47 protein-coding genes are annotated in these 50,300 nt (G+C 26.6%); 17 read left to right on the top strand and 30 right to left on the bottom strand.

Annotated features, from left to right (window positions below; all coding sequences use genetic code 11):
* The first annotated feature begins 415 nt into the window (after nucleotides 1-415).
* A complete protein-coding gene (locus tag Q0J69_RS10935) occupies nucleotides 416-1,117 on the top strand; it encodes a hemolysin III family protein (RefSeq protein ID WP_297207402.1) in 702 nt (233 codons plus the stop codon).
* 1,400 nt (nucleotides 1,118-2,517) lie between these two features.
* Here Q0J69_RS10935 and Q0J69_RS10930 read toward each other — a convergent pair.
* The 3 genes from Q0J69_RS10930 to Q0J69_RS10920 all read right to left on the bottom strand — a co-directional run bounded on the left by Q0J69_RS10930 (nucleotide 2,518) and on the right by Q0J69_RS10920 (nucleotide 5,998).
* Nucleotides 2,518-3,057: a hypothetical protein gene (locus tag Q0J69_RS10930; RefSeq protein ID WP_297207401.1), complete on the bottom strand. Its 540-nt coding sequence runs from the start codon at nucleotides 3,055-3,057 to the stop codon at nucleotides 2,518-2,520.
* A 665-nt stretch (nucleotides 3,058-3,722) separates the two neighbouring features.
* Nucleotides 3,723-5,063: an MATE family efflux transporter gene (locus tag Q0J69_RS10925; RefSeq protein WP_297207400.1), complete on the bottom strand. Its 1,341-nt coding sequence runs from the start codon at nucleotides 5,061-5,063 to the stop codon at nucleotides 3,723-3,725.
* Between the two features lie 47 nt (nucleotides 5,064-5,110).
* Entirely contained in the window at nucleotides 5,111-5,998 is an 888-nt protein-coding gene (locus tag Q0J69_RS10920; protein WP_297207399.1) for a DUF58 domain-containing protein, read from the bottom strand.
* 253 nt (nucleotides 5,999-6,251) lie between these two features.
* On the opposite strand from Q0J69_RS10920, the gene Q0J69_RS10915 reads away from it, so the two are divergent.
* From Q0J69_RS10915 to Q0J69_RS10900, 4 genes are all read left to right on the top strand, one after another.
* Nucleotides 6,252-7,340 (top strand): DUF3810 domain-containing protein, encoded by a 1,089-nt coding sequence (locus tag Q0J69_RS10915; protein WP_297207398.1) that lies wholly within the window; start codon nucleotides 6,252-6,254, stop codon nucleotides 7,338-7,340.
* Nucleotides 7,341-7,397: 57 nt separating this feature from the next.
* Nucleotides 7,398-7,574: a hypothetical protein gene (locus Q0J69_RS10910; protein ID WP_297207396.1), complete on the top strand. Its 177-nt coding sequence runs from the start codon at nucleotides 7,398-7,400 to the stop codon at nucleotides 7,572-7,574.
* 251 nt (nucleotides 7,575-7,825) lie between these two features.
* Nucleotides 7,826-8,296 (top strand): STM3941 family protein, encoded by a 471-nt coding sequence (locus Q0J69_RS10905; protein ID WP_297207393.1) that lies wholly within the window; start codon nucleotides 7,826-7,828, stop codon nucleotides 8,294-8,296.
* Between the two features lie 2 nt (nucleotides 8,297-8,298).
* The gene (locus Q0J69_RS10900) at nucleotides 8,299-8,874 is read left to right on the top strand and encodes a hypothetical protein (RefSeq protein ID WP_297207390.1); all 576 of its coding nucleotides are present in this window, start codon (nucleotides 8,299-8,301) and stop codon (nucleotides 8,872-8,874) included.
* Nucleotides 8,875-8,958: 84 nt separating this feature from the next.
* Here the strand turns inward: Q0J69_RS10900 and Q0J69_RS10895 are convergent, their stop codons facing one another.
* The 4 genes from Q0J69_RS10895 to mgtE form a co-directional block, all read right to left on the bottom strand.
* Nucleotides 8,959-9,426 carry a hypothetical protein gene (locus Q0J69_RS10895; protein WP_297207387.1) on the bottom strand — a complete coding sequence of 156 codons (468 nt, stop codon included), beginning with the start codon at nucleotides 9,424-9,426 and terminating at the stop codon, nucleotides 8,959-8,961.
* 114 nt (nucleotides 9,427-9,540) lie between these two features.
* The gene (locus Q0J69_RS10890) at nucleotides 9,541-10,008 is read right to left on the bottom strand and encodes a periplasmic heavy metal sensor (RefSeq protein ID WP_297207384.1); all 468 of its coding nucleotides are present in this window, start codon (nucleotides 10,006-10,008) and stop codon (nucleotides 9,541-9,543) included.
* Nucleotides 10,009-10,143: 135 nt separating this feature from the next.
* Nucleotides 10,144-10,956 carry a DUF4349 domain-containing protein gene (locus Q0J69_RS10885; protein WP_297207381.1) on the bottom strand — a complete coding sequence of 271 codons (813 nt, stop codon included), beginning with the start codon at nucleotides 10,954-10,956 and terminating at the stop codon, nucleotides 10,144-10,146.
* 15 nt (nucleotides 10,957-10,971) lie between these two features.
* A complete protein-coding gene (gene mgtE / locus Q0J69_RS10880; RefSeq protein ID WP_297207377.1) occupies nucleotides 10,972-12,336 on the bottom strand; it encodes a magnesium transporter in 1,365 nt (454 codons plus the stop codon).
* Nucleotides 12,337-12,465: 129 nt separating this feature from the next.
* Between mgtE and pfkA the strand changes: the two genes are divergently transcribed.
* Nucleotides 12,466-13,446: a 6-phosphofructokinase gene (gene pfkA, locus Q0J69_RS10875; RefSeq protein WP_297207375.1), complete on the top strand. Its 981-nt coding sequence runs from the start codon at nucleotides 12,466-12,468 to the stop codon at nucleotides 13,444-13,446.
* A gap of 28 nt (nucleotides 13,447-13,474) precedes the next feature.
* Complete coding sequence (locus tag Q0J69_RS10870) at nucleotides 13,475-14,212, top strand: WecB/TagA/CpsF family glycosyltransferase (protein WP_297207372.1); 738 nt, start codon at nucleotides 13,475-13,477, stop codon at nucleotides 14,210-14,212.
* A gap of 57 nt (nucleotides 14,213-14,269) precedes the next feature.
* On the opposite strand, the gene Q0J69_RS10865 is transcribed toward Q0J69_RS10870, so the two are convergent.
* The 4 genes from Q0J69_RS10865 to Q0J69_RS10850 all read right to left on the bottom strand — a co-directional run bounded on the left by Q0J69_RS10865 (nucleotide 14,270) and on the right by Q0J69_RS10850 (nucleotide 17,852).
* A complete protein-coding gene (locus tag Q0J69_RS10865; RefSeq protein ID WP_297207369.1) occupies nucleotides 14,270-15,310 on the bottom strand; it encodes a tetratricopeptide repeat protein in 1,041 nt (346 codons plus the stop codon).
* 18 nt (nucleotides 15,311-15,328) lie between these two features.
* Entirely contained in the window at nucleotides 15,329-16,405 is a 1,077-nt protein-coding gene (locus Q0J69_RS10860) for a hypothetical protein (RefSeq protein ID WP_297207367.1), read from the bottom strand.
* Between the two features lie 100 nt (nucleotides 16,406-16,505).
* Entirely contained in the window at nucleotides 16,506-17,363 is an 858-nt protein-coding gene (locus Q0J69_RS10855) for a DUF368 domain-containing protein (protein WP_297207364.1), read from the bottom strand.
* A 105-nt stretch (nucleotides 17,364-17,468) separates the two neighbouring features.
* The gene (locus Q0J69_RS10850) at nucleotides 17,469-17,852 is read right to left on the bottom strand and encodes a RidA family protein (protein WP_297207361.1); all 384 of its coding nucleotides are present in this window, start codon (nucleotides 17,850-17,852) and stop codon (nucleotides 17,469-17,471) included.
* Between the two features lie 179 nt (nucleotides 17,853-18,031).
* Between Q0J69_RS10850 and aroE the strand changes: the two genes are divergently transcribed.
* The 3 genes from aroE to Q0J69_RS10835 all read left to right on the top strand — a co-directional run bounded on the left by aroE (nucleotide 18,032) and on the right by Q0J69_RS10835 (nucleotide 20,687).
* Nucleotides 18,032-18,886, top strand: coding sequence for a shikimate dehydrogenase (aroE, locus tag Q0J69_RS10845; protein WP_297207357.1), 855 nt, complete (start codon nucleotides 18,032-18,034; stop codon nucleotides 18,884-18,886).
* A gap of 27 nt (nucleotides 18,887-18,913) precedes the next feature.
* On the top strand, nucleotides 18,914-19,642 hold the full coding sequence (gene aroD, locus Q0J69_RS10840) for a type I 3-dehydroquinate dehydratase (protein ID WP_297207352.1): 729 nt from the start codon (nucleotides 18,914-18,916) through the stop codon (nucleotides 19,640-19,642).
* Nucleotides 19,643-19,730: 88 nt separating this feature from the next.
* Nucleotides 19,731-20,687: a leucine-rich repeat domain-containing protein gene (locus tag Q0J69_RS10835; RefSeq protein ID WP_297207349.1), complete on the top strand. Its 957-nt coding sequence runs from the start codon at nucleotides 19,731-19,733 to the stop codon at nucleotides 20,685-20,687.
* 93 nt (nucleotides 20,688-20,780) lie between these two features.
* Here Q0J69_RS10835 and Q0J69_RS10830 read toward each other — a convergent pair whose 3' ends face one another.
* The 3 genes from Q0J69_RS10830 to Q0J69_RS10820 all read right to left on the bottom strand — a co-directional run bounded on the left by Q0J69_RS10830 (nucleotide 20,781) and on the right by Q0J69_RS10820 (nucleotide 23,239).
* On the bottom strand, nucleotides 20,781-21,605 hold the full coding sequence (locus tag Q0J69_RS10830) for an amino acid ABC transporter substrate-binding protein (RefSeq protein ID WP_297207404.1): 825 nt from the start codon (nucleotides 21,603-21,605) through the stop codon (nucleotides 20,781-20,783).
* A gap of 217 nt (nucleotides 21,606-21,822) precedes the next feature.
* Complete coding sequence (locus Q0J69_RS10825; RefSeq protein WP_297207345.1) at nucleotides 21,823-22,605, bottom strand: amino acid ABC transporter ATP-binding protein; 783 nt, start codon at nucleotides 22,603-22,605, stop codon at nucleotides 21,823-21,825.
* Nucleotides 22,589-23,239: an amino acid ABC transporter permease gene (locus Q0J69_RS10820; RefSeq protein WP_297207341.1), complete on the bottom strand. Its 651-nt coding sequence runs from the start codon at nucleotides 23,237-23,239 to the stop codon at nucleotides 22,589-22,591. Before Q0J69_RS10820 ends, Q0J69_RS10825 begins: the two co-directional genes overlap by 17 nt.
* A gap of 232 nt (nucleotides 23,240-23,471) precedes the next feature.
* Here Q0J69_RS10820 and lexA point away from each other — a divergent pair, with 232 nt between their 5' ends.
* Nucleotides 23,472-24,101 (top strand): transcriptional repressor LexA, encoded by a 630-nt coding sequence (gene lexA, locus Q0J69_RS10815; RefSeq protein ID WP_297207338.1) that lies wholly within the window; start codon nucleotides 23,472-23,474, stop codon nucleotides 24,099-24,101.
* A gap of 61 nt (nucleotides 24,102-24,162) precedes the next feature.
* On the opposite strand, the gene Q0J69_RS10810 is transcribed toward lexA, so the two are convergent.
* Both Q0J69_RS10810 and Q0J69_RS10805 read right to left on the bottom strand, forming a co-directional pair.
* Nucleotides 24,163-24,660, bottom strand: coding sequence for a YajQ family cyclic di-GMP-binding protein (locus Q0J69_RS10810; RefSeq protein WP_297207335.1), 498 nt, complete (start codon nucleotides 24,658-24,660; stop codon nucleotides 24,163-24,165).
* 48 nt (nucleotides 24,661-24,708) lie between these two features.
* A complete protein-coding gene (locus Q0J69_RS10805) occupies nucleotides 24,709-26,205 on the bottom strand; it encodes a glycogen/starch synthase (protein WP_297207332.1) in 1,497 nt (498 codons plus the stop codon).
* Between the two features lie 138 nt (nucleotides 26,206-26,343).
* On the opposite strand from Q0J69_RS10805, the gene Q0J69_RS10800 reads away from it, so the two are divergent.
* Both Q0J69_RS10800 and Q0J69_RS10795 read left to right on the top strand, forming a co-directional pair.
* Nucleotides 26,344-27,432 (top strand): tetratricopeptide repeat protein, encoded by a 1,089-nt coding sequence (locus Q0J69_RS10800; RefSeq protein WP_297207329.1) that lies wholly within the window; start codon nucleotides 26,344-26,346, stop codon nucleotides 27,430-27,432.
* A complete protein-coding gene (locus Q0J69_RS10795) occupies nucleotides 27,429-27,635 on the top strand; it encodes a hypothetical protein (protein WP_297207326.1) in 207 nt (68 codons plus the stop codon). Before Q0J69_RS10800 ends, Q0J69_RS10795 begins: the two co-directional genes overlap by 4 nt.
* 68 nt (nucleotides 27,636-27,703) lie before the next feature.
* Here Q0J69_RS10795 and purB read toward each other — a convergent pair whose 3' ends face one another.
* Nucleotides 27,704-28,996, bottom strand: coding sequence for an adenylosuccinate lyase (purB, locus tag Q0J69_RS10790; protein WP_297207323.1), 1,293 nt, complete (start codon nucleotides 28,994-28,996; stop codon nucleotides 27,704-27,706).
* A 138-nt stretch (nucleotides 28,997-29,134) separates the two neighbouring features.
* Between purB and Q0J69_RS10785 the strand changes: the two genes are divergently transcribed.
* On the top strand, nucleotides 29,135-30,157 hold the full coding sequence (locus Q0J69_RS10785) for a GntG family PLP-dependent aldolase (RefSeq protein ID WP_297207321.1): 1,023 nt from the start codon (nucleotides 29,135-29,137) through the stop codon (nucleotides 30,155-30,157).
* 51 nt (nucleotides 30,158-30,208) lie between these two features.
* Here Q0J69_RS10785 and Q0J69_RS10780 read toward each other — a convergent pair whose 3' ends face one another.
* The 4 genes from Q0J69_RS10780 to Q0J69_RS10765 form a co-directional block, all read right to left on the bottom strand.
* The gene (locus Q0J69_RS10780) at nucleotides 30,209-32,026 is read right to left on the bottom strand and encodes a methyl-accepting chemotaxis protein (RefSeq protein ID WP_297207318.1); all 1,818 of its coding nucleotides are present in this window, start codon (nucleotides 32,024-32,026) and stop codon (nucleotides 30,209-30,211) included.
* 108 nt (nucleotides 32,027-32,134) lie between these two features.
* The gene (locus Q0J69_RS10775) at nucleotides 32,135-33,034 is read right to left on the bottom strand and encodes a class I SAM-dependent methyltransferase (RefSeq protein ID WP_297207316.1); all 900 of its coding nucleotides are present in this window, start codon (nucleotides 33,032-33,034) and stop codon (nucleotides 32,135-32,137) included.
* Nucleotides 33,035-33,036: 2 nt separating this feature from the next.
* Nucleotides 33,037-34,530: a transcription termination factor NusA gene (nusA, locus tag Q0J69_RS10770; protein WP_297207311.1), complete on the bottom strand. Its 1,494-nt coding sequence runs from the start codon at nucleotides 34,528-34,530 to the stop codon at nucleotides 33,037-33,039.
* Nucleotides 34,531-34,577: 47 nt separating this feature from the next.
* Nucleotides 34,578-35,144, bottom strand: a complete 567-nt coding sequence (locus Q0J69_RS10765; RefSeq protein WP_297207308.1) for a ribosome assembly cofactor RimP — start codon at nucleotides 35,142-35,144, stop codon at nucleotides 34,578-34,580.
* A gap of 214 nt (nucleotides 35,145-35,358) precedes the next feature.
* Here Q0J69_RS10765 and Q0J69_RS10760 point away from each other — a divergent pair, with 214 nt between their 5' ends.
* Both Q0J69_RS10760 and Q0J69_RS10755 read left to right on the top strand, forming a co-directional pair.
* Nucleotides 35,359-36,876 carry a phospholipase D-like domain-containing protein gene (locus Q0J69_RS10760; protein ID WP_297207305.1) on the top strand — a complete coding sequence of 506 codons (1,518 nt, stop codon included), beginning with the start codon at nucleotides 35,359-35,361 and terminating at the stop codon, nucleotides 36,874-36,876.
* 34 nt (nucleotides 36,877-36,910) lie between these two features.
* Nucleotides 36,911-37,864 carry a hypothetical protein gene (locus Q0J69_RS10755; RefSeq protein WP_297207304.1) on the top strand — a complete coding sequence of 318 codons (954 nt, stop codon included), beginning with the start codon at nucleotides 36,911-36,913 and terminating at the stop codon, nucleotides 37,862-37,864.
* A gap of 49 nt (nucleotides 37,865-37,913) precedes the next feature.
* On the opposite strand, the gene Q0J69_RS10750 is transcribed toward Q0J69_RS10755, so the two are convergent.
* Nucleotides 37,914-39,767, bottom strand: a complete 1,854-nt coding sequence (locus tag Q0J69_RS10750; protein WP_297207302.1) for a methyl-accepting chemotaxis protein — start codon at nucleotides 39,765-39,767, stop codon at nucleotides 37,914-37,916.
* 258 nt (nucleotides 39,768-40,025) lie between these two features.
* Between Q0J69_RS10750 and Q0J69_RS10745 the strand changes: the two genes are divergently transcribed.
* Nucleotides 40,026-41,309, top strand: a complete 1,284-nt coding sequence (locus Q0J69_RS10745) for a galactokinase family protein (RefSeq protein WP_297207299.1) — start codon at nucleotides 40,026-40,028, stop codon at nucleotides 41,307-41,309.
* Nucleotides 41,310-41,614: 305 nt separating this feature from the next.
* Here the strand turns inward: Q0J69_RS10745 and Q0J69_RS10740 are convergent, their stop codons facing one another.
* The 8 genes from Q0J69_RS10740 to Q0J69_RS10705 all read right to left on the bottom strand — a co-directional run.
* Nucleotides 41,615-43,351 (bottom strand): FapA family protein, encoded by a 1,737-nt coding sequence (locus tag Q0J69_RS10740; protein WP_297207297.1) that lies wholly within the window; start codon nucleotides 43,349-43,351, stop codon nucleotides 41,615-41,617.
* Nucleotides 43,352-43,386: 35 nt separating this feature from the next.
* Nucleotides 43,387-44,193 (bottom strand): methyltransferase domain-containing protein, encoded by an 807-nt coding sequence (locus Q0J69_RS10735; RefSeq protein WP_297207294.1) that lies wholly within the window; start codon nucleotides 44,191-44,193, stop codon nucleotides 43,387-43,389.
* Between the two features lie 73 nt (nucleotides 44,194-44,266).
* The gene (locus Q0J69_RS10730; RefSeq protein WP_297207291.1) at nucleotides 44,267-44,908 is read right to left on the bottom strand and encodes a PASTA domain-containing protein; all 642 of its coding nucleotides are present in this window, start codon (nucleotides 44,906-44,908) and stop codon (nucleotides 44,267-44,269) included.
* Between the two features lie 13 nt (nucleotides 44,909-44,921).
* Nucleotides 44,922-45,866 carry a methionyl-tRNA formyltransferase gene (fmt, locus tag Q0J69_RS10725; RefSeq protein WP_297207288.1) on the bottom strand — a complete coding sequence of 315 codons (945 nt, stop codon included), beginning with the start codon at nucleotides 45,864-45,866 and terminating at the stop codon, nucleotides 44,922-44,924.
* 42 nt (nucleotides 45,867-45,908) lie between these two features.
* Nucleotides 45,909-47,366, bottom strand: a complete 1,458-nt coding sequence (locus tag Q0J69_RS10720) for a hypothetical protein (RefSeq protein WP_297207286.1) — start codon at nucleotides 47,364-47,366, stop codon at nucleotides 45,909-45,911.
* A gap of 13 nt (nucleotides 47,367-47,379) precedes the next feature.
* Complete coding sequence (locus tag Q0J69_RS10715) at nucleotides 47,380-47,994, bottom strand: hypothetical protein (protein ID WP_297207283.1); 615 nt, start codon at nucleotides 47,992-47,994, stop codon at nucleotides 47,380-47,382.
* A 121-nt stretch (nucleotides 47,995-48,115) separates the two neighbouring features.
* A complete protein-coding gene (locus tag Q0J69_RS10710; RefSeq protein WP_297207279.1) occupies nucleotides 48,116-48,712 on the bottom strand; it encodes a hypothetical protein in 597 nt (198 codons plus the stop codon).
* Between the two features lie 304 nt (nucleotides 48,713-49,016).
* Nucleotides 49,017-50,300, bottom strand: a 1,284-nt coding sequence (locus Q0J69_RS10705; protein WP_297207276.1) for a hypothetical protein, incomplete at its 5' end; no start/stop codon positions are given.

Here is a 50,300-nt window from a genome sequence, read left to right as displayed (position 1 = left end):
TGCGTTAAAGAGATTATAAATTTAATAAAAACTAGGGCGGGTGTGCTTTTATAATTAGACAGTAAAATTAATTAGAACGCTGTTTTTAATAAAAGCAGGAAATTTATAAGGGCGGGGTATGTAATAAAATTTAAAATTTATTTAAATCAGGAGTGATAATTGTTGCATATAATCAATATTTCTGCAAATTATATAAGTATATTTTTTATAATACTTTGATAATCAATCATATTATTAAAACCTTTTTTAAAATTATATTAACATAATTTATATCTAACTATTTTGGCAGTATGTATATTATACATTAAAATCAAAAAAAATAGTAATAATTAGCTATTAATATAGTTATTTCATCTCATTTATTTTATTTAAATATTATTTATAATATTTAAATAAAATACGGAGGTGTAAATATATGCAAAATACATCATCAGTTAATATGTTAAATAGTGATAAGTTAAATTACAATAAATTTGAATATAAAACTAAAAAAAATAAAAAAATAGGAGAGCTTTATTCAGCAATATCACATGGCACAGGTGCTTTGCTTTCAATAGCAGGTATTGTGCTTATGCTTATAAAAGTTAAGGCGAGTCCAATCCCTGTAATAATTTACGGTGTAGGTATAATATTTTTATATACATTTAGTTCTTTATATCATTTTTTCCCTAAAGGAAAAGTAAAAACGTTATTTAGAAAATTTGATCATATAGGAATATACATTTTTATAGCAGCAACTTATACACCTCTTTGTATATTTTCTCTTCCTAAGAATATCGGAATATTGATATTATCAGTTATATGGGGATGTGCTTTGATAGGAGTTTTATCAAATACAGTTTTTAAATATAAAAATATTTACTTAAGACTTATTTTATATATTTTGATGGGTTGGATAATTGTATTTGCTTTTAAGCCTCTTTTAAATTCCTTCTATATATTGCATTTAAATTGGCTTATTTTAGGAGGAGTATTCTATACTGTAGGTGCTTTCTTATATGCTTTTGGAAAAAAATTTAATGACAAAGCTAAACAATTTACCCATGATATATTTCATATATTTGTATTGGCTGGTTCTTTTGCACATTATTGGTTTTTATATAGTTACGTTATATAAAAAATATTAGATTTGTTTAAGAAGTGCCTGATAAAATTTTTATAATTTATCAATTACAAAAATAATGTTTTATATATTGTATAAACTATTTTTTAGTATATAAATATGTAGTCGCTTCGCATGTCTAGTCCCATCAGTCATAAATAAAATTAGTTTTTAAACAAGTCTAAGTCTATTATAATGAATTGAGTAGTATAATTTTGCCTATGTATGAAGCGGTATTAACCATTCGTTAGATAAATTTTGAATTTACTTACATTCCCCACCCTTTATGTTTAAAATCTAATTTGTTATTTCTGCGTTATTTTTATTTTTAATTGACTCTGTTATTTTTACTACCCACCCAAGCGTTTTTTAAATTTGTAGCCAACTCACCGCACGCAGAACGAAGTTAAAAATATATATTTATTTGCAATTCAAATTTTTATTAGATTAAAAATTAAGTTCAGCGTGCGTTAATGAAAATTCCAAATTTAATAAAAACTAGGGCGGGTGTGCTTTTGTAATTAGACGGTAAAATTAATTAGAATTATATTTTTAATAGAAGCAAAAAAATTATAAGGGCGGGGTATGTTATAAAAATTTTAAAATTTATTTTCATTTTCCCACCCTTTATATTTTCTGCTTTAATCTGTAATTTCTGAGTTATTTTTATTTTTAGTTAAAAATAGTTATAGCACTGACCACCCAAGCGTTTTTTAAATTTATAGCCAACTCACCGCACGCAGAACGAAGTTAAAAATATATAATTATTTGCAATTCAAATTTCTTTATATTAAAAACTGAGTTCAGCGTGCGTTAATGAAAATTATAAATTTAATAAAAACTAGGGTGGGAATTCTTTTATAATTAAATAATAAAATTAATTAAAATGCCGTTTTTAATAAAAGCAAAAAATTTATAAGGAGGGTATGTTTAAAAAAATTTTAAATTTACTTACATTTTCCCACCCTTCATATTTTCTACTTTAACCTGTAATTTCTGCTTTATTTTTCTTTTTAATTAATTCTGTTATTATAACTGCCCACCCAAGTATTTTTTAAATTTATTGCCAACTCACCGCACGCTTAATTGATTTATGATTATAAATTGAGTAGTATAATTTTGTCTATGTATAAAGCGTATTTACCGTGCGTAGAATAATTATAAAAAAACCCCTTCACCTGAGAAACAAGCAAAGGGGCAGCACAGTATTATATTATTCAATCAAACCCACTATGATAGTAACGAAAAGGCTTGAATAAATATATTGGTATAAATGTAATTTTTAGTAAGTAAGCATTATAAGCTTAAAAATAATAGTTTTTATGTTATAATGTGTTCGGGTAACGGGTATATAGAGGAGGAGTAACGCCTACCCCTATATACTCTACAAACGTAAAAACTATATTGAATACAAATTAAGCAGCACCTTTCAATGCAACATAAACTACTACTTCTTTATCATTGTATCCATCTTTAGATATTTTAATAGTAACTGCATAAGCATCTACTGAATTACTAGTCCAACCACTATCTAAAGATGTACCATTTTTTAAAGTAATTTTAGCTCCGTCATAAGTAAAGTCTGAAGCTTGTAAGCCATTATCCACAGTAGCAGCACTTTCTCCTCCAACTGCAGTAGTTTCACGTACAACTTTTGAAATTGTAAAAGTATAACCTTGATTAGCTACATCGCTACCGTCTATTTGCATTGTTAAAGCTTTCTCTTTTGCTCCACTTACAGAAGTAGTTGTTCCAGCATTTATTACTACACCACTACCAATCTGAGTAGCATCTGGGTTAAATGTTACAGTACCTATTTCTTTATTTTGTGTTGTTGTACTTCCGCCGCCACCGTTCTCATCTGTACTTCCAGTTGTATTTTTGTTATTACAGCTTACGCCTAGTAATGATAAAGCCATTACCATTACGAAAATAGATAAAATCTTTTTGTTCATAAGTTGAACTCCTTTTAATAAATTTTTTTTATTATAAACATTATTTCTAATGCTTATTGCTGAGTGAATGGAATTAGAGTGTTCCAGTATTATGTTAAGTTTATTTATTGAAATATTATTTAATGTTTTAGAATATACTTTGCTTAATATAACAATTAATTTATGCAACACAAAAAGAGATTGCAGAGTTATTGTAGTTAGTATTATGTTAGGCTTATTTTTGTGATTAGAATATTTTTTATTGTTTAAAGAATAATTAGAGTGCTGAGTGCTGAGTGCTGAGTGCTGAGTGCTGAGTGCTGAGTGCTGAGTGCTGAGTTTCAGCTATATGAATAGTGTTTATTAATAAGTTTTTCATGCCTTTATGATAGGCTCTTTTATATTTTATGTCAATATTTTCTTTACATTTTTTTATTATTTTTTTAATTTTTTTACTTCAATATTTCAAACATATATATAAGATAGATTTATATTATAGTCATTGCAAATTTATTTACAGATACTTTTATAATAAACTTGTTTCAAAACTAATTTTATTTATTAATTATAATACTAGCCTTCGGCAGCAATTTACATACTCAAATAACAATTTACACAACATATAAGACATTATATTTATGTTTTTTTAATTAAATAATATTTATAAGTTTACATAATATATAATATTATAATTTCTTATTCTTAAAAGCATACTTATGAAAATAAATGCATGTAGGAATTATACCAATAGCCCATCCAACAGGATTAGCAAACCATACCCCTACATATCCGAAAGGTATTGATAAAAATATTGATCCGCCTACCTTGATTGCAAGTTCAGTAATTCCTGATATTAATGGTATTAAAGCATTTCCTATAGCTCTTACAGAATTATTATATAAAAGTATAATGGCTAAAAACGGATAAAATAAAGATGATATCCTTAAATAGCCTTTGCATATATTCGCTATAATATCTATATACTCATCATTGCTGGATATAAAAAGCCTTACTAAATTATCTCCGAATATAAATATTATTATTGCTGATATTATGCTCAATGATAAAGACAATATAATAATGCTTTTAAAACCGTCTTTTATTCTGTCAAATTTGCATGCTCCGAAATTCTGTGCAGTATAAACAGCAAAAGCCTCAGATACAACAAAATATGCCATTGAAGCAAATTGATTTATTCTATTTCCAGTAGTATAAGAAGCTACAACATTCGTTCCAAAAGTATTAACTACTCCGCTTATTATCATCTCTCCAATAGATAAAAATATAGCCTGTATGCTCATTGACACACCTATTTTTATAATCATAAATAAATTACTAGAATTGAATACAATATCCTCTCTGTTTAATTTTAGAATTGGAAATTTATTTATAATATATAATATACTTAAGAAAGCAGACATTATTTGAGATATTACAGTTGCTATTGCTGCTCCCAAAACGTTCATTTTTAATAAAGCAACGAATAATAAATCTAATATTATATTTATTATTGTGGTCAATATCAAAAAATATAATGGAGTCTTGCTATCGCCTAAAGCCCTTAATATACTTGCAGCACCATTATAAAAAAGCTGTCCGAATGATAATCCTATACATATTTTAAGATACAAAACAGAATTATCTATAATATCAGGAGGAGTTTTTAATAATAGCATCAAAGGTCTTGAAAAAAACATACCAAATATTAAAAGCAGTAAAGAACTAAATAAAGTAACAAATATAGAATTTATAAAAGTTATCTTAATCATAGATTCATTTTTAGCTCCAAAAAACTGCCCCATAACTATAGAAAATGCATTTGTAAATCCTATAGCAAATGATAAAAAGAAAAACATAGTTGAAGTAGTTGCTCCAATAGAAGCCAAAGCTCTTGAACCTACAAATTTACCTATTATAATTGTATCTGCCACACCATAAAACTGCTGAAATATTCCGCCTATAAGCATTGGTATGGAAAAATATATTATAGTTTTAAATGGACTGCCGACAGTCATATCTTTAGTCATAATAAACTCTATTTAACGAAATTAAAGTATCAGATTGTATATTATTTTTATCTCTTTCTTTTAACAAAAAATTTCATAACCTCAGTAACATAATCGCTTGAAGTATCTAATATTATTTTTTCTATGGAATTTCTTTTTAAAAATTCTAATTTCTCATCCATTAGTTTAGTCTGCTCATTGAAATATTCTTCTCGCACATATTTGTTTGACATATCAAAATAAACATAATCCTCTTTTTCCAAATCAGATAATACTAAAGTACCGCCTAAATTAGGGAGATTATATTCTAAACTGTCATTAACCAAGCATACTATAAAATCATGACGCTTTCTTGTTATATCTATCTCTTTTTTAGGAAGATCGCTGCATGCATCTGTTATTAAGAAAGTAATGCTATCTCTCTTCTGTATTCTATTAAAATATTCTAAAGCATTAGCAACATTAGTTTCTATACTTTTAGGTTCAAATTCTATAAGCTCTCTTATTATTCTAAGTACATGATTTCTGCCCTTTTTTAAAGGTATAAACTTTTCAACAGTATCTGTAAATATTAAAAGTCCAACTTTATCATTATTTTTTAAAGCAGAAAAACTAAGCAATGCACTAAGCTCTACAATTAAATTATGTTTTGTCTTTGTAAATCCAAAATCAGTAGAAGCAGAAAAATCAGCCATTATTATTACGCTAAGCTCACGCTCCTCTTTAAATCTCTTTATAAAAGGCTCATTATATCTGGCACTTACTTTCCAATCCATAGCTCTAACATCATCGCCTACTATATACTTTCTAACCTCATCAAACTCTATACCATGTCCTCTAAATGCAGAATGATATTGTCCTGCAAAATATGAATTTACTATTTTTGAAGTTTTTATCTCTATCTGTCTAACAGACTTTAATAATTCCTGAGAAGTTATGTTATTATTATTAAACATCAGCAACCTATTCTTTTTAATTATTAATTGATTAATATTATATTACTAATGAATAAAAAACAATAGACTTGCTTCATTATTATTATATAATTTAAATTTATAGTATAATTTGAATTTATTGCTGCATAATTTATTTCTTTGTATAAGGAATATCAAAAAGTATAATGATTTTCTAATAAAAAACATGCAATATCTATATATGCTGTGAAATATATTTTGACAAAATTTTAATTTTAAGTATAATACATTTATAATGAAAAATAAAACTAAAATAATATTTATATTTTCTATTTTTTTCATAGCTGTTATACTAAAAATAATAACTTTCTCTAAAAATTTTATAGAGAATTTTTATTCAAGAATAGTATATAAATTCATATCAGGAAATATAGGAAATCTTACATCGCTTATCAGTTTTTCACTCGGAGAAATACTATTAATTATATTTATACTTTTAATAATTTTATATATTTTATTATCTATAAAAAAGATACTTTTTTCAAAACATAATTTAAAAGATAAATTAAAAATATTCGGAAATTGTATCTATAATATAGTATGTTTAGTAATTATTATATATATAGTTTTTATGGCAGTATGGGGACTAAATTATTACAGAGTACCATTAATAGAAAATTATTCGCAATATAATGATAATCCAATAACCAATGATGATATTTACTCATTAGCTGATAATATAATAAAAAATATTAATAACTTAAAAGATGAAATGAAATATACTAAAGTGATTACTAATTATCAGGCATTAAATAGAATGGTTGAAGCTGAATATAATAAAGTATTTGAAGAGTTTGATTTTTTAGCAATGCCATATTCCAAAACAAAGCCTATAATGATGTCAAAACTATTTTTACATTTACAAATAACTGGCATATATTCTCCTTTTACATCAGAAGCAAATGTTAATACTCTTATTCCTAATGTATCTTTGCCTTTTACAATAGCACATGAAATGGCACATAAAATAGGAATAGCTTATGAAGATGAAGCAAATTTTATATCGTATGTAGCATGCTCAAAACATAGTGATCCTTTTGTAAAATATTCTGCCAATTTTGAGGCACTGTTATGTGTATTAGGAGAATTAAAAAGAGATGAAAGTTACTCTCATTTAATGTCTAATTTAAATGCTGAAACTAAAGAAGAAATAAAAAAATATTATGAGTTTTGGCAGGAATATATGGGAAAATTATCAAAGGTAAGTCAAAAGGTAAATGATACATATTTAAAAGCAAATAATCAGGAAGATGGTATAAAAAGCTATTCAAGAGTTGTAAAATTATTGGTATTATATCATAGAAGTATCAATTCTATATCTTAAATAAAAATGATTTTTTTACGATAATAAAAAACACAATAAATTAATAAAAGGTATTTTATGCGTTTAGATGAACCTCCTTATTTTTATAAGTGCAAAAGCTGTAATAAAAGATTTAGTGTAAGAAGAAAAAAAACAACAATTTCTATTTTATTTTTTAAAATTAATTCTCAAAAATGCCCATACTGTAAAAGCGGCAGAACGAAAAATATAGATGATATTGTAAAAAATATGTAATTACTTTTTATTTGATATGCTAATCAATATAAAACAAAGCAGATATAGTAAAAATTATACCAATAACTGTCATTAAAAATATAACTACGAATATCATCAATGAAGCTGTTTCGCCTGTATACATATAATTAAAAAATAGGCTAAGAAATTCTAAATAAAAATAATTATTCTTCAATTATAAACACTATTGAATTATTTAGTATATAAGTGTATTATCTTTAATAGAAGAAAATAGGAGAAATTAATTCTTTATGAATAATGATTTACCCAAAATTGAAATATATAACAGCAAAAGAAAATTAGTTTTATTATTATTATTTTCTTCTGTTTTTATTGTAATTTCAATATTATCTTTTATGCATTCAAATTCTTATAAAAAAATATTATTTGTTATTAGTTTGTCATTTTTTTTAATACACTTTTTGATTTTGATAGTTAAGTTACTAAAATTAGGAAAGCCTATAATTGTTTTAGATGAAAATGGTATAATGTATAATATGCTATTAAAAAATAAAAATATATTTGTAAAATGGACTGATATTAGAGAAATATCTTTTTCAAAAACATTTATATATTTATACTTAAAAGAAGAAAGCAGTTTATCTATAAATAGAAAAAATCCTAATGAACCTATTGTTTTTTATATGTTGGGATTAAAAGATCCTGTTACTGTTCTAGCTATGATAACATATTATTTTGAAAAAAGCACTGAGGTTGTTTGATTATGAAAGATATTAATAAATTATTTTCAAACAGTAAATTTTCTGTTAAGGTTTATATTAATAATATTAGGTATTTTGCCATAATGATGATAGGTTTAATAGTTGCCATACTTCTTATAAGCGTATTATTTACAGAAACAGATAGAGATATGAGGGCTGCTATTATATTTGTAGTATGCTTTTTTATTTTTGGTGTTATTATACTCTCTATAATTTTAATTAGAAGTGTATTTTTTAAGAAAGCAAGCTTTATACTTGATGATAAAGGAATATATTATAATAATCTATTAGTAAAAAACTATATATATGTACTTTGGAAAGAAATAGAAGATTTAGATATAATAGGAGGATATCTTTTTATATATTTAAAAGATCCTCAAAGCTATTACTTAAAAAAATTTAAAGGAAATGTAATATCAGAAGATCCTCTTTATATATATTTAGCAGACCTAGATATAAGCAGCAGCTTTATAAAAAGTATGTTTGAGTTTTTCTACAATACTTATAAAGATGATGAGGATGACAATAATTGTAATGATGAGGATGATTACAAAAAATATTACAGAGATTATTATTAAATTAATTGTTATTTTTTAATAATAAACTAAATTTCATAATCTCATAAAGTGCTTTTGAAACAAGTCTATTATAAAAATATCAATTTATTTAAAATGTCTATTCAAATCAAGCTCTCTTAAAGTTCTTATCATCTGCATTTCCATTTGTATTCTAAAATTATCATTTACAGCACTGTTCACTGCATTATCATTAGGATTTCTTTGATATATTTGAGATTTTATTCTTGAATTATTAACTTTCATTTGATTTTCAAGCATTCTGTATCTAGGAGAATATCTGCCGTCTATAGCTTTTAATTTTTCTCTTTCCATATAATTCATATATCCGCTTCCAAAATAATGGAATCTGCCGTTTCTATAATAAGTCTTAGTATATCCTGGATTAGCAAATCTTGGTGTAGTTAGATCATTTTTATACGGATAAAGCGGTATTGCACTTCTTGTTTTAGGCGGTACAAAAGGTTTAACATTTCCAACTCTTGGCTTTGGTGCATAATAATACTGTGAAAATGCCATAACTGAAATTATAAAAAATAATGATAATATTTTCATAATGTATTCCCCCTAATTAAAACTATTATATATTATTAAAACAAAATAAACAAGATAAAATAAAAATTCCCGCACAATAATTTCATATCATGCGGGCAATTTTTGAGCGATTTTTTATTTATTTTGGTATACTTTATCTATCTCTATAAAACACTGAGTTCTTAATTTATCCAAATCACCTATGGCTTTAGTTTTAGCATCTATTGCAGCATTAATTGCATTTTGATCTGGAGTTTCTTTGTACATTTCAGCATTAATGATTTGTGATTGATTATATATCTCTCTTCTTAAACTATCCATTTGTGGGAAATATTTATCCTGTATAGTTCTAATTTGAGATATTTGCTCCTGAGTAAGATTGTTATTATAATATCTGTAGCCTCTTCCATATCCGCCTCTCATTCCATAACCATAGCCATATCCTCCTCTTCTTCCATATCCATCACCATATCCGCAGCCTCCTCTTCTTCCATATCCATCACCATAACCTCTGCCGTATTGAGCAAATAAAGACATTGAAGCAAAAACCATAATTGCTATTGAAATAAAAATAACCGCTTTTTTACTAATTTTGTTTTTCATATTGTTTTCTCCTTTTTTTAATTATTTCCATTTTTTGTTTTCTTATGCTTTATTAGACGCATAGTAATTAAAAAAGTTCCTCAAAAATTTAAAAAAATGCAATTTTTTTATTATACTAGGGATAAGTATATGAATTTATTTAATTTTTCTGTATAATTTCTTTATTAAACCGATTTTTCCAAAACATATATAATAAAATAAAGCCAATATTAATACAATAGGTATAGCTGCTGCTGTAAATCCAACTAAAAAGAATAATATTCCAGAGAAAAATTCTTTTAAAAATGATATTAAATTTAAATATTTATTATATATATTAGTATTAGATTTCATCGCTTCTCTATTTGAAATATTTAAAGTTATTTTTGAATAATCTATAGATGATTTTAAATTTTCAAAATTACCTTTCATAGTTTCTATCTCATAAGTTAAAGTATTAATTCTATCTTCTACTTTTAATATTTCATCAATACTTCTAGCCTCTCTTAAATAGTTCCTTAATTTTTCTAAAAGTACTTCTCTATTCTTTATTCTATTTTCTGAATCATAATATGTATCTGTAACATCCTGAGTATTAATATTTTTATTTTCAATATTTTCAGTTTCTTCTACAAAATTTATAAATGAATAAAGATTTTCCTTAGGTATTCTTACAGTGAGATAATATCTGTTTTTTGAAGATTCTATATTGTCAAAATAACCATTATATTCTTTAATTTTTTCCTCAATAGATTTATAACTCTTTTCAACATCTTTTGAATTTATTCTTATATCAACAGTAACTATCAATTTTCTCTCTAAACTATCAGAAGCACTTAAATCAGTATTTTCTTCTTTTTCTTCCAAACTTTGAGTTACTGCAGAATTAGATTGCGAAAAATTTGAAGCTCCTGAACCGCATGAAATTACAGATAAGATTATAATAAAAATACATATAAATCTCTTCATTACATCACCCAAATTTTAAATAGTAAATTTACTTAATATAGTAGTAGCCAAAAGTAAATATATTGCAGTTCCGCTTATATCACATATAGAAGTTACAAGAGGAACACTGCTGGTTGTAGGGTCTTTTTTAAACTTCGCAAACAAAAAAGGCAGACATAACCCTATTAAACTTCCTATAATAACAACCAATATCATAGACAATGAAACTACAAAAGCTATCATTAAACCTCCTCTAAAAATGGCAATAAGAGATACAGCTAAACTCATTGTAATTCCAAGTATAGCAGAAACAATTATTTCTTTTCCCAACATAAAAAGCCAATCGCTTTTCTTTACATCTCCAACAGATAAACTTCTTATTATTAAAGTAGATGACTGAGCACCAGCATTACCAGCACTATCTATAAGAAGAGGAAGAAAAAATATTAAAGAAACATACTGACTTATAGTTTCTTCAAAAAGCCCTATAACATAACCAGAAACTATATTAACAAATACTAATATAAAAAGCCATGATATTCTTCTTTTGTATAAAATTAAAGGATTAGCCTGTTTTATATTACTGTCAAAATCATCGTCTATACTGATAGCCCCCAATTTATGAAAATCCTCGGTATCCTCTTCCTCAGAAATATCAAATATATCGTCTATAGTAACAATACCAATTAATGCATTTTTAGAATCAACAACTGGTATATAAAGCAAATCATACTTTCTTCCAACACGCACAGCTTCTTCCTGATCAGAATATACGGATAAATATATAACATCAGTATGCATAAGATCCTCTATTTTTTCATCAGGCACAGCAAATAATAAATCCTTTAATAAAATATATCCTAACAAAGTACCATCATTCTCTACAACATATATAACTTCAAAAGTTTCAGAATCCTTACCATATTTTCTAATGTATTCTAAGGTTTGCTTAACAGTATAAGTAGGAAATACATCAATATATTCAGGCGTCATTATACGTCCTATACTGTCTTCTGGGTATCCTAGTAATTGTCTTGTTATATTTAAATCTTTCTCTCCCATAAGAGAAAAAATCTTTTTTGTTATTTCTGCAGGCAATTCCTCAAAAAGTGAAGTTCGGTCATCAGGACTCATTTCATGTATAAGTTCTTTAATTTCATTATCATTTATAGATACTATAATTTTTTCCTGTTCTTCAGTTTCCAATTCTGAAAAAACATAAGCCGCCATCTCTCTGGATAAAAGCCTAAACACTATACTTCTATTTTTATCATTATCCAATATTCTTATAATATCTACAACTTCTGCAGCATGCATATTTGAAAGCAGATATTTTAATTTATCCCATCTTTGATTATCTATAATATTGATAATTTCTGTATATTCTTTATTTTCCATCATAATTTTTTTATGTTTATAGTATATCAATTCTTTCATTATTATTATATAATATGTGCATTATATAGTTTAATAAAAAAAAATCAAATAACATATTTTAATACTATAAAAATATAAAGGAGTTATTTTAATATGGCTGATATCAAAAAAATCGGAGTATTAACAAGCGGAGGAGATGCTTCTGGTATGAATCCTGCTATAAGAAGTGTAGTAAGAACTGCTATAGCTAATGGATTGGAAGTAATGGGAATTAGAGAAGGCTATCAAGGGCTTATGTATAATGATTTATACAAGATGACGCCAGGAAGTGTTGGAGGAATAATAAATCATGGAGGTACTATACTATTTTCTGCAAGATCTCCAGAATTTCAAACTGAAGAAGGAATGAAGAAGGCTGCTGATAATATGAAATACCATGAAATAGATGCTTTGATAGTAATAGGTGGAGATGGTACTTATAAAGGGGCTTTGGATTTCACTAATCATCATCCTGAATTTCCTGTTGTAGCTATGCCTGGTACTATTGATAATGATATATTCGGAACAGATTATACTATAGGATACGATACTGCTGTTAATGTAGCAATGGATGCTATAGATAAATTAAGAGATACTGCTACTAGTCATGGAAGATGCTTTGTTGTTGAAGTTATGGGAAGACATGCTGGATATATTGCATTAGAAGTTGGTATAGCATCTGGAGCTGAAGATATATTAATACCTGAAACTACTACAGATTTGGATAAAATAGTTGAAGAATTGCAGATTGCCAAAAAAAGAGGTAAAAAATCTTCTATTATCGTAGTTGCTGAAGGCGATGAATCAGGCGGTGCTATGGAAGTAGCTAAACAGATAGAAGGTAAAACAGGTTTTGATACTAGAGTAACAATATTAGGACACATGCAAAGAGGCGGTTCTCCTACTTCAAGAGAACGTTTAATGGCAGCAAGATTTGGATATATTGCTGTAAAAGCATTATTAGAAGGAAAGAAAAATGTTGCTGTAGGTATTTGGAAGGGAGAATATACTTATACTCCTTTGTCTGATGCGGTTAAAAAAGTTCCTAAAATAGATCCTGTAGATTTGGCTTTATGCAGAACTCTTGCTATATGATCGAATTTATAATTGAGGCTATAGAATTATGATAGATAATAAATCCATTTTAGGTGTTAGAATAGATAATTTTCATGTTAGTTTTGAAGAAATTCTTGATTGTCTTAAATATGGTAAAAATGTACTTATAACTAGTTTGGATGTTCATCAGTTACTTAAAGTACGTTCCAATAAAAAATTAAAAGAAATTATAAAAAATGCTTCATTAGTAATTGCTGCTCATCCATCTATAGCCAAAGCATATAGATTTATACATAGAGAAGAATTAATATTTATAAAAGACTTTGTTTTATTTTCTAAAATATTAGATTATATAGAACAAAAAAAGATGTCTATGTTTCTATTTGGAGATGAGGAAAAATATTTCTTTACCATTTCAGAAAAGATAAAAAAGATATATCCGGGTATTTATATGCTTGGTAATTTTCAAAATACTAAAGATAAAAATGAATTAGAAAAGGCTTTCATAGGGTTTAAAAAAATAGAACCTGATGTTTTTTTTATTCACATGAATTTAAAAAAATCTTTATATTGGTTTAATAATAATAAAGATAATTTAGAAATGAAATTCTGCATACCTATAAAAAGACCATTAGATAGTTTTGCTGGAAAAATAAAACCGCCAAGCATGGAAGTACTAAATTCTAACAAAGAAGAAAAATTCTATCTCAAAAAAAATATATTCAGAGTATTTTTATACATAAATTATATAAGATTCTGGATATTGATACTATTTGAAAAATTAACTACAAAAAATAAAAAATGATAATTAGTTACATATAAAATAAAAACACCATATTTATTAATATGGTGTTTTTATATTTTAATTAATAGTTAATAAAGTTCCCTCTAAAGCCTGCATATAATCCCTAGCTCTTGAAGCATTAGGATTGGCTGGATACTCTGATATAAATGCATCTAAAGCCTTATATGAATCCGAATATCTGCCCACTTTGAAATAAGATAAACCAATATAAAGCAATGCCTCTGCATCTAATGTGTATACATTGTTTAATCTAACTCTATTATAATATTCCAATGCTCTGTTATAATTTTTCTCATTATAATATGACTGAGCTGTTCTGAATAATGCTTCTTCCTCATATTCTGTTCTAGGAAATAATTCTGCTATATTTGTATAGTACATTCTAGCTTTATTATAATTAGTACTGATAAAATATCTATGTGCCATTGCAGGAACCTGTATCAAATATGTTCTCACAACCTCATCATAATATATGCTTGTTTTATTATATTTAATAAAGTCCTCATAAGTTTCAAAAGCTCTGTCGTATTCGTTCATATTGAAATATACTCTGGCTCTTCCCAACACTGCTAATTCTCCGTCAGCCCTCAAAAAATAGCTTAATGCCTCTCCGTATTTTTTCTGCAAGAATAACTGATATCCATATTGAGTATTTATTTTTGAAGCTAATACTTTATCTGGTACATTCAGTTTTTCCTGAAGTTTGGACATTATATAAGAATCTGCACTGTTTTCCAATCTTGATATATCAGCATAAGCTAAAATAGCATTAGTAGAATAATAAACAAAATTTGGATTATTTATTATATCGCTTAGACGTTCCTTTGCTAAAGAATATTTTTTTAATTTTTTTAATGAATCAGCAACCATAAAGTATGATTCTGCTATATTATTAATAGGTCTTGATTTACTATTTATGGATAGATATTCATTCAAATTATTTATGGCATCCTGATAATTTTCTATTTCATAACTTCTTTTTCCTTTTTGGAAGTATCTTTCAGGAGAAGACAAAGCAGAAATTTTTGTAATAAATACTCCGCCTAAAATTGCCACTATAGTTATGACAGATGCTAAAACTGCTGCATAAGTTTTCATAAAATTTCTACACTCCAATTATAAATCACTTAAAACCTGATTAATCCAAAAATTAACCTCTTGAGTATTAAAAGTCTTTATTCGGTTAAGAACATTTAATGCATTATTTTTTCTTCCCAAATTTTTATAGCATTTTCCAAGCAATAAATTTATATCGTAGTACAATGTTCTATCTATATTTCTAGCAGATATAGGCTCTAATATGGATGAGGCAGCTAAATAATTACCAGCCTTAAATTGTGCTACTGCCCTGTCATACTCGCTTTTATATCTGCTGTAATCACCAGATACATTTGATGATCCATTTCCTCTAGGAACTACAGAACTGCCATAAGTGTTAGTTAAATTATATACATTTGTTTTATTTATAATATTTGTATAAACTTTTGTATTTGTATAAAAGTTAGTTATTCTATTTGTTAATGTACATGTATTAGTTAATACGTATGTATTTGTTTTTGTATAAGTATTTGATACTGTATATATATTCGTTACTGTATAAATATTTGCTTTTGTATATACATTAGTATTTAATTTATATGTATTCGTATTTGTAGTATTTGCTTCTGTATAAGTATTCGTTTGGTATGTATAAGTATTAGTTACCACATCACTTCTTGAAGATTGATTAGTATATTTTCCTCTCAATGAACCATTAAATATTATTGATGATGTATCAATATTAGCCTTGGCATTATAAAAACTTGCATTATCTATATAGGAAACAACAGCATAATAATATACAGATGATAGTACTGGTCTATCAACTATTAAATATTTTTTAGAAGTATTAGTAGCTTTAATATAATCAATAACTTTTGAATTTACTAAAGAATATTTACCTGTTATAGGGCTGTCGCTTCTATATACATAGTAAATTAAATTATTATTGTTAATGCCGTCCCATTCTATCAATACTTCACCATTATTAGTTTGTGAAGCTGTAATATTTATATTATTTACAAATCTTTCAGCACTAGGCAAATCATTAGCAGTTTGTGTATATAAAACATTTATAGACAAATAAAAAATTATTATGCTTATAAAAGCAAATAATATATATATACTTCTTTTATTTTTTAATAATTTATTCATTACAATCATCCTATATATGCTGTTTCAATTTTCGGAAACGAAATATATAAAATTTAATCAAGCTATTTAAGATAAATGTAATATAATTAATAATTATTTGTTATATTTTTTCCATTCCTATTGCTGCCAAGAATCCTACGCACATAGATATAACAGTTGCCGAAAGCATTGGAACACTTAAAGATGTTATATTAGGCCATAAACTTAAAAATGATACTATTATTATCCCAAGCACAAATCCGAACAATATGGACTTATATTTTTGAAGCAGTATAGTTACAAGTTTTGATATTCCAAATATTCCTATAACAACACCTAACCCTAAAAAAATCAAAGGTATTAAAAGCTGAAAATTAAAAGTATCAAAAAATGCGGATATAAAATAAGATATATTTTCATATTCTCCTAATATAAGTAAAAGCAAAGAACCTGATATCCCCGGTATAACCATAGCTATAGCTGCTGCAATACCGCATAAAAATAATTTAACGCCATAAAGTACAGAGAAATCCCCAGCATAATTAGCACTTCCAACAGGCTTATTTACATCAAAATAAACAAATACCGCCATAATAAAAGCACCGACTATAAATGCTATAAACACTTTAATACTAAACTCTTCCACAGTCTTTGTTATAAATGGAAATGACCCTAATATTAACCCTACAAAAAATATTCTTGTAGGTATAGGATAATGAACAAATGTATAATTAATTAACTTCAAGAATAATACTATAGATACAGCCGCACCTAGAACAACTGGTATCAAAACCTTCAAACTATCTTTTATATCCTTCCATTGTAACTTAATTAATGCAGTTGGCAAAATAGATATGGAATATGTTAATTTTTCATATATACCTAGTACAAAAGCAATAGTTCCTCCAGACACCCCAGGTATAGCATTGGCAATACCTATAGCCATACCTTTAATGATATAAGATATATATTCTCTCATGTGATCCTCTTTATTATATAATATGAAAAATGAAAATATTTGTTAAATAAAAAACCATGAATAATAAAAATTAAACATGGCTTTATATAATTTATATATAAAATATTATTCAACAACGGCTATTACTTCAACTTCTACTAAAGCATCTTTAGGAAGACTTTTTACTGCTACAGTGCTTCTAGCAGGAGGATTTTCTGTAAAATAAGTTGCATATACTTCATTAAAAGATGCAAAATTAGACATATCGCTTAAAAAACAAGTTGTTTTAATAATGTTAGACATAGTTAAATTTTCCGCCTCTAATAATCCCTTAATATTTTCCATTACTCTAGTTGTTTGTTTCTTTATATCATTTTCTTCAATATTTCCGCTTACAGGATCTAAAGGTACTTGACCAGAAGCAAATATAAAATTTCCGCTTTTTACTGCTTGTGAATACGGTCCTATAGCTTGTGGAGCTTTGTGGGTTTTAATGATTTTTTTATCCATGTATAAGTTCTCCTTGTTATATAATTAAAAAAATTTCTCACGATTTTATTATGTTAATTATAATAACTTTTTAATAAAATATCAAGTAATCATTAATTATTTTTACAATATTATTTGACAATAGAATAAATTATATTATCATATAAAACAATACTAATTGGAATAATAAGGTTAATAATATGACAATAAATGCAAAAACTATATTAACAGGCTTATTTGCCTCACCTTCTAAACACAGTATATCACCTATTATGCATAATGAATCTTTTGCAAAATTAAATTTGAATTATGCATATTTGGCTTTTGAGGTGGATAAAAATAATTTGGAAGATGCTGTAAAATCTATAAAAGCATTAAATATGAGAGGGGTTAACCTATCTATGCCTAATAAAAAAGAGGTTATAAAATATTTGGATAAAATATCAGAAGCTGCTGATATATCCCAAAGTGTTAATACTATAGTTAATGATAATGGAATTCTCACAGGCTACAGCACTGATGGAGAAGGATTTATCAAATCATTAGAATATGAAAATGTATACATAAAAGATAAATGCATTACAATATTAGGTACAGGAGGGGCTTCTATAGCTATAATATCTCAGGCAGCTTTATATGGAGTAAAAGAGATATCTGTATTTAAAAAAGACAGCAATTGGCAGGAACAAAAAAAGATAATAGATAATATAGCAAATAGAACTAATTGTAATATACATCTGCATTCTTTAGAGGATAAAAATACACTAAAAAAAGAAATAGATAAAAGCTGTGTATTAATAAATGCTACAAACGTAGGTATGAAAGAAGATGTTTCTCTTATAGAAGATAAATCATTTTTTAGAAATGATTTAGTAGTAAGCGACTGTATATATAATCCTGCAAAAACAAAATTATTAAAAATAGCAGAAGGAGAAGGATGCAAAATAATAAACGGCATGGGAATGCTATTATATCAAGGAGCATTAGCTTTTGAACTTTGGACTAAAGAAAAAATGCCTGTAGAATATATAAAAAATATTATATTTAATAAATAATCAAAAACTTAAATTCAGGAGGTGAAAATGCAGAAAAAAGATAAAAATAACAAAATACCTAAGATATGCGTACCGATAGTTGAAAAAAATGAAAAGGATATAATTAAATACGTAAAAGATATAAATAAACTTCCTGTAGATATTATAGAATGGAGAGCTGATTTTTATATAGATAATTTTGAAAAATATGATGATATAATAGAACTTTCAAATGAAATGAAAAAATACACTAACAAACCAATATTATTTACATTAAGATCCTCAAAAGAAGGCGGAAATATAGATATAAAATATAATACATACAAAAATATAATTGATCTGTATTATTTTATTATAGAAAATAAATGCTTTGACCTTATAGATTTAGAATTATTAACATTAAAAGAATATAATATAAAGAAAATAATTAAATCAGCACATGATAATAATATAAAAGCAATAATATCAAATCATGATTTTAAAAAAACACCATCCAAAAAAGAAATAGTATCAAGAATAAATAAAATGATAAAATTAAAATGCGATATAGCCAAAGTAGCATATATTCCTAAAAATAAAAAGGATGTTATTACTTTACTTGATGCCTCAAGCGAAATAAAAGATTTTCCTATAATTGCAATATCTATGGGAGATATTGGAATAATAAGCAGAATATTCGGTTCTGTAATTACATTTGCATCGGCTAAACGTTCATCTGCACCAGGACAATTGGAGGCAATGAAATTAAAATATATACTTGATACAATTTATAATTAAAAAATTATAAAAAAAATTATTATATGACAAAATTTGTCATCATATACTCTTATAATGCTAATATATCATAAAAGGAGAATATATGAGAATGAAAAATATATTAGCAAATGAGAGATTAGAAAATAGTTTAAATGAGCTATACTCTTTTTTCAAAAAACACAATATTAAAAAATTAGAAAACTGTTCTAAAAAAGAATTATTAAACTCAAAAAAATTGGATTTAAGCAGCAAGGGGTTAAAATATATACCTAAGGAAATAGCAATATTAAAAAATCTTGAAATTTTGGATATATGCAGCAATGATATAAAAGAAATACCTGAAAGTATATATGAGTTAAATAATTTAAAATATATTGATATGAGCTTTAATAAAATAAAACATATATCTGAAAAAATATCAAACTTAAAAAAACTTGAAGAAGCAGATATATCCAATAATAACTTTAAAGAATTTCCAAAAGAAATACTAAAATTAAAAAATCTTAGAAAATTAAATTTATCAGGATATAAATTCAATTCAATACCTAAAGAAGTATTCAGCCTTTTAAAATTAGAAGAGCTTAATATATCAAATAATAATATAAGCGATATACCTAAAGAAATAAAAAATTTAAAAAATTTAAAAGAACTTTATATAGACAATAATAAATTAGAAAATATACCAGATTATATAAGCAAATTATCAAATCTAAATATTTTATCATTAAAAAATAATAATTTAAAAGGTAATTTTGATTATATAGGATACCTAACTAATTTAAAAGAATTTTATTTCACTAGCCATGATTATATAACAATACCTAACAATATAAAAAATCTTAAATGCCTAAAAAAACTATATATAAAAGGAAAAATATATTCAATACCCGATGAAATGTACTGTTTAGAAAATTTGGAATATTTATATTTTGATAATATAGAAAAACTCCCAAAAGAAATTATCAAATTAAAAAAATTAAAATTATTAAGCATTGATAATAAAACTATTTTGCCTAAAAACATAAAGTCGTCATTATGTGATGTAGATATAATAAAAATTTCATAATGACTTTATAACATAAAAGTGTATATTAATATTTATTATTAATATACACTTTTATTTTTATGGATAAACGGTACGATTATTCAAAACTATAAATCATTTTAAAACAATATCTTTAGCAAACCATTTTTGAGATATTTCAGCAGCCTTTCCGTCAGATTTCATTTCATCTAATATTCTATCAACTTCAGCTAAAAGTTTACCATCACTTTTTCTAAATCCTACACCATATAGCTCTTCTGTTAAAGGACTATTCTCTACAACAACAAAAGGTGCTTTCTTTTCTGAAATATAATACTGAGCTGCAACTTCATCTATAATAACTGCATCTATTCTTTTTGCCTGTAAATCTAAAAATGCATTAACATTTACATCATATCTGCGAATTTCTTTTGCATTTTTACTGGAAGGATCAGCTGTTAATGCTTCATCATTACTTCCAACTTGAACGCCCAAAATTTTGCCTGCTAAATCATCTTTAGAATTTATTGTATTGTCATCAATAGATTTTACTATAACAAGTCTGTTATTTAAATAAGGCTTAGAAAAATTAATTTGTTCTTTTCTGGCATCATTAATAGTAACTCCATTCCAAAGAACATCTACATCTCCTTTATTTAAACTCAATATTGAACTAGACCATTCTATAGGTTTAATCTCAAGATCTACTCCCATACGGTAAGCCACTTCAGAAGCCAAATCAATATCAAATCCAACTACATTTCCATTTTCATCTCTAAAACCCATTGGAGCAAAAGTATCATCCAAACCCAATACTAGTTTTCCAGCATCTTTTACTTTCTGCAATGAATTATCAGCCTGAGATGTTTCTTCTGATGCTTGATCATTAGCAGTATTATTAGATCCGCAGCTTACAATAATCATAGCTGCAATAAATAATAATAAAAATATACGTTTCATCATAATTTTCTCCTTAATGATAAAATTAATAATTTATATTTTTTTATTTTTATATAGCAATTTTAATTGGTATGATTGGGGGTAATAAGAATTAAATAAAATATATTATTGGAATGAAATGTGCACTTATGCATCTATAGACTCCTAATAAACATTCATTACTAGTTATTGTAATACTATTCATAAAAATGTCAATAAAAAAATAAATATAAATAAATTATTTATGAAAAATTTTATTTAGAAAATCTTTTATCCTATCATTACTTTGATTATTAAAAAAATTATACGATGAATCCATAGCAATTATTTTACCTCCGTCCATAAAAGCGATATTTGTAGAAAGTTCATGCACAAAACTTATCTCATGACTTACAAGAATCATAGTCATTTTTTCTTTAGCAAGCTCCTTTAAAACTGATAAAACCTCGCCTATTAATTCTGGGTCTAATGCTGATGTAGGCTCATCGCATAAAAGTATCTCAGGCTTCATAGCCAAAGCCCTAGCAATAGCAACTCTCTGTTTCTGTCCTCCTGAGAGTTCATTAGGATAGCTGTCTTTTTTATGCTTAAGTCCCACACTATCTAAAAGTTTTAACGCTTCTTCTATAGCCTCATCTTTATTTTGCTTTTTGACAATAACTGGAGCCTCTATTATATTTTCTAATGCCGTTTTATGAGGAAACAAATTAAAATGCTGAAATATCATGCCGATTTTTTCCTTACGCTTCATAAAATCTGCATGAGTAATATTTAATGCCTTCTCCCCTTCCCTTTTACAAAATAAAACCTCATTATCTATATAAACCTCTCCATAATCAGGTTCTTCTATTTGAATAATATTCCTTAAAAGAGAACTTTTACCAGCACCTGAAGGACCTATAATAGAGAGTATATCTCCCTTATTAACTGTAAATGATACGCCGTTTATAGCTGGAGTATCTTTATAATGTTTCTTTATATTTACAACTTTTAAATTAGTTTCTTTAGTTTCTAATGACATATTTTTTCTCCAATTGTCTGAATACAAGTACAAGTATGGAAGTAAATATCAAATATATAATAGCTGCTATCAAAAAAGGAAGTAATTTATAATCTCTTGTAAGTATCTGTCTTGCATGAAGCATTAAATCTCCTATTCCAAGAACTATAACCAAAGCAGTATCTTTTATTAAGTTAATAGCTTCGTTTGATAAAGGAGGGAGTACTCTTCTCACAGCCTGAGGAAGAATTATTCTCATCATAATCTGTCTGTAATTCAAATTAAGAGCAAAACCAGCTTCATACTGACCTTTCTCTATACTTTCAATACCTGCTCTGAATATTTCCATAAGATAAGCAGAATAATTAAGTATAAATGTTACAGCAGCAGATGTAAATGCTGGAAAAGCTATAGCATTATTTGTCATAAGAGGAAGTCCGTAATAAAAAAATATAAGCTGAAGTATTAAAGGAGTTCCTCTAAATATCCAAGCATATATATCAAAAATATATTTTACAAACTTCGGAGCACTAAACTGCAATGCAGCAAACAGCATAGACAATGGAAGAGAAAATAATGCAGTTACAAAATAAAGACATAGAGTTGTGTACGTGCCTTTAAGCAGATAAATAGTAGTAGATATTACATAATCCATAGATAAAACCAATAATCATTAAAAGTTAACAAGTTGTAATTATAATATTATTCGCAAAAATATCAATAATAAAAGATGAGTCATTATAAACTCAAAATACACAATGATTTTTAAATAAAAATATAGTATACGCAAATTTATAAAATACAATTTTTTTCACATTATATCTTGACATCATATTTTTATATAGTATAATAACAAATACTACATGTAAATATAAAGAGGTATAAATATGACTGAGTTAACCGATAAGCAAAGAGATATTTTTAACTTTTTGCAAAGATTCACCAATGAAAACGGATATCCTCCAACTGTTAAAGAAATTATGGTTCATTTTAATTTTGCTTCTCCTACTGCGGTAACAACACATTTAACAGCTTTGGAAAAAAAAGGATATGTTAAGAAAACTGGAAAAAGAGCAAGAGGAAGCGTGCCTATAGACACTTTCAATAAAGGAAATCATAATCTTATAAAAATACCGCTTTTAAGCAATGAAGTAAAAGCTGGACTTTTAATGGATGCTGCCGATGAAACAGTAGAAGAAACTTATTCTCTTCCTAAATCAATAGTTCAGGATGAAAATAATTTTCTTATGAGAGTTACTGGAGATTCTATGATAGATGCCCATATCAAAGAAGGCGACATGATTCTAGTTCATCCTAGCACAAGCGAACCTGATAACGGAGATATAGTTGTTGCTAAAATAGATGATAATGGAAATGAAGAGATAACTGTTAAAAGATTTTTTAGGGAAAAAGACTGTATTAAATTGATGCCTGAAAATAAGGATTATCCGCCTATAATAAAAGAAAGCGTATCTATAGTTGGAAAAGTTGTGGGGTTAATAAGATTAAAAATATGATAAATAAAGACTACAAAATTAAAGGGGATGATTAAAATCCCCTTTTTTATTTTATATTTAATTACCTGTAATTTGTAAACTGCAAAGGTATAGGATAATCCTTTTCTTTAAGCATAGAAATTACTGCCTGCAAATCATCTTTCTTCGCACCTGAAACTCTTACCTGCTCATCCTGTATGCTTGCCTGAACCTTTAACTTCATATCTTTTATATCTTTCACTATCTGCTTAGCCAAATCCTTATCTATTCCATGCACTATTTCATTAATCTCTCTAATAGCATCTCCTGCCGCTTTTTCTTTTTTCTTTTCTTTCAAACATTTTTGATTTAATCCTCTTTTGATAAACTTCTGAAAAAGAATATCTTTTACCTGATTCAAAACAAAGTCAGCAGAAGCAAGTATTGTAATAGTTTTTTCTCCCTTATTTAATTCAATTTTAATATTCTGACCTTTAAAATCGAATCTATTATCTATTTCTTTAGTAGCAACATTTACGCAGTCATCTATAACTTGCATATCAACTTCTGAAACTATATCGAAACTTGGGTCTTTTGCCATAATAATTCTCCTTTAAAATTTTTTTATTGTTATATATTCTTAAAAATATTATTTTTTATTGCTTAACATTTTTTTATAGAGTTTAAGATACTCTAAAGCTGTTTTATGAATTGAATAATCTTTACTCATTGCATTGAAAATTAATTTATTCCATATATCTCTTTTATTATAATATAAATCGAAGGCTAAATCCATAGAGTCAACAAAACTTTTAACAGAATATTCATTGAATGTAAAACCAGTAGCCTTATTAATACTTTTATTTCCGCTGTAATTTATAACCGTATCCTTTAATCCTCCTACAGCATGTACTATAGGCAAACTTCCATATTTCATACTGTATATCTGATTAAGTCCGCAAGGTTCAAATCTGCTTGGCATCAAATATAAATCACTTCCTGCTGTAAGTCTATGAGCTAATGATTCATCAAATGTAAATAATATCTTTATATTTTTTGCTCTCTTTGCTCTAGCAGTAAATTCATTCTCAAAATCCTTAAAATAATTATTCTTGCCAAAAAGAAAAATAAAATTGGCATCATAAGTGGATAATTCAAAAAAAGAAGCATATATTAAATCAAGTCCCTTTTGAGGATCGAATCTTGAAATCATTGTTACTAGAGGATATGTTTTATTAATAAATCCTAATTCTTTATACAAAGAGTTTCTTATAAGTTTCTTTTTTTCTGAACTATTTATATCATAATTATTTTTTATATATTTATCAGTTTTAGGATTCCAAGAATCATCGTATACTCCATTAAGGACACCGTAAAGTTTATGAGAAATATCAGCAAGCAAACTATTCATACCGCATCCGAATTCCTCTCCCTGTATTTCTTTAGAATATGAAGGACTTACTGTTGTAACTATATCTGAAAGTATTATTCCAGCCTTTATAAAACTCACATGACCATAAAATTCAAGCCTGTTGTGAACAAAAAATTTCCAAGAAATATTTAGCAATGGATATATATTAGTATTAAAATTTCCCTGATATGCCAAATTATGAATAGTAAACATTACTTTTAAATCTTTTAAAGCCTCTTCATTATTGTAAACTTCTTTTATATAAATGGCTGTAAGAGCGGTCTGCCAATCATGTATATGAATTATATCCAATTTTAAATTTTCTTTCTCATATAAATATATAATTAATTTTACAATAGCCTTTGAAAATAAAATAAATCTTCCTGCATTATCATCATAATCTATACCGTTTTCTGAATATATACCGTTTCTTTTAAAAAATTTATCCTGCTTCACAAAATAAACATAAACATTGCTGTTTTCAGGATGCTTAATTCTAGCTATCTCAGTTTCTATTACATCATTGCCTTGTTCTATATCTATTTTAGTTAAAATATCACTTTTATTTATCAAGCTATAATTTTGTTTATAAAGAGGCACTATTAAAGAAGTATTAATTTTAGAAGAACCTGTTTTAATAGTATCTAATGCTAAAGGCAAACTCCCTGCAATATCTCCAAGCCCTCCAGTCTTAGAAAAAGGATAGGCTTCGCTGGATGCAGTAAATATATTCATAACTTAATTCCATAAAAGTATTATTATAATACATTTATATACCTTTTAACGTTAAAAATCAAGTTTAAATAAATTTTTAATATTTTAATTATTTTGATTTTATAATAAAATATTAAAAAAGATTAAAGGGTTATTCTTATGAAAAAAAATAATAAAAAATATAAAAGATCAAGGTTAAATACTAAAAAAAGAATAAGATATCATAAGAAAAAGAAAAATAATTCCTATAATATAAAAAAACAAATATATAATATTTCAAATAAAGCTAAAGACATTATAAATGATGATAATATTCAAAAAGCTAAAGATTTTGCAAATGAAAATATAGAAAAAGCAAAAGATACAGCAATTAAAAGTTTTGAAAAAGCAAAAGATTTTACATCAGAAAGTATAGATAAGTTCCAAAAATATTTAGATGAAAATGATGTTAAAGGAAAAATAAAGAATATAACTAATACTGGAATAAATACAATAAAAGAACATTCAAAAAGAAAGTACCCTACTAGAATATTAAAGTTCTTTCATAGATATTATATGCTAAGCTTTATTATACTATTTATATTAGCAATGCTGATATTCAGAAATATATACTTAAACCATAATAATGAAATAGAGAGAAGATTGAATTACTCTATGACAAACTATTCTCCTTCTCTTGAAAATATAATAATAGCTAAAGAAGACTATTATACAAATATGATAATAAGACAAATATCAAGCAATAAAACAGCAACTAATCATATAATATTAAAAAGTTCTAATATTGAAAATTTAGAATCGGCTTTAAAAAATGTATTTGACGGTTATAATAATAATTTAGAAATATCAGTTAATGAAACTATTAAATCTTCAAATAATATTATAAATTTCTGGTTTGCATTTTTAACAGTTGTAATAATAGTTTTCACTTTAATAGGAATAGTTATAAATAATAATACGTTAAGAAAATCAAAACTCAAAATAAAAAAGTTTAATGCTTTATATAAAAAACAGTTAAAGATATTAAAAACAGAAATTAAAAATTTTGAAAATTTAAAAAATAAAAATGAACAAATAAATAGTTTTTATTATTTAGGTAATACTGCATTTGATAATAATGAATATGATGAAGCTGTACTATATTATGATAAAGTTATAGAATTAAATGGTAATTTTTTCAATGCATATTATAACAAAGCAATATCTTACTATCATACTAACAATTATAAAAATGCTCTGATGAATTGATAAAGCTCTACAAAAATGAAAGCATTTTAAAAACAGAAAAAATAAAAGATATTATAATAAAAAGTATTATTGAATTGGCAAACAAAAATATAGATACATCTATTAGATTCTGTAATGATGAAAATATAGATTATAAGTCTTTAAATATTTCGGATAATAATAAACAATCATTATTCAGCAGAATAAAAAATATATTAGGATAAGTAAGTATAAATAAAAGGCCAAATAGAATAATGAAATTCTATTTGGCAATCATCAATTATAAAAAGAATTATATTCCGAATCTCTTCATTATAACATCAATATTTCTCAAATAATAAGCATAATCAAAACAGTCATCTATTTCTTTATCGCTTAAATATTTTTTTATATCTTCATCTTTATGAACATTCTCTCTAAAGTCTTCATTATTAAGCCATCTCTTCATAGCGTTTCTCTGAACCCATCTGTATGCATTATCTCTGTCTATACCTTTATTAACTAAACTTATCAATATTCTCTGACTGAATATCAATCCGCCTGTTTTTTCGATATTTGCTTTCATAGCCTCTGGATATATTAAAAGTTTATCTACTATATCAATAAATTTATTAAGTGCATAATCAACAGCAATAGTAGAATCTGGAAGTATGACACGCTCTACTGATGAATGACTTATATCTCTTTCATGCCAAAGTGTAATATCCTCAAGAGAAGCCAAAGCATTGCCCCTTACTATTCTAGCTAAACCTGATATTCTCTCACAAGTTATAGGATTTCTTTTATGAGGCATAGCAGATGATCCTTTTTGCTTTTCGCTGAAATATTCTTCTGCTTCTCTTATATCTGTTCTTTGAAGATTTCTAATTTCAGTAGCAAACTTTTCTAATGAACTTGCAACTATTGCCAAAGTAGTTAGATATTGTGCATGCCTATCTCTTTGAATTATCTGTGTAGAAACTTTATCAGCATCTATTCCTAGCTTTTTACAGACAATCTCTTCTATTCTAGGATCAATATTACTATAAGTACCTACTGCTCCTGAAATTTTACCTACAGAAACCTGTTTTTTAGCCTCTTCTACCCTTTTTATATTTCTTTCATTTTCATCATACCACAATATAAATTTTAATCCTAATGTCATAGGCTCAGCATGTATACCATGTGTACGCCCTATACAAGGAGTATATTTATGTTCTTTAGCTCTTCTTAATAACACTTCTGATAATCTTTTCAAATCATCAAGTATTATTTCAGCAGACCTTTTCATCATAACAGCCAAAGCAGTATCTTTAACATCGCTTGAAGTTAATCCTTTATGTATATACTGTCCGCCCTCTCCTACATTTTCCTGAACAGCTGTTACAAATGATATTATATCATGATTGGTTTCTTTTTCTATTTCAGCAATTCTCTCTACAGTGAAAGTTGCTTTTTCTTTAATATTTTTTACTGCTTCTGCAGGTATCTCTCCTATTTCAGCCATAGCCTCGCATGCTGCTATCTCAACATCAAGCATCACCTGAAACTCATTTTGCAAACTCCAAAGCTCTCCCATTTCCTTTCTAGTATATCTCTTTATCATAAATAATTTTCCTTAATTTATAATTTTTTAAATATTATAGACATAATTATCAATTATTTCAATTATTTTTTAATATTAGTTGTAATTTATAAAAAAAGTATTAGGATTAATGCAAATAAAATTGGAGTTATTATTAAAATGAAAATTTATGATTTAAGAACTGATACTATTACAAAACCAAGCGAAGAAATGCGTAAAGCTATATATGAAGCAGAATGCGGCGATGACGTTTATATGGAAGACCCAACTGTGAATAAACTTCAGGAAATGTCAGCCGAAATAACAGGAAAAGAAAAAGCAATATTCGTTTCAAGCGGTACTATGGGGAATTTAATACCTATGCTTATTTTGGGAAGAAAAACAAAACAGGCGATATTAGAAGAAGAAGCACATATAATCCATTATGAACTAGGCGGTGCATCATCTTTAGCAGGCATAATGCCTATTCCAGTAAAAGCTGAAAGAGGTATATTAACTAAAGACATTATTAAAAATTATTTTAATGAACAGCCTTATTATATGTCAGCCATTAATATAGTGGGAGTAGAGAATACGCATAATAGGCATGGAGGAAGCGTTTATCCTATAGAAGTATTAAAAGAATTATATAATTTTACAAAATCAAAAAATGTTCATCTTCACATGGACGGGGCAAGAGTATTTAATGCTTCTATTGCATCAAAATCAAGCGTAAAAGAAATAGCTTCAAATACAGACTCAATAACTTTTTGTTTATCTAAAGGGCTTGGAGCACCTATGGGAGCTATGATATGCGGAACAGAAGATTTTATTAATGAGGCATTCAGCGTAAGAAAATTAATAGGCGGCGGAATGAGGCAAATAGGACTTATGGCTGCTGCTGGAATATATGCTCTAGAACATAATATAGATTCATTAGAAGAAGATCATATAAAAGCTAAAAAGATAGCAAAAACCATTTTAGAATCAGGTATAGGAACAATAGAACTATCTCATGTGGAAACCAATATAGTTATAGCTGACACTAAATTGCCTTCTGCAAATATAATTTCAAAACTCTTAGAAAAAGGAATAAAAGCAAGTTCTTTCGGAGATTATAAAGTAAGATTTGTTGCTCATAGAGATATAAGCATGAAAGAAATTGATGAAGTATGCGAAATAATAAAGAATATAAAACTATAATTATTTAATATATAAAAAAGGAGTTCCATTTAAGAACTCCTTTTATATTGTTTACTTAAAGTTTTTATCTAATTTGAAATACTCTAATTCTGAATAAAGATTGCTAGTTCCGTCCACAACCTCTTTTCCAAGTACAGAACTGTCATTAACCAATTCTGCATTTTCCTGCGTAATATTATTAAGCTCATTCATGGCGGTATTTATTTGTTTTACGCTTTCTTCCTCTGAAGAAGCAGATTCATATATATCCACCAATATATTAGCAACATCCTTAGCAGAATTCTCTATTTCCAAAAGTATATCTAAAGAACGTTTAACGGATTCATCTCCTATTTCTATTTTAGCTACCGTATTTTCTATAATACTTGTAATATTTCCAGCCGCCTCATTAACATTCTGAGCTAAAGCCCTAATCTCCGAAGCAACAACAGCAAATCCCCTTCCCTGCTCTCCAGCACGTGCTGCCTCAACTGCCGCATTAAGTGCCAATATATTAGTTTGAAATGCTATAGTCTGTATCAATTTTGTAATATTTGATATCTCTTTGCTTGATTCAGAAATTTCAATCATATTATTTGATATTTCATTAACAGCAGCAACTCCATTTTGAGTGGACTCTGTAACCTTAGAACTCATATTCTTAGCATTATATGAATTTTTAGATGTATTTGAAATAGCAGAAAATAAATTCTCTATAGAACTAGTTATCTGCTCAACAGCAGCCGCCTGAGATGAAGTTCTGTCAGATAAATTATTTATACCCTTTGATATCTTTTGAGAAGAATTATTTATAACAGCAATATTTGCTTTTAATTCAGAAACTATATTATACATTATATGCTGCATATCATTAATAGAATTGGCAAGCATTCCAAAAACATCTTTTCTATTTAAATCTTTTTCATCAAACTGACTGTCAAATCTTCCATCCTGCATAAGAGTCATTATAGTAATAGCATGAAATAAATTATTTGATAGAGGTATAACTATTCTAGCAACAAGCAGACATTCTAAGACGATAAGTATAACAATACATAAAAATAAACTTATCATCAAAAATCTAAACTGAGAATAAAAAGGTTCAGCACTTCCTTTAAATACAAGAAGCCAAGGAGCATTATCTGTTTTTTGAATAGAATACCATTCATCTTTTATTATATCCAAATCTCCAATATGAGAAATTAAATTATCTTTAAATCCTGAAAATATAGGATAAGTAAATAAATTATTAGTTTCATTTAGTATATAGTCAGCATTATCATGCGTCATAAATACTCCATTATCTGAAACTATATAAACATCATCTTTAAAATTCTTTTTTAATCCATCACTTATACTATTGATATTAGCAAAATCTATAGAAAAAACTCCTTTTAATAATCCGTTTGTATATACCGCTTTTGCAAATGTTATAGTAAGTTTATTAACAGCAAAATCAATATACGGTTCGCTAATCATAACATCATTAGTAGCAACAGAATCTTTATACCAATCCCTAGAAGTTTGATCATAAGTTAAAGGATAAACTTCCAAAGTATTAATAAATATTCCCCCATTAGGGTATGGTACTGTATCTCCAAAATATACGTTTAAATATCCCTCATTGAGTTTCTGAACATTTGTGATAAATCGTCCGAACTCCATCAAATTTGGGCTTGACTGTAAATATGCCTCTGCAACATATACTGTATTTTTTAATTCTTCAACATAACCTTCAGCTTTTGTTTTAGCCTCTAATGAAGAAAGATACTTTTCATTTAAAAATCTTGTCTTGTATAAAGGTCTGTAAACAATATAAATAACAATAAATAATGCAAATAAAAAAATAATAAATGGGGCTAAAAATTTAATCATTAATTTGTTTTTCATACGAATAACCCTTATACATAAATTTGACATTTTTAAATATATACAATTTAATTGTAAAGTCAAAAATAATACACATTTTTTAAATAAAAATAATATTTATTAAATTATTTAATTGATTGCTTTTATTATTATTCGTACATTTTCACCATAAGACCATACATTATTATTATCATAGTAATCAATAAAAACTCTATTTGTCAATATTAAAACATTAAAAGTAAAAATAAAAAATGAAAGTAAGTTATTTATATCAGGAATACTCCCTTCCAAAATGTTAGCTCTAAGTTTTTCATTAGTTTTTGAAATGCGATAATTGCTGTATTTACAAACTACTGTATCAAAACCATTTGATGAAGCAAATATTTTTAAATTGTCCATATTGAAATTAACTATATGCTCTGTGGTTAAATACCTCATAAGCATATCATAACTGCATTGATTAGGCATAGGGGAATTAGGAACTTCTATATAAATATATCCTCCGCCGTTAAGCATACTTTTTATTTTTAATAATACATCCTTTGGATTTTTGAAATGTTCTATAACATGAGAAAGTATTATAATATCATATTTTTCATTGCTTTCAAAAAAATTTGCTTTCAAATCTATATCATATTTATTTTTAGCATAGCACCTTGCATTATCATTAAGCTCATATCCGAAAACATCGCAGTTATTTTTTTTAAATATACTCAAAAGCAAACCATCAAAAGCACCTATCTCGCATATCTTTTTATCTTTATAATCAATATGCTCTTTTATAAAATTAAATTGAGATAAACTCCTGGCATAACGCATTTTACTTTTAGCCATCTCGAATAATTTATTTTTTATATTATTATGATACTCATTTTTATATAAAAGATATATTTCCTCATCAGAAGGAGGCTCTATAAAATATAAAGCACAGCTACTGCATTGATAAACTTCTTTATCATTCTGCCAAATATTTTTTATACATCCAATTTTAGTGTATTTATCACTTCCGCAAACATTACAGCATGTCATAATTATTCAAAAGTAAGTTCTATACCGCATTTAGGACATTTAGTCATATCTTCTGTAATACTAGAGCCGCAGTTAGGACATTCATAAACTTCTATCTCTTCTACAACCTCTTCAGAAGTAGTTTCATATTCATCCTCGCCTGCCTCTACTATTTCAACAACATCCTTCATTATAACCACTAAATTATCAACAATACTCTTTTCAATACCAGTTTTTTCTACTATATCTTCAACAGACATATTGTATAATTCTTCTATCGAATTAATATTATTCTCAATAAGTGTCTTAATAGTAGATTCATCAACACCCTGTAATGAATATAAATTACTTTCTGTTTCAGCAATTTCTAATGGTTCATCAGTATTGATTTCTTCATCAGTTTCTGTATTATCTGAAAATATTTGATTAAGCGGAACAATATCTTTAAGCAATTCTGGATTTTCTTTAATATCGCTTTCAGTTTTTATATCAAAATGATAGCCTGTAAGCTGAGAAGCAAGTTTAACATTAAATCCGCTTTTTCCCAAAGCAAGAGAAAGCTGCTCATCTGGTATAATAATCATAGCATCCTTTTTTTCAGGGTCTGTAATTATAATTCTAATAGGCTTAGCAGGAGTTATAGCCTCTGCAATATATTCTCTAATATCCTTTGACCATTTAACAACATCTATTTTTTCGCCTTCTATCTCTTTTATTATAGATTGTATACGTATACCTTTTTGTCCGATACATGCTCCTATAGGATCAACTTCAGGTTTATTAGATGCAACAGCTATTTTTATTTTTAATCCTGGCTGTCTTACTACATTTTTAATCTCTATAGTACCGTCTGCAATTTCCGGTATTTCTAATTCAAATAACTTTTTTATAAAATCAGGTTCTGTTCTAGTAAGCAGTATTTTTGTAGGAATCTCTTTACCTTTCTCATTTTTACCGCCCTGAACTTTATATATATATGCCCTTATTCTATCTCCGGCTGTATAATGTTCTCTAGGAGACTGATCTTTTTTCTGTAACTCCCCTTCTGTTTTTCCTAAATTTATATAAATAGTTCCTCTATGTTCTCTTTGGAAATATCCGTTTACAAGCTGATTTTCTCTTCTTTTAAATTCATTAAATATTATATTCTTTTCAAGTTCAGAAATTTTTTGAAAGAATGTAGTCTTAGCAGTCATACTCTCTATTCTTCCAAATGCCTCTATTTGATCAACAAGTATTAAAACTTCATCTCCAACATTAATATCCTGATCCAATTTTTTTGCATCTTCCAAAGATATTTCTTTTTTATCATCTCTAACTTCTTCTACAACGTTAGCACCCTTATATACAGTGGGATTATTCTTACTATCAAAATGTATATGAAAATTAATATCACTTCCATATTTTTTCTTTAATGCCGCTACTATTATAGAGTCTATAACTTCCTTTAAAAGATCTATGCTAATATCTTTTTCCTCAGAAAGCTGCTGTAAATAAGTTCCAACGTTCTCAAACATTTATATCTCCAATATTTTATTTTTATATATTTTTATTTCTATAATTATTAACAATTTAATCTTGCCTTTATAATATCATTTTTGAATATTTTTATATTTTTTTCATTAAGAGCATTATCTTCATCAGTAATGCTTATAACAATATAATCATCCTTAGCTTCTTTTAACAAAGCATAAGCAGTAACAAAATCTTCCCCATTTCTATATTTAATCTTTATAGGCATATCCTCAAATAATTCATATCTATCATTAAACTTCCATCTGAAACCAGCACTGGATACTGTAATAGTGTAATCCCCTTCATCATAACCATTTGACTTAATAGCCTCCTGAATTATCCTTGTAGTTTCTATACAATGGCTGTGAGAAACACTTTCTTTTATCTTATAAATAACAGCATAAACTTTTTTATTTTCAGAAATACATCTTACTTTTAAATCCAACAAATATATATTGTTTTTTTCTAACACTCCATTTATACAATTAAATAAAAGCATTTCATCTATTATATTTGTATCTGCCTTTTTTATTTTTTCTTTTTTTAATTTCTTTTTCTTAGGCTCTCTGCCGTATTCTTTTTGTTTTTGAGGTTTTCTATTTTTATTACCGTTCATTATATTTCCTATATATAAAAAAAGAGTGTCGGTTTCTTTACATGAAAGAAAACCAACGCCCTTCATTACAAATATTTTCGGAAGTGATATTATTGTACCCTACTAATAATTTTTGTCAAGTATGTAATTTAAATTTATAATACAATTTTTTCTTGACATTTATAATCTTTTTTTATAGTATTTTTTAATATTATAATTTGTATTAGGGATAAAAATGGTATTTTATATATTAACTATAATATTTTTCTTATATGTTGTATCAATAGCAATAAAAATGCTTCTTGAAAACAGACCTCCGTATTCATTCATAGCTTGGCTTACAGTATTAGTATTTCTTCCTTATGTAGGAGTTATATTTTATATATTTTTGGGAATGAACTGGAAAAAATCTAAAACAAAAATTTCTGCTAAATTGCCTGAGGATATGATAAAGAAATATTTTTCATCACTTCTTCAGGAACAAATAAAAATACTTGACAATATGGAAGGGCATTACAGCAAACATATTAATTTAGTAAAATTGGCTATAAAAAGCGGATATTCCCCAATTACAGTTCAAAATGAAGTTTATGTATTTGATGAAGGCAAAGAGCTTTTTGAAGCCATGATTCAGGATTTAAAACTGGCAGAAAAAACTATACACATGGAATATTTTATATGGAGAAGCGATGAACTTGGAGAGAGAGTTAAGAATGTACTTATAAAAAAAGCAAATCAAGGTGTTGAGGTTAGACTGATATTTGACGGGGTTGGCTCTTTAATGAGAATAAGCAAAAAATACAGAAAGGAGTTAAAGAAAAACGGAATAAAATTTTTATACTACCATGATCCGTTTTCTATATTATGGACAAGATTTGTAAATTACAGAAATCACAGAAAAATAGTTGTAGTGGACGGAGTTGTATCATATATGGGAGGAATGAATCTTGGTCAGGAATATATAGACGGAGGAAAACGTTTTAATTCTTGGCGTGATGTTCACATGAGAATAGTTGGAGATGCCTGCAACCTTATACAAAATGTATTTGTATGTGATTGGTATAATGCTGGAGGAAGAGATTTAGAGGCATTTAATGTTAATGAAAAGAAAAAAAGAAGAATAAAATATGCAAATGAAAATTTGGATGAAGAAAGAATATCTATTATTAGAAAAGATTTATTTCCTCAATCAACAACAGATAAATTTATGCCAGTTCAAATAATAACATCAGGAGCCGATTCAAAATGGGACAGTATACAGAAAGTATATTCAAAGATGGTAGAAGAGGCTAAGGAAAGTATTTATATAGAAAGTCCTTATTTTGTACCTGATGACGGTTTTTTGCATACATTGGAAAATGCTGCTTTATCCGAAGTTAATGTAAATTTAATGATTACTGGAAAGCCTGATAAACAGGTTGCTTGGTGGGTAGCTCAGACATATTTTGAAACTTTACTCAAAGCGGGAGTAAATATATACTTGTATGAAAAAGGTTTTCTGCATAGTAAATTCTGCATAATAGACGGAAGAATAGTATCATGCGGCACTTGCAACATGGATATAAGAAGTTTTTATTTACATTATGAGATGAATGCGGTTATATATGATGTTGATATAGCTAAAAAATTTGAGGATATATTTAAAAATGATGTTTTAAACTCGCATAAAATAACGCCTGAAGAGTATGCAAAGCAGCCTAGACTAATAAGACTTAGAAATTCTGCTTGCAGAATAATCGCTCCTGTTTTATAATTAGCTATATAGAATAAAAAGTGATTAGGACAATATGGAAAAAATAAAAATATCTTCATTGGATAATCAAGCTCTATTTGATTTACTTCTTTCAGAGAAAAGTTATATACTATTTATTGATGATATGGGTATATCTAAAGAAAATATATCTACGCTTAATGATATATTAAAAAATAGAGATGATTTCTTTTTAAACATATCTTCTGATAAAGATGAAAATAATAAAAACAATGTAATGGGAAATGATTTATTAATAGCTTTGCCTGATATCAAGAATCTTATATATCATGCATCTTTGAAATTTCCATTAAAAGGTGTTGATATATTTGCAAGATTAATTAACTTAAAAAGCCTTCACCTATACGGAGATTTGCCTAAAGATATGGAATTAAAACCTCTTGATAATATAGAAAATTTAGAAAGCATATATATAGAAAATGGGCTTACATTAAGACAGGATGTTTATTTAGCAACAAGACCCACTATTAGAGAAATAGGAGCAGGAACTTTTAGAATGGAGTCTTTTGATAAAAATCCTAATATAAAAAAATTAGCTATACTCTCAGGTGCTTCGCATGAAGAAGAAATACCTAAAAAACTTCCGGAACTTGAGGAGTTTTATTTAGAGAAAGGTAAAAATATGAGATCATTTAATTTCCTATCAGAGATGAAGACTGTAAAGAAATTAGAACTTAATAATATACAAGCTCTTAAAGAAATTCCTGATTTAAGCAATTTAGAAAGTTTAAAAACTGTTGTTTTAAGAAATTTAAGAAATCTTGATAATATGGATTCTATATTAAATCATACAAAAATAAGAACATTGATTTTAGAAAATGTAAAATGCTTTGATGTAAATATGTTTACAGAAGAAACTCTGCCTAAATTAAAATTCATATCTGTATTAACTGATGACAAAAATATAGACAAAAGAATTAAGAAAGCCCTAGATGAAAAAGGATTTAAACCAGCTATAGAAACAGAATGAGCCTGAATCATTATAATTCAAGCTCATTATAAAAACCATTCTATATATTTTATAATTTGAAATAGCTTACAACATCTATAAGTTTTTGTGCTTCGCTGCTTAATGTTACACTGGCATCTTTTGACTGTTCTACTAAGCTAGCATTTTCCTGAGTACTTGCATCCATTCTTAACACTGCCTGATTAACCTGATCCACTCCAGACTGCTGTTCTACTGCTGTTATAGAAATATCCTTCATTATGCTTGCTGTATTTTCTATTTTATCCTTGATATCAGTAAATATCTCCTGAGATTTTCTAGCTGCTTCAGTTGCTATTTTTATTTTCTCATCAGAATCAGCTATTAACGAAGTAATATCTTTAACAGAAGTTTGAGTATTTTGTGCTAAAGTTCTAACTTCTGATGCTACAACAGAAAATCCTCTTCCTTGTTCTCCAGCACGTGCTGCTTCTACAGATGCATTAAGTGCCAATATATTAGTTTGGAATGCAATATCCTCTATTAGTTTTGTTATATTAGTTATTTTTCTGCTTGCTTCATAAACAGCTTCCATACTTTTTGTTGTGCTGTCTATTATAAGTCCAGCCTCTTCTACAGATTTTTTAGAATCATTCATCATATTATTTCCTATAATAGATTTCTCAGCAGAATTTTTTATATTAGAAGCCATCTGCTCCATTGAACTTGCTGTTTCTTCCAGTGATGAAGATTGAGATTGAGTTCTTAAAGCTAAATCATTATTTCCGCTGGCTAATTCTTTTGAAGTTAATTCTATATTATTAGAAGAATCTATTATATTCTCAATTATATTTTTTAATTTTTCTATTGTATTATTAAATCCATTAGCTATTATGCCGAATTCATGATTTTTATATTTATTAGCCAAAAATTTACTTGGAGCAGATACAGTCAAATCTCCGTTTCCAAGTCTATTTAAATCATTAGCTATTCTTGATAAAACTCTTGATATATGTACATTAACATAGCTTATAACTATAAATGAAGTTATAATAAGAAGAATTATACTTAAAATAATAGTTATTTTTATAAGAGTATTTCTATCAGCAAAAAACTCACTGTCAAGCATAGTAACGCACATTATCCAATCTATATTATCAAGTCTGGAAAAAGCCATAACTTTTGCTCCTTCATCTTCATAATGCAAAGTACCTTTTCTTTGAGCATCAGCAGCAGATAATGCATTTTTTGAACCTATTGATATTGTATTAACTTTATTCACATCTTTATGAGCAACTCTTTTTCCATCCTCATCTACAACATAAATATTTCCAGTTTCGCCTATAGTTATTTCAGAAAAATATTTTTGAACAAATGAATCCCATCTTAATTCACCATATAATACTCCTGATACTTTTCCTTCATCATCAAATACTCCTGCTAAAACACCTATAACATAATTATCTGTAACAGATGATAAATATATCTCATCCTCTATTGCATATTTATAATTATTATCTTTTAACTCACGCCATATAGTCTTTTCTGATATTAAATCTAACTGAGTATTTGAAGCAGTATCAAGTACTACATTTCCATTCAAATCAATCAAAGCAAATGCAGAATAATGAGATTCTAATTCTTTTAAAAGCTCATTAAACTCATTATCCGCTATATTCAAATTATCCTGAGAAGGATTTAAGAAATAATCTAAAAATTCAGATTCTTTTGATATAACAGAAGTCAAATCTGCCTGATCTTCTATCCATATAGAAACTAAATCCCTGTATCCGTCGGCAGTTTCCATAAATCCTCTTAAAGCTGTTCTTTCCATAAAAACAGCAGAAGCAGAAATTACTACTATCATAAGTATAAGAAGCATTACAGCTACAGAAGATATGATAGTAAAAGGCATTTTAAATTTTAAAGTTTGCATAAATTTCATAAATAACCCCTATATAAGCTCAATTATTATAATAATATTATATTACAAAAAATTAAAAAAGTCTATAGTAATGTAAATATTTTTTACTATAAAATTTAAAAAATATACTTTTTTTACAATATAAGTAAATTTTTAGTAAATGTATGTATTATTTGTAAATAAAATTTATATAAAATATTTATAATTTTATCTTTGACAAATTTTATATAATTATATATCATAATTAGTAATAATTATTATACAAAAAAGAGGGCTAGTATGTACAATATAAGTCAATTAAAGGAATTATTAAAAGAAAAAAAGATGGATGAAAAATTCTCTCTAATATACGGAGGAGATAAAAACAGCATCTTAGAAGCGTATGACAGATTAAACAACACTATAAAACACTTTGAAAATATAGATAAAAATGAAGAAATATATTTATTTAGTGCCTCTGGAAGAACTGAATTATCAGGAAATCATACAGACCATAATAACGGATGCGTATTAACAGCTTCTATAAATTTGGATAAACTTGCAGTGGTTTCGAAAAGAGATGATAATAAAATAGTGGTTTACACAGACTATTCAAACAATCCTGATGTAATAGATGTTAATAATTTAGATATTGATAAAGATGAATACGGTAAATCTAATGCTTTAAGCAGAGGGGTTTGTGCAGGAATAAAAAATAGAGGCTATAATACAGGCGGATGTACAATATCATTGAATAATAAAGTGCTTATAGGAAGCGGCCTAAGCAGTTCAGCTAGTTTTGAATCATTAATAGGAGAAATACAGAATGCTTTATATAATGATGATAAAATAAGCAGGGTTGATATAGCTAAAATAGGTCAGTATGCTGAAAATGTTTATTTTGGAAAACCATGCGGGCTTATGGATCAAATGGGATGTTCTGTAGGCGGAATAATGTCTATAGATTTTAAAGACAATGATAATCCTATAATAGAAAAAGTAGAATATGATTTTGAAAAAGAAGGCTATGCTCTTATGATAGTTGATGCTAAAGGAGATCATAGTTCGCTTACAAATGAATATGCTGCTATAAGGGAAGAGATGAATGCAGCTGCAAATTATTTTGGAAAAAAAGTATGCAGAGAAATAAATAAGCAGGAATTGATAGATAATGCCTCAAAATTAAGGGAAAAAATCGGAGATAGAGCTATAATGAGAGCATATCACTTTTTGGAAGAAAATGAAAGAGTAATAAATCAAATAAAAGCATTAAAAAATAATGATATAAAAACGTATATAAAACTTATGAATGAATCAGGACTTTCAAGTTTTATGTACTTGCAAAACTGTTTTTCTGTTACTAGCTCAAGAAATATGGGTGTGGCATTAGCAATTACTTTAACAAAAGACTTCTTAAAGGATGAAGGAGCATGCCGTGTACATGGAGGAGGATTTGCTGGTACTATACAGGCTTTGATTCCTATAGATAGTACTGAAGAATATCAAAAATATATGAACTCTGTATTTGGTGAAGGAAGTGCTGTTAAAATAAGAGTAAGACAATCTCCTGTATGTGAAATATAAAAATACAAAAACAAAAAGACAGGGTTTATAAACCTTGTCTTTTTAATATTATACTTGTTTCAAAACTAAATTTATTAATATTTATAAATTTTTATTTAATATTTTAAAATTATAGTTGGGGCTTTGCCCCAAACCCCAGTTCTTTTATTGATATAAAAGAACCAAAAGAACTGCATTTTGCATCTTAAACATACAATTTATACAACATGTAAAACACCTAATTAAATCATAATTAATATTATTTAATATAGCATAAAATAACAAACTAGTAAAATTGTTTGTCAAGCACTTTTGAAACAAGTCTATTAATCTTCTTTTATCTCTCTCGGAAAATCATATTCCTCTAAAGGAAGCAATTTAGGTGCTTTTTCAGATATATCTCTTAATTCTTTAGAGTAAAAATATTCTGTACCTGAAATCTTTTTAGATATATATTTTCTTACACTTGAAATATAAATAGTAACACCTGGGAAAAATCCTTCCATAGAAGTAATGCTGCTATGGGATAATTTTTCAAATTCAGCACTCATCTCATCTCTTCTAGCCTCTAACTGAGCTGTTTCTTTTACAAGATTTGTTATTCTTTTTAATATATCCTTAATACCCTCTCTTTTATTTGCAGGTATTCTTTCTATAAATGCTTTAGGATTTTTAAAATATTCTGTACCTAAAAGAGATTTAATCTTACTAATTTCTTCTTTGTTAGTTTTTACTGTAGAAACTATATTTTTAAACTCAGCATCAGCTTCGGCATCTCTTCCAACTGTAATTGTTGTCTTAGACTCACTCATAGACCCTATACTCTTAGCCCATACACCATTTAAAGCCTTAATATTGCCGCCTATTATAACTCCCTTTCCTTCTAACACTACTACTCTGTCATTACATGCTATTTCAGCATTAACAAGCTGATTAGCTAATATATCACCCTTGCATACTATATTAGCATTTCTAATAAAAGAAGAAAATATTTTACCATTAACACGTATACTGCTGTTAGTTCCGCCTATTATTCCGCCCGATACTATCAAATTTCCAGCACATTCAATTTGAGCATCCTCTATATTTCCCCTAACTAGTATATCTCCTTCTGTTTTTATTATAAAACCAGGAGCAACATTATCTTTAATGATAAGAGATCCATTAACCTCTATGTTTCCAGTAGATAAGTCAACTTTATCTATTTCTGCTACAGTACTTACAGATAATGTATTATTATGATTAGTCAATATACCTCTTATTCCGCTTCTTATAACAATGCCGTCAGGATCAACAGTAACATTTTTTCCCAATTTATAGCAAGGATCCTCATCATAATGAGCTTCCATAACTGTATCATATATATCAAGTCCGTCAATAGCAGGTTTTTCTGGCATAAAATGGGCTATCTGTATTCCTGCTTCTATATTGTGTATAAATCCTCTCTCCTTAAAATCTATAGCACCAGACTCTGATTCTTTACCAGTATCTATACTGAAATCATAATCCAATATAATTTTCTGAACATTGCCGTCTATAGGTTTTTTACCCTCTACAAATACACACATGACTCCTTCATTATACTTCATATTATATTCAACAAGCTCAGCAACCTTATCATAATTTACCATAAGCTTTATAGGAATCCCAGATATAATAGCTTGTATATCTTCTAAACCTAATTGTTTTTTTAATATTTTCTGAGGAGGAAGCACCATAACACCACGCCATTTATCTGACACATTAATAACTGGTATTATAGAAACAGATTTTAATTCATCATAAAATACATATCCATTCGTAGTACTTTTATAAGTACCTGTCATTTTATCAAATTTTACATTTTTACCAGCTTTAATACCTTCGCGTTTAGAAATTGATTTTAATACAGTATCACCTGGATAAACATAATTTCTGATTAATTCATCATATAAATTTTGATCTTTACTATCAACATCAACTACTTGATCGTATATTTCTCTCGTGTTTATTGTATTATCAAATAAGAACTCATAATTATTTGCATCAATTGATAATGCAGGTTTACTGTTTTCGTTAGACATATATTCTCCTTAAATCAATTCAAACACTCAGCTATTTATTTTTTGCATAAAAATAGCATGACATCCCCTCTATTAAATAATTTAACATATTTATCAAAAAAAGCTTTAATAAATTTATTCGGTTTTTTCTCAATAGGTATAGACCCCCAAGAAAAATCGCTAATTATATTAAAACCAATACTTTTCATATATTGAGATAATGTACTTTTGGAAAATAACCATAAATGCTGAGGCATCACAGCTCTCCAAGTTCCCCCATATTTCTTAGCAAACATTCCATCAGCATTAGGTGTTGTAATAGCTAAATATCCTCCTTTAGCAAGTATTCTATATATCTCTTTCAATGTATCGCTAGGATTCGGAACATGCTCTATAACATGAGAGAAATGAATAAAAGAAAAATAATCACTTTCAAAACCTATATCCAATAACGGCTTTTCATAAACCGTGATATTATAATTCTTTCTTGCATATTCTGCTGATGATGAGCATATTTCAACACCTTGAGCATTATAGCCTTTAGTTTTTAAATAATTAAGCATCATACCAGTAGCACATCCTATATCAAGTACATTCTTATTAGGAAGTTCTCCCTCTATTTTCTCAAATCCTATATCCTTTAATGCAAGCTTCATAAGACCGAAAAAATTATCTTGGTTTGCTACTTCATATTCAAAATAATTATCGCTGTATATATCATCTATCTCATCTTGACTTAATATAGGATATTGATATATAAGACCGCAATTTAAACATTTGTTGTAGCTTACTAAATCAGTTTTTATATAAACTTCTGATTTATCGCTGCCGCAAAATTCACATTTACATCCTTTTGATTCCACTGTACAACTCTCCAATGTTATATTCGGAAAAAAAAGATATTTTCTTTATTTTCTATAGTAAAAAATCATATTGTTATTGTTCTTGAGATGTTTTATTATTAACCGTTAATATTATTTCAGTATTCATACTTACCACATCTTCAGGAGAAGGTATTTGAGAAAGAACTACATCATTTTCATACATATTATCGCTTACTTCTACCTTAGGAAGTATTTTTACATTAGTCATACTTGTGATAACATTATTATTAATTATATTTACAGCATCTTCATATTTCATACCTGTAACATCAGGCATTTTCACTAATGCCTGCTCAGCAACATTAATAACTAAATATACTGTTCTTCCTCTTTTTACTTTAATACCTCCTTTAGGCTCCTGACTTACAACTGTACCTAAAGGATAATTATTAAAATAATGTGTTTGTACATTTAAATTCATGCCCTCTTTTTCAAGCATATTAAATGCCTGAAACACATCTATTCCCTGAACATCAGGAAGTACGAAAGATTCTCCGCCAGCCTTAACAGTTACAAAAACAATCATAGTTACAATAATTCCCTGCAAAACAAATAGCAAAACAGCAAAAATTATTAATCTTTTAAATACTAAAAAAGATTTGGGATCGCTTATAATACCATCTGGTAAAATTATTTTTATAAATTTATTGATATAAAATACTATTTTTTTTAATATTTCTTTTAATTTGTCCATACTGTCCTCAATTCTAACTAAAATATTCGCCTTTTATTAATTTATTACCGCATAGAAACTCTTTTACTGTCTGTCGCTTCTTACCTTCCCTTTGCAATTCTTTTATAACATATATACTGTCAAGTGCCTGAATATATATTCCTTCATTATTAAAATCTAATATCTTTCCAAAGTCTTTTTGATTAGCAGAATCCGAAGCTTTTTTGTATTCGCTTCTAAAAACTCTTATAGATATATCTTTATAAAAGCAGTAAGCAGTAGGCCATCTTACGAAAGCCCTTGTCATATTATGCAAAATACATGCATCTTTTGAAAAATCCAATCTGCCGTCTTCTTTTTTTATTTTAGTACAATATGTAGCCAAAGCATTATCCTGCTTAACCATATTTGATATATAATTATCAACATCTTTGAAAAATTTTTCAAGAAGATAAACTCCGCTTTCTTTTATCTTATCATACAAATCATTAAATTGCCAATTATTATCTATACATATTTCATGCTGAAGTATTATATCTCCTTCATCTAATTTTGCATCCATTTTCTGCAATGTGGTTCCGCTTTTCTCTAAACCATAAAGCAAAGCATGCTCAACAGGACTTGCTCCTCTTAATATTGGCAAAAGAGAACCATGTATATTAAGAGGCATTATTTTAGGCAATGCTAATGTTCTTTTATTTAATATTTTACCATAAGCTACTACTATTAAAAAATCTGGAGATATATCTGTAAGCACATTATAAAAATCATCCTTATTAATGCTTTCAGGCTGAAAAAGATTGATATTATTTTGCAATGCTGTTTCTACTGTTGGAGAATTAATAATATTTCCCTTTCTATCTTTTTTTGTATCTATCGGAGCTATAACACCGCATAAATTAACATTCTCAGTTTTTTTTAATTGTAGGATACAATCTGATGTAAAGTCTGTAGAACCTGCTATTACAACATTATACATAGTTACATTATATATTTTTATCGTTAAATGTCAAATACTAAATTAAAAAGTGTCATGCAATTGTATGCCCTTAGTATCCGATAAAAACTGTATAAATAAATTGAATATTATAGGGTCTATTTTTATCTTATCTTCTATAAAATTTTCTTTCATAAACATTATAACTTCATGAGGATTTTCATTTCTGCTTCCTCCCATAAAAGTTAAACTGTCATATATATCTGCAACTTCCAGCATTTTAGCAGGAAAATATGCCAAAGCTTCAGCATTAATAATATCATCAGGTTCAAAAGTCATTAAAAATTCTAATTTATATTTTGGATCATTAATTTTCTTATTCATAAAATTTTTCAATATACTGCTGCCGTAGCCGTAACATTCATGGTGAAGTCCTGCCATTAGAGAAGCTTCATCTTTCTGATTTAATACATATTTAAGAAAATAATATGATTTTGCTGTATGGAAATCTTTAAAATCTCCGTCTTTTATAAACTCATCTGTTGGAACAAAATCCATCATATTAAGCATTGTAGTATCATGATAAAAAGCACCTATAGAATAATTAACTATCTCAGAAGAAGTAAATTTTCTTATCCCTAGTTTAAATACATTTTCTAATTTTTCTATAGTTGTAACAACATTATAATGAGAGAGTATCTTTCTATACTGTTCTAAATATATATTTTTATAATCCTGTCTTAACCTATTGCTTAATCCTTTATTAAATACATTATTATAATAGTATAAGAACTCTATCATAAGTATGCATACTCTATTGCTGTGGCTTAATATATTAGCATCATTTAACATGTCCAATTTGTCAAAAATATCTCTAAAAACATAATCTTTTTCTAAATATGAAACTATAGAACTAATTATATGTACTATCAAATTTTCTGTTTCAACATTGAATTTTTCTGAAACATTTTTTTTAGAGCTTTTAATATATTTAAGATATCTTATAAAATCTAATCTGGCTATCATACCAAGCCCAGTTAATAAACGTTCTATATCAATAGCTATCTCATTAGTTACTTTTGGTGCCTTAGCTTCAAGTTTTAATTCATCTAAATAAGGCTTTAATACATATAATCTATTATTCGTTTTCTCATTAATAATTTTATTTAGCAGATTATCATTAGCAGACTTTAATTTATCATAAAAAGGCATACAGTTTTTATAAATATGATAGAAATATCCATATTCATCATATTTATTAGCATCCATACCATCAACTACTGTATTAGTGTTAGTTTCAGGATTACCCAAATTAAAAAATTTACTTGAAAAAGATGATATATAATATTTTGCATCTTTTAATAAATTATTTTTAGCATTATTCTCCTCTATTAAGGAATCTATAGAAGTTCCTGGAATAATAATGCTTATAGAATTAGAATTTACGCATGTAATTTCTATATTCTCTTTAATTATCATCTCCCGCATTTCAACGATTTTGTCAAAATTAATTTCATAATATTTGTTCATTGATTTAAACATAATATTTCCTCAATTACTTTTCCATCTCTTGTAAAATGTCTTCTATATGCTTAAGCTGTCTGTCAGCTGTTTTATTATAGTCTATTTCTCCAAGTGCTATTTTATATGCTTTATCTATTAAATTATCCATTTCTAATTTAGCTTTGTTTTTCATTACTTTATCAGCTAATTCTTTTGTTAAAGCCCATCTTTCTTTAGCCAAATTATAAAAAAATACAGCATATTCAAAACTTTTCTTTATATCCTCATCAAATTGTGAATTATAAAAATAATAGTTTTCTTTATCATAAAGACCTGCAAGATAAATATAATTCTGAGTAATTAGATAATTAAACTGCATGTGCATTAGATCTTTGTATCTAGTATATGCCTCTTCTGTTTCTATGATAGTCAAAGCCCTATTTACAAAATCAAAAGGGGCATTCAAAGCTCGCTCAAGATAATCCACATTTCTAAGCAAATCATACTCGCCGTAATAAGAAGGCAATGCATAAAGTCTGTAATAGTCTTCAGCATATACTATATAACCATAATCTTTTTTCTCTACTATGGTTGATTCTTTCATACCTATTTTAGGATACAGATTAACACTAAAAATTATAATTAATAATACAACTATTTTTTTCATATTGAAAATCTTATATAAATTAAAATACTGCTATTATTAACGGTATAAATCAAATATTTCTTTATTTATTTATATACAAATAAAAAAAAATGCAGCACAAGAAGTTAAATGAAATTATATTCTAATTATTAACCGTCTCAGAGTTAGTTTTTAAATCTCTATTAATCTCTTCTATCCTATAGCTTGGTAATACATTTAATAATCGATCTTTTAATCCTCTTTCAACTGTTTCAAAAATTACTATATTGGAATTATTATATATTATTTCATTATTTTTAAAATTGTCTATATATATAAAACTAGATTTATAAAATGAAGAAGCTATATAATCAAAAATAGCTACACCATAAGAATCTCTTATAACTAAAGCATTATCTGATAAAATATTAGATATAGATTTTGTTCTTACAACATTATTTTGTAGATTAGGATCAACAGAATACAAATAATTTTTTATTGAATAATTAGAATGATATATATCTAAATTTAATATTTCATAATTAAGTCTAAAATCTGTATAATAATCACTTTCATATTTATTGTATAAATAATTATGTCTATACTTATTAGTTATTTCATATATATTTATATCATCCAAATTATCTATGTATATATTAAAGTACTCCATCAATTTTTTATAAGCAATGTAACCAGATAAATTATTCCAATGAGTATAATCTGAATATTTATAATATAATTGATATCTATCTTTATACATTATTAGATCTTCTTTAGGATAAACTATTTTAATGTCAGTATTTTTATCGTTGTCTTTCTTTTTATATAATTAGGCATATATTCGGAATAAATTATATCTTTATCAGGACATATCATCAAAACAAAATCATGAAATTAACAAAATTAGAATTAGAATATAACATATTTTTGGAATTTTAAATAGATATAAAAATAGTTTCTACTTGATACCGAAGTCATTTATAAAAATTGAATACTAGATTTTTATAAATGACCTCAATATATAATTATCAGTTAGAAAATGACTTTTGAAACAAGTATTTTAATTAAAATAATGATAACAATCTTTCTTGCAATAAATGCTCTACAGTTTGAAAAATTATTAAATCAGTATCACTATTAATATAAAAATTTGTATTAAAATTAAAATTATAATTATTTAAATAATAAGATCTTGTTTCTCTAAAATAAGAATATATAAAATCTATCATAGATGCTCCAAAAGAATCATGCACAAAAATAATATTATTATCATTTATAGAAGTTGATTTTCTATACGAATATTGCCTATAATTATTAGAACATATGATTATATTAGTAGAATAATTTCTAATGCTATAATCATAATCTATTTTATTTATATACGTATTTCTAACTTTACAAAAAATATTTAAATCAACAATCTTAGAAATATCCACATCTTCTATATTTAATATATAATTATTAATATTTAATTTTTTTATTAAATATGTATAATATATATATGCTCCAGCACGATTCCAATGCGGATCATTATCCCAATATAATTTATATTTATCTTTATATTTAGCTAATTCTTCTGTATTATAAATTATATTAATATCTGTATTATCTCTCAAATACTGCAATATTTGTTCTGTTGATGTCATATGAGATCTATGCTTGTAAATAAAATCTGGAAGATTTTCATCATAAACAAATGACTTATTAGGTGTAATCATTAATACAAATTCTATATTATTTTTTTTCAATTTCTCCCTAAAATTTAATAAATTATTTTTATATATTAATAGTTCATTGGTAGTAACTTTTAAAGCTCCAATATAATTTGATATTTCAGAGCCCCAATACATATTATGATCTCTACCATATATTGCTGTATCTTCAGGATAATGATTAAAAAATAATATATCAATAGTTCTTTTTAATTTGATTAACTGAGTTCTAAAAGCAGTGTTATCTTTATAATAATTTTCAAATTGTAAAGGATAGTCACTTATTTTTTCTAATGAAAAAATAGGTTTACTTGCTAAAACCCTATTTTCGTAAAGAGAATCAAATTTAGGGAAAAACTTATAAATAATATTAGGCATTGTTAAAAAACATAAAAATAATATTAATATAGATATATGTCTATTATTTAAATATACTTTTCTAAATGATCTAAAATAAAAAACAATATAATCATAAAACAAAAAAATACATAAATATATTAATATTATAATAAATATAGTATTAGTTTTCACTTTTACAATATATTTAACATTATCTATTTTATTTTCTGTTATTTCTTTAGAACTAATTAAAGTACCAAATGGAGTTCCTAAATTATCATTCATTTTTATTTCTTT

This window comes from uncultured Brachyspira sp., from assembly GCF_944388875.1.
In the GTDB taxonomy this organism is placed as follows: domain Bacteria; phylum Spirochaetota; class Brachyspiria; order Brachyspirales; family Brachyspiraceae; genus Brachyspira.
The sequence above is the reverse complement of the archived record's forward strand: the minus strand, read 5'-3'. Positions and strand labels throughout refer to the sequence as shown.

What these genes read in the sequence shown, in the direction of transcription:
- Q0J69_RS10825 (WP_297207345.1), bottom strand. Translation starts at nt 22,605, where the DNA reads ATGTCATTAGAAACTAAAGAAACTAATTTAAAAGTTGTAAATATAAAG.
- Q0J69_RS10740 (WP_297207297.1), bottom strand. Translation starts at nt 43,351, where the DNA reads ATGTCTAACGAAAACAGTAAACCTGCATTATCAATTGATGCAAATAAT.
- Q0J69_RS10720 (WP_297207286.1), bottom strand. Translation starts at nt 47,366, where the DNA reads ATGTTTAAATCAATGAACAAATATTATGAAATTAATTTTGACAAAATC.
- Q0J69_RS10760 (WP_297207305.1), top strand. Translation starts at nt 35,359, where the DNA reads ATGGTATTTTATATATTAACTATAATATTTTTCTTATATGTTGTATCA.
- Q0J69_RS10925 (WP_297207400.1), bottom strand. Translation starts at nt 5,063, where the DNA reads ATGACTAAAGATATGACTGTCGGCAGTCCATTTAAAACTATAATATAT.
- Q0J69_RS10755 (WP_297207304.1), top strand. Translation starts at nt 36,911, where the DNA reads ATGGAAAAAATAAAAATATCTTCATTGGATAATCAAGCTCTATTTGAT.
- Q0J69_RS10775 (WP_297207316.1), bottom strand. Translation starts at nt 33,034, where the DNA reads ATGACATGCTGTAATGTTTGCGGAAGTGATAAATACACTAAAATTGGA.
- Q0J69_RS10930 (WP_297207401.1), bottom strand. Translation starts at nt 3,057, where the DNA reads ATGAACAAAAAGATTTTATCTATTTTCGTAATGGTAATGGCTTTATCA.
- mgtE (WP_297207377.1), bottom strand. Translation starts at nt 12,336, where the DNA reads ATGATGGAAAATAAAGAATATACAGAAATTATCAATATTATAGATAAT.
- Q0J69_RS10915 (WP_297207398.1), top strand. Translation starts at nt 6,252, where the DNA reads ATGAAAAATAAAACTAAAATAATATTTATATTTTCTATTTTTTTCATA.
- Q0J69_RS10895 (WP_297207387.1), bottom strand. Translation starts at nt 9,426, where the DNA reads ATGAAAATATTATCATTATTTTTTATAATTTCAGTTATGGCATTTTCA.
- aroE (WP_297207357.1), top strand. Translation starts at nt 18,032, where the DNA reads ATGACAATAAATGCAAAAACTATATTAACAGGCTTATTTGCCTCACCT.
- Q0J69_RS10715 (WP_297207283.1), bottom strand. Translation starts at nt 47,994, where the DNA reads ATGAAAAAAATAGTTGTATTATTAATTATAATTTTTAGTGTTAATCTG.
- Q0J69_RS10765 (WP_297207308.1), bottom strand. Translation starts at nt 35,144, where the DNA reads ATGAACGGTAATAAAAATAGAAAACCTCAAAAACAAAAAGAATACGGC.
- Q0J69_RS10835 (WP_297207349.1), top strand. Translation starts at nt 19,731, where the DNA reads ATGAAAAATATATTAGCAAATGAGAGATTAGAAAATAGTTTAAATGAG.
- Q0J69_RS10750 (WP_297207302.1), bottom strand. Translation starts at nt 39,767, where the DNA reads ATGAAATTTATGCAAACTTTAAAATTTAAAATGCCTTTTACTATCATA.
- Q0J69_RS10850 (WP_297207361.1), bottom strand. Translation starts at nt 17,852, where the DNA reads ATGGATAAAAAAATCATTAAAACCCACAAAGCTCCACAAGCTATAGGA.
- pfkA (WP_297207375.1), top strand. Translation starts at nt 12,466, where the DNA reads ATGGCTGATATCAAAAAAATCGGAGTATTAACAAGCGGAGGAGATGCT.
- Q0J69_RS10865 (WP_297207369.1), bottom strand. Translation starts at nt 15,310, where the DNA reads ATGAAAACTTATGCAGCAGTTTTAGCATCTGTCATAACTATAGTGGCA.
- Q0J69_RS10780 (WP_297207318.1), bottom strand. Translation starts at nt 32,026, where the DNA reads ATGAAAAACAAATTAATGATTAAATTTTTAGCCCCATTTATTATTTTT.
- Q0J69_RS10855 (WP_297207364.1), bottom strand. Translation starts at nt 17,363, where the DNA reads ATGAGAGAATATATATCTTATATCATTAAAGGTATGGCTATAGGTATT.
- Q0J69_RS10910 (WP_297207396.1), top strand. Translation starts at nt 7,398, where the DNA reads ATGCGTTTAGATGAACCTCCTTATTTTTATAAGTGCAAAAGCTGTAAT.
- Q0J69_RS10905 (WP_297207393.1), top strand. Translation starts at nt 7,826, where the DNA reads ATGAATAATGATTTACCCAAAATTGAAATATATAACAGCAAAAGAAAA.
- Q0J69_RS10730 (WP_297207291.1), bottom strand. Translation starts at nt 44,908, where the DNA reads ATGGACAAATTAAAAGAAATATTAAAAAAAATAGTATTTTATATCAAT.
- Q0J69_RS10830 (WP_297207404.1), bottom strand. Translation starts at nt 21,605, where the DNA reads ATGAAACGTATATTTTTATTATTATTTATTGCAGCTATGATTATTGTA.
- purB (WP_297207323.1), bottom strand. Translation starts at nt 28,996, where the DNA reads ATGATAAAGAGATATACTAGAAAGGAAATGGGAGAGCTTTGGAGTTTG.
- Q0J69_RS10805 (WP_297207332.1), bottom strand. Translation starts at nt 26,205, where the DNA reads ATGAATATATTTACTGCATCCAGCGAAGCCTATCCTTTTTCTAAGACT.
- Q0J69_RS10800 (WP_297207329.1), top strand. Translation starts at nt 26,344, where the DNA reads ATGAAAAAAAATAATAAAAAATATAAAAGATCAAGGTTAAATACTAAA.
- Q0J69_RS10820 (WP_297207341.1), bottom strand. Translation starts at nt 23,239, where the DNA reads ATGGATTATGTAATATCTACTACTATTTATCTGCTTAAAGGCACGTAC.
- Q0J69_RS10920 (WP_297207399.1), bottom strand. Translation starts at nt 5,998, where the DNA reads ATGTTTAATAATAATAACATAACTTCTCAGGAATTATTAAAGTCTGTT.
- Q0J69_RS10935 (WP_297207402.1), top strand. Translation starts at nt 416, where the DNA reads ATGCAAAATACATCATCAGTTAATATGTTAAATAGTGATAAGTTAAAT.
- fmt (WP_297207288.1), bottom strand. Translation starts at nt 45,866, where the DNA reads ATGTATAATGTTGTAATAGCAGGTTCTACAGACTTTACATCAGATTGT.
- Q0J69_RS10885 (WP_297207381.1), bottom strand. Translation starts at nt 10,956, where the DNA reads ATGAAGAGATTTATATGTATTTTTATTATAATCTTATCTGTAATTTCA.
- Q0J69_RS10710 (WP_297207279.1), bottom strand. Translation starts at nt 48,712, where the DNA reads ATGTATAAAGATAGATATCAATTATATTATAAATATTCAGATTATACT.
- nusA (WP_297207311.1), bottom strand. Translation starts at nt 34,530, where the DNA reads ATGTTTGAGAACGTTGGAACTTATTTACAGCAGCTTTCTGAGGAAAAA.
- lexA (WP_297207338.1), top strand. Translation starts at nt 23,472, where the DNA reads ATGACTGAGTTAACCGATAAGCAAAGAGATATTTTTAACTTTTTGCAA.
- Q0J69_RS10900 (WP_297207390.1), top strand. Translation starts at nt 8,299, where the DNA reads ATGAAAGATATTAATAAATTATTTTCAAACAGTAAATTTTCTGTTAAG.
- Q0J69_RS10745 (WP_297207299.1), top strand. Translation starts at nt 40,026, where the DNA reads ATGTACAATATAAGTCAATTAAAGGAATTATTAAAAGAAAAAAAGATG.
- Q0J69_RS10890 (WP_297207384.1), bottom strand. Translation starts at nt 10,008, where the DNA reads ATGAAAAACAAAATTAGTAAAAAAGCGGTTATTTTTATTTCAATAGCA.
- Q0J69_RS10785 (WP_297207321.1), top strand. Translation starts at nt 29,135, where the DNA reads ATGAAAATTTATGATTTAAGAACTGATACTATTACAAAACCAAGCGAA.
- aroD (WP_297207352.1), top strand. Translation starts at nt 18,914, where the DNA reads ATGCAGAAAAAAGATAAAAATAACAAAATACCTAAGATATGCGTACCG.
- Q0J69_RS10810 (WP_297207335.1), bottom strand. Translation starts at nt 24,660, where the DNA reads ATGGCAAAAGACCCAAGTTTCGATATAGTTTCAGAAGTTGATATGCAA.
- Q0J69_RS10870 (WP_297207372.1), top strand. Translation starts at nt 13,475, where the DNA reads ATGATAGATAATAAATCCATTTTAGGTGTTAGAATAGATAATTTTCAT.
- Q0J69_RS10860 (WP_297207367.1), bottom strand. Translation starts at nt 16,405, where the DNA reads ATGAATAAATTATTAAAAAATAAAAGAAGTATATATATATTATTTGCT.